Below are 57671 nucleotides of genomic sequence, written 5' to 3'. Positions count from 1 at the left end.
CATCCACTATTTTCGCTGTATAAAATAATTGGAAGTGGAATACTAATGTGTGTTTCGCCAAATGTTGCAATGTGCCATTCGAAAGCATCAGAAACGTGGTGCATGACAAATTCACCAGGATTAAAGCCTGTTTCGGCATGCTTCGTGGTGTCCAGTTCATGATGCTCATTTTCAGCAAAAACTGATTCGGAAGTCAAGCTAAATGTCGATATAAAGAGTAAAAATGCGGTGAAGTATATCCGTGTTTTTGTTGCTTTCATAAAGTATAAATCGGTCAGAATGTCGCTTCAACAAAAGTTGTTGCAAATTACTAAAAAAATCAATCAGGTCAAGCTATTTTTTCACTTTCACAACGTGGCTAATCTCAGCAACTTCTATAATTGTATAGATGACATAAGCCGCTAGAAAATTGATTAAAAAAGCTTTTACGTTTACATTGCTAATAACAATATACCCAATACCTATAACCAGATAAAAGAACATTTTTAAGGTGCTCAGCACCATAAATCGTGCGGAGAACTTTGGCATACTTTTATCGGCAATCTTTAACAAATAAAAATGAACAATGTTTGTTGTAAGAAAGAAGAAAATTATAATGAAAGGAAAAATGATGTGGTAGTATTGCGGAACAACCTGACTGTAAACAATCCAACCAATAAAAAAAAGACTGACAGATACGATAATCGAGCGAACTAAAAATCGCTTCATAAATACATTCATTTCAAAAAGTTTTTAATTGCATGGTAAATTGCAGCGACAACCGATAAAATCATAAGGCCAAGCATAAAAGCGGGGAACGAAAGCTTGAGCCAATGGTCAATTAAGTAGCCTATAAAAACTCCAATCCCCATGATGGCAATCATCTCAAAAGCCAAGCTGGAGTATCGGATAAAATCGTTAAAATTATTTTTAGGCCTTTTGGAGTTTTCCGGATCCTTCATGTTTTGTTTGTTCGCCCATTGCACACGACCCGGAGAAAAGTGCACCGGGTTCGATACTTAATTTTCCCGTGCTTATTTCAGCATATACTTTTGATGAAGATTTGAGACTTAATAGTTGCTCTACTTTTAGCTTTCCTTTTTGATAGCCGGAGATTTCAGAGTTTTTACATTTAATTTCTCCGGTTACTTTGCCTGAAACTCCAATAACGACTCTCCCCGAGCAATCCAGGTTTCCATTAAGTTCCCCATCGATGCGAATATCTCCATCAGAAGCCACATCTCCTGTAATGCGCGTACCTTTGCCTATTAGATTAATTCCCTGCGAATCAGTTTCGTTGTTTGCTTTTCCCATTATGTTTGCTTTTTTGAACAGCATCAAATATACTAAGAAACTGATTAAATACTACTTTTTTGTTTCAATCTTGAATCTAAGGCATGGAGCTTAAGGCGCTATAGAACAATTATTTATAAATTTTGCTAGGCTAATCTGATTCCCAGGTAAAGTATGAAAAATGTTTAGCTGTGGTCTAATCAAGAAGAATTGGTGACTCAAAAAGCTAGCTATTAAAATGATAAAGGAAAGTGATTGAGCCATCGAAGGCCGGCTTTTTGCTTCCTTCTATTTCCATCTGAACTCGAAGTTTTATCCGGCTAATACCACGTAAGTTGGTACATTCTTTTAACCATACGTGGGTGCGAACGTTGTTGTTCACCAAAACCGGTGCTCCAAATTTAAATTGATCGATTCCGTAGTTGACAAGCATTTTGAAATTACGGACATCTACAACTTGCTCCCACATTAATGGCAGCAGCGAGATTGTTAAATATCCATGTGCTATGGTGCTGCCAAAAGCACCTTCTTTTTTGGCTCGCTCAGGGTCGGTGTGGATCCATTGGTGATCCAATGTCGCATCAGCAAACTTGTTTATTTGATCTTGTGTAATTGTATGGTAGTCTGAAACTCCCAATTTTTTACCAAGATGTTGCTCAAACTCTTGATGACTTTGAATTAGCAATCGGCTCATGAGATCATGTCTTTTGGTTATTGAATATAGATTATTTATTCGTGTCGTATGCCCATTTTAGGTACATGGATCCCCACGTAAAACCTGCTCCAAAAGCAGCCAAAATCACATTGTCTCCTTTTTTTAGCTGATTTTCGTAGTCGTAAAGGCAAAGCGGAATTGTGGCCGCCGTAGTATTCCCATAGTTTTCAATATTGATCATTACTTGCTCACGACTTATTTTCATGCGCCGAGCAACAGCATCAATAATCCTCATATTTGCCTGATGAGGAACAAGCCATGCTAATTTATCCGGGGTGATGTCATGTTTCTTCATTATGTCAACAGCAACATCGGCCATTCGTGATACGGCGTATTTAAAAACCGTTTGTCCGTCTTGATGCACATATTGCATTCGCTGCTGGAGCGTTTCGGGAGTGGTTGGCATTTTTGACCCCCCAGCCTTAACGTGCAGGTAATGACGGCCTTTGCCGTCAGTGTGATTCATGTGGTCAATAATTCCAACATCTTCAGTAGTTGGTTCAAGCAATACAGCTGACGCTCCATCACCAAATAATGGGCAAGTAGACCTGTCCGTATAGTCTGTAATGGCCGACATCATATCAGCTCCGACAACAATCACCTTTTTATACTGTCCGCATTCGATAAATTTAGCAGCAGTTGTCAGGGCAAAAACAAATCCAGAGCATGCAGCACTAATATCATAACTCCAGGCATTTGTCAACCTGGCTTTTCGACTAATAATGTTTGCTGTTGCCGGGAATGGCCGATCAGGAGTAATTGTGGCACAAATTAGCAGCTCAATTTCATCGGGCCTGGTGTTTGTTTTCTCGAGCAGTTGTTTTACTGCCTCGGTTCCCATATCGGAGGTGGCTTTGCCTTTCTCCTTGAGGATGCGTCTTTCTTTAATTCCGATGCGTTGCATGATCCATTCATCGGTGGTGTCAACCATAGTGCTTATCTCTTCATTGGTCAGCCTGTAACTTGGCAAATAGGCTCCAATGCCTGTAATTGCAGCACGTGTCTCTTGCATAATCTATACGTTAATCAATCAATTAGCGCGTAATTTTAAATCACAAAAAGCGATTGCTAATTGAGTAACAAAATTTGTTTAAAAAAGATGGCGAAAGATAGGGTGAAATATTCGAACAGCAAAGAAAATTAGGCAAAAGAATTACCGTAAGTCGTTTTAAAACAATCAATTAAAATGTTCGAAAAGTTTATATGGAGGGCAAAAAAAGATCAGAAGATTAATCTTCTGATCATATGATGAGGATCTTAAACGATTACGTCTTTTTCGATTGCCAGCTTGCCTCTGTAGTAACCACATTCTCCACAAACAGTATGGTATTTTACAGTAGCGCCACAATTAGAACACGTAGACAGAGTTGAAGGTGTTGCTTTGTAGTGTGTTCTTCTCTTATCCCTTCTGGATTTTGATGTTTTGTGTTTTGGATGTGCCATTTTTTAAAGTCTTTATTTGTTATCTAATAATTTTTTTAACTCGTCCCATCTTGAGTCTGCTGGTTTTTCTTTTTCAACCTTTACGGACATTTGGGCTAATTTTTTCAACATTTCCGGATTACAAAGGCTATTGCCATTTTCATCATCCGGATGAACATGTTTTATTGGAATGGACAAGATGATGAAGTCGTAAATGAGCTTGGCAACATTGATGTGTGATTCGTCTGGTGCAATCCAGACAACATCGTCGCCTTCTTCATATTTTTCTTCGCCATACTTAACGTAAACCGTGTTCTCACTTTCAATCGGTTGATCAAATAAGTCAAGACAGCGATCACATTGTATTTTTACCGTTCCTTCAACATGAAACCAAAGAACAATTAATGAACTCTGTTTTTCCAACTTCAACACGACGCTTATGTCGCCATCCTCGGCGATTCCTCCGTCGAAATACTCAAAAAACTTCCGTTCTACCTGATAGTCGAAACGATGCTCTCCAGTTCCAAGTCCTTTGAGTGCAATGTTATATGCTTTTAAATTTGCCATTGCTTGGAAAAAAGTGTTGCAAAAGTATAAAAAATAAACAAACAGCGAAAATTATCTGATTTTTTTAACAACGAAAACCTGTTTTTCTGCAAAAATCTTTCTGTCAGTCGATTATTGGATTTTCCGATGTTGAAAAATCAGCTTGTTGGAAGGACAATCCGGAAAGTTGTACCCTTCCCAATTTCAGAATGTTTAATGAAAATTTTTCCTTTATGATAGTTCTCGATGATCCGCTTTGCCAGTGAAAGGCCAAGTCCCCACCCTCGTTTTTTAGTTGTATAACCAGGTTCGAATATTGTTTTAAACTGCGATTTTGAAATCCCTTTTCCATTATCCGAAATATCCAAGACCACGCTCGAATTTTTCTTTATAAGGTGAAGGCTGATAACGCCATGGGAGTCAATCGCATCGATGGCATTTTTGCACAAATTCTCGATTACCCAACTGAACAAAGCCGCATTGTGCGGGACGTCGTAATAGGTGTTTTCATCCATGTCAAGGATAAACTTAACTCGTTGAGAACATCTGGTTTCGAGATAGTTCACAGAGGAACTTAGCACCTTTTTGAGGTCGTCGGTTAATAATTCCGGTCTTGATCCAATTTTTGAGAAACGCTCGGTGATTTTTTCCAAACGTGAAACGTCTTTTTCTATTTCGGAAATAGTGGTCTCATCAATATCTTTCATTTTCAGGATTTCGATCCACGCCATCAACGATGAGATGGGCGTACCCAGCTGGTGAGCTGTTTCTTTCGACATTCCCACCCAAACCTGGTTTTGCTCGGCTTTTCGTGAAGAGCTAAACGCAAAGTATGACACGGTTATGAAAAGCATAATGACTCCAAACTGTGCTAATGGAAAATAACGTAAATTCTGCAGCAAGTATGAATCGCGATAATAAAGGTATTGCACTGTATTTTCAGAAAGAACAATTTCAATGGGGTCTTTTTGGTCTTTCATCTTCTGCAATTCATGTTGCAGGACTGCATTTTTTCGTTTCTCGTTGTATTTTATGTTTCTGTCTCCCAGAATATCGTCATTGGCTGAGGTCCAAATAATGGGAATCGACGTGTTGTTTTCGATGATCCCCTGAAGCAAGGTTAAGTCTTGATTTGCTCCGTGCTCATTATCAACTAACCGTTTCATCGCTTCGGCCCACAATTCAACACTTTTGCGTTCTTGAACCGACATTTGATTAACCAGCCAATTAGTGTAAATCAAAGAGCCTGCCCCAATGAGCATTGCAGCCAACAGCAACAGGATCTTCCAGCGTCGTTTTTTAAAGTATAGTTCCAAGATTGTCAAGTTTTGTTCTGCTTGCTAAACGAATCATGTATTTAAAAAGTATTCGTGCCCGGCGAAATTGCAGTTACCCCAGAATTAATTCAATACACTTATTGAAAATGCCTTTTTGATCGAAGCCACAATCACGTTGGAGCTCTTCCGGTGTTCCATGCTCAATAAATTGGTCGGGCACTCCCATCCGCACAAGTTTTGAGCAATAGTTATTAGATGACATAAATTCTAAGACGGCCGTGCCAAATCCACCTTGAATCACTCCGTCCTCAATGGTGATAACCTGTTTAAATTTCGTGAAAATCTGGTGCAATAACTCTTCATCAAGCGGTTTTACATATCGCATATCGTAATGAGCAACTGAGAATTCTTTTTTGTGCAGCGATTTTACAGCACGCGAGGCTGCTATTCCGGTAGTTCCAATAGTTAAAATGGCCAAATCATCTCCCTCCGTAAGCACGCGTCCTTTGCCTACTTCTGCCAATTCGAATGGTTGTCGCCAATCCACTTTGCAGCCACATCCGCGAGGATAGCGAATTGAAAAAGGGCCCATATTATCTTGCTGCGAAGTGTACATCATATTGCGCAACTCAATTTCATCCATTGGAGCCGACACCGTCATGTTTGGAATGTTCCGCATGTAAGCTAAATCAAAAACCCCATGATGAGTAGCTCCATCTGCTCCTACCAATCCTCCCCGGTCGAGGCAGAAAACGACATTTAGATTTTGAATGGCCACATCATGAATGATCTGGTCGTAAGCTCGTTGCATAAATGTTGAATAGATATTGCAAAAAGGAATCATTCCCTGAATAGCCATCCCTGCGGAAAACGTAACCGCGTGAGGTTCTGCAATACCCACATCGAAAGCCCGATCCGGCATTTTCTCCATCATGATATTTAACGAACTGCCTGTAGGCATGGCAGGAGTAACGCCCACAATCCGAGGATTTTTTTCAGCAAGTTCTACAAGCGTATTTCCAAATACATTCTGAAATTTGGGAGGTTTGTTCAGCTCGCATTCGCAACCAATAATTTTCCCGGTTGTTTTATCAAACTTTCCGGGGGCATGGTAAACTGTTTGGTTTAGTTCGGCCAGCTTAAATCCTTTTCCCTTTTTGGTGATGATATGCAGTAGCTTTGGCCCCTGAATATCGCGTAAGTCGCGAAGCACTTTAGTCAGATATTCAATGTCGTGCCCATCAATAGGACCAAAATATCGAATTCCCAGACTTTCAAAAAGATTGGATTCTTTTAATAGATAGGATTTTAAAGCCCCTTCGGTTTTTTGAACCAAGCGACGTGCTTTGGGACCAAATCCGTTGAGTTTTCCCAATCCATCCCAAACATCGTTTTTCAGTTTATTGTATTGTTTCGACTTTGAAATGTTGAGCAAATAGCTGCTAACCCCACCAACATTGGGATCAATAGCCATATTGTTGTCATTTAAAATGATAAGAACGTCAGAATTATTCGATGCAGCATTGTTCAGCCCTTCGAAAGCCATGCCGCCCGTCATTGATCCATCGCCAATAACGGCTACAATTTTACGGTCTCTTTCTTTTTTTACAGAAGAGGCAAGTGCCATTCCTAAGGCTGCGGAAATCGAGGTGCTGGCATGTCCAACGCCAAACGAGTCATATTCACTTTCTGAAGGTTTTGGGAATCCACTGATTCCCTTATATTTCCTATTTGTGTGAAATATATCTCTGCGGCCAGTCAATATTTTATGACCATATGCCTGATGGCCAACATCCCAAATGAGTTGATCGTAAGGAGTTTGGTAGACGTAGTGAAGAGCGACGGTTAATTCCACAACGCCTAAACTGGCACCGAGATGACCAGGGTTTGTTGAAACCTCGTCAATAATGAACTGTCGCAGTTCATCACACAATAATGTTAAGTCTTCCGGTTTTAACTTCCTTAAATCCGCAGGGCTGTTAATCTTCTTTAGTATGCTTCCCTCAGGTTCCTTCATTCAAAAAATTTGGGCTCAAATATACAACTTCTATTAAACACAGCCTTATACATTCGTCAGTTTAAAGCTGAATCTGTATGCTGCTAACGTTCATTTGTTAGGGTTATTACGGGATTCGGGTCATTTTTAGTTCCCGGTTTTCAAAAGTCGCAATTTTTTCGAACCCAACCTTTTTCATCAAAGTCAGTCCGGTTTCGTAATGCCTGGCTATTTGTTTTGTGCTGTGCGCATCCGATGAGATGGTCATCGGAATGTGATGGTGATAACACCGTTCGACTATATATGGACTTGGAGTCAACTCGGCGCAAGGTCGATCTAACCCTCCGGTGTTGAGCTCCACAACCAGTTTGTTTTCTTTGATTACTTTGAGGGTTTCTTCAACCAACCCGGACAAGTTGCTTTCTGGATAAATCCTGAATTTCTTGATAATGTCAAGATGTCCAATGGTGTCAAACAAACCCGAATTTGCCGCGAGTTGAATCAGCTCATAATACATATGATATAGCTCGTCATTAGTCCATTTTCCATAAAGCGATTTATCGGTGTCAAAATTCCAGTCGCCTATAAAATGAACCGATCCGATAACATAATCCAGTGGGAGACTCGCAATTAGCTCTTGTATTTCTTGTTCTTTTCCGGGGAAGTAATCCATTTCAATTCCATAAAGAACTTTTATTTGATCGCTATACTTTTCACGAAGAGCAAGAATCTGCTCAGTCATCACAGGAATATCGATTGGAGATATGGCCCAGGAAACCGGCTTAAGGCAAACATGGTCGCTAAAGCCAATTTCGTCAAGTCCTAACTCAATTCCTCTTTTGATCATCTCCTCGTGGGTATTCTTACCGTCCGACAAAATGCTGTGCATGTGATAATCTATTAAACCTTGCATGTTTATCGTTTTATATTAATCGCCTGAATGTGTTAAGTTTTCGATGGCATTCCCAACACACTTTGAGGTTGATGAAAACTAGTTTTCAGGCAATTTTCATCTGCTAGTGTGTTAAATATGCCCCAATCATTAGCATTCTAAAATTAACGAAAGTGAGGAGATATAAAAATAATGGATGAAAAAATAAGGGGGAGAGAATCTTCGAAAGGAATCTGAATTCTATCTCTCAATCAGGAGAGGGAAGACGAAAAAAGAGGCAGCCTAATTAAGCTGCCTCAAAGCCATGAAAACAATTAAACAATGTTCAGAAAACAGAAAACTAGAAACAATTATATTGTTAAAATCTCTTGATTTTTATCTTCTAATAAGTCGTCAACCTTTTTGCCGAAATTATCAGTCATTTGTTGTACTTCTGATTCGGCATCTTTTTCCACGTCCTCAGACAGGCCATCTTTCAAAAGCTTTTTCAAGCTTTCGTTAGCCTCTTTTCTTGCACCACGAATACTAATTCTGGCTTTTTCACCTTCCTGGCTAACTTGCTTTGTTAGTGTTTTGCGCCTTTCCTCGGTTAGGGGTGGTACATTTATGCGAATGATTTCACCGTTATTTTCAGGATTCAATCCTAAATTCGCATTCATTATTGCTTTTTCAATGGGAGCAATCATTGCTTTCTCCCAGGGTTGTATCGCAATTGTTCGAGCATCAGGAGTGCTCAGGTTTGCTACTTGATTTAAAGGAGTCATGCTGCCGTAGTAGTCAATCACGATTCCATCTAACATCCTTGTAGAAGCTTTGCCAGCACGGATATGAACCAATTCATTTTCCAGATGATCAATGGCAGCTTCCATTTTTTCTTTGCAGACCTCAATTATTAATTCTAATTCCTCTTCCATGTTCAGATGATCAGTTCATTTTTGTGCTGTGAGCAAATATAGAAAAATTTAGAGAATTTTGAAAAATCTTAACTTTTTTAATCAAAATATCCTCGGTGAAATTTCTTACAGGTGAACCAGTGTGCCAATGTTTTCACCTTTCAATACTTTAATAAAATTTCCTTTTACATCCATATTGAAAACAACAATCGGAAGCTTGTTTTCCTTGCACATGGTTGTCGCCGTCAGGTCCATTACCTTTAACCCCTGATGATAAATCTGGTCAAATGAGATCTTATCATACTTGGTGGCATTCGGGTCTTTCTCAGGATCTGCCGTATAGATTCCGTCGACGCGGGTTCCTTTAAACATCGCATCAGCTTCAATTTCAATTCCACGTAATGAGGAGCCTGTGTCGGTTGTAAAATAAGGATTTCCTGTTCCGGCCGAAAAAATAGCGACAACTCCGCTTTCCAGTGTTTCAATCGCTTTGTCCTTTGAGTAGAATTCACCAACCGGTTCCATGCGAATAGCGGTCAGCACTTTTGATTTTACGCCATGAGCTGTTAATGCGGAGTTCAATGCCAGGCTATTGATAACGGTGGCAAGCATGCCCATCTGATCGCCTTTTACACGATCGAAGCCCTGGGTAGCTCCACTCAGCCCTCTGAAGATGTTTCCACCACCAATCACAATTCCGATTTGCACGCCAAGCGCAACCGCTTCTTTAATTTGCTCAGCGTATTCATTCAGTCGGCTTTGGTCGATTCCGTAGGACTGATTCCCCATAAGAGACTCGCCACTCAGCTTTAATAATATACGTTTATATGCAGTCATTTTTTTCCTGTTTTATGCAAAGGTAGAAATATTCTAAAATTTCATATTAATTGAATATTACTGCTAGAAAGATTCTCGCTTAGCAAGATTTCGAATTCACAATTAATTGTTAATTTTACGGCCGCTGATTTTCAAGAGATATGGAAGAATTAAACGTGATTTTGTTTTTAGTAAATTTCGTCAAGACACTTTTTGTAATCATAGTGATTTATTATCTGATTCGCTTTGTTGCAAGATTAGTCCTTCCATTGTTTTTCAATCGACCCAAACAATCGAACAATTTCAACAATCAGCAAAAGTCCCGAAAAGAAGGAGATGTTACCATTGAAGGGAATAAGTCCCAAGGTGGAAAATTTTCGAATGACGAAGGGGAATATGTTGATTTTGAAGAAGTAGACTAAATTCAAACGATATTAATAAAGATTTTATGGCTCAGGAAGATATTTTTAAGAAGCTGATCGCTCATTGTAAAGAGTATGGATTCGTTTTTCAATCGAGTGAAATTTACGATGGGCTTGGAGCTGTCTATGACTACGGTCAGAATGGAGTTGAACTTAAAAATAACATCAAAAAATATTGGTGGGATAGTATGGTGATGCTCCATGAAAATGTCGTGGGATTAGATTCGGCCATCTTTATGCACCCAACTATCTGGAAGGCTTCCGGTCACGTTGATGCTTTCAACGACCCATTAATTGATAATAAAGATTCGAAAAAAAGATACCGTGCCGATGTGCTAATTGAAGAGCAATTGGCCAAGTTCGAAGATAAAATGAACAAGGAAGTTGCCAAGGCTCAAAAGCGTTTTGGTGATGCCTTTGACGAAAAGCAATTTCGCGAAACCAATCCCCGTGTTTTAGCAAATCAGAAGAAATGGGATGAATTGCATGAGCGTTTTGCAAATGCACTAAATGATAATGATCTGGCAGAATTGAAGCAAATCATTATTGATCAGGAAATAGCATGTCCGGTTAGCGGAACCCGCAATTGGACTGATGTTCGCCAATTCAACCTGATGTTTGGCACAGAAATGGGCTCGACTGCTGATGGCGCCTTGAAAGTTTATCTTCGCCCGGAAACAGCACAGGGGATTTTTGTAAACTACCTGAACGTACAAAAAACCGGACGAATGAAAATACCTTTTGGGATTGCACAAATTGGTAAAGCTTTCCGGAATGAGATTGTGGCTCGTCAGTTTATTTTTCGTATGCGTGAGTTCGAACAAATGGAAATGCAATTCTTCGTTCGTCCCGGATCAGAATTGGAGTGGTTTGACAAATGGAGAGAAACCCGAATGAAATGGCACCGTGCTCTGGGGTTTGGCGACGACAATTATCGTTTTCACGAGCATGAGAAATTGGCGCACTATGCGAATGCGGCTGTCGATGTAGAATATAAATTTCCCTTTGGCTTTAAGGAAGTGGAGGGAATTCACTCGCGTACCGACTTCGATTTGTCACAGCATCAGGAGTTCTCCGGTAAAAAAATTCAATATTACGATCCTGAATTAGGGAAATCCTACGTGCCTTTTGTGGTTGAAACATCGATTGGTGTCGACCGCATGTTCCTGCAAATTATGTCGGCTTCTTATTTCGAAGAGGAACTGGAAGCAGCCAATGGTAAAAAGGATACCCGGGTAGTCTTGAAATTACCAGCACCATTGGCTCCTGTAAAACTAGCAGTTATGCCGTTGGTAAAAAAAGACGGACTGCCTGAAAAAGCTCGCGAAATTATTGACGACCTTAAATTTGATTTCAATTGTCAATATGATGAGAAAGACTCGATTGGGAAACGATATCGGCGTCAGGACGCAGTTGGAACACCTTTCTGCGTTACCGTTGATCATCAAACATTGGAAGATCAAACAGTAACAATTCGTTATCGCGATACCATGCAACAAGAGCGCTTGCCAATTGCTGACTTAAAAGAAGTCGTTTCTTCTCAGGTCAATTTCAAAGCTCTTTTTGCAAAATTGAAGTAGAGGTATAAAAGATTAAGCAAAATAGATGTGGGTGGTTTCAATTTTGAAACCACCCTTTTTTTTGCATTGTAGTATAGCTGCCAAATGATAATAATTATTCCTTAAAGGGAGTTTTTTATTTTTCTATTTTGGGTAGTATTGTGTCAATTTGATACAGATTAATACGATATTTAAATTAATTGCTGCTAATCTCATGATAAAACGATTACAAAATGCGCTGTAGGTCTAATGATAGCTGTCGATTCATGTTGTAAAATATCTTTTTAAAAAACTGTAAGTTAGATTTCATTTATTTTCCGAATAATCAGTTTTAGAAGACCTGATGTGATCATTTTAGTATTGAAATATGAGCTTTAACTTTCATTTTATAAGTTTACTCTTGTTAACAAAATAAAAACATGCATTTTGTCAGGTTTTAGTAGAAATTCTGCCTTTAAATTTGCCACTGTTAGAATCACATCTAATAATTGAAGATGAAACCGGATAGATGTATTGACATCAAATGAACATTGTCCGGGGGTGTTTGATAAATAATCGTGAATGTTTAAAAATTTACAAGATGAAACGAGCATTTAACAGCTTTTATACACAGAAGTATGATTTTATGCGAGTTCCATATGATACCATAAAAAAACAAATAATTATAATCATATGAAAAAGAGAAACAGAATTATTAGCTTGCTATTTGTTGCATTTTTTGCATGCTCGTTGAGCGTTTTCGCTGGTGGCGAAACTGATTTTGTTGATGAATATAAGATTTCCTCAAAAGTCGATTTCGAACCAGGCAAAACCTATCAGAAAAGTTGGGAAATTACCTATGGAGAATCAAAAAGGCCCGTTGAGGTTTTATTGAAAGCAACCCGTAAAGGCGACGAATACATTGTTCGCACCAAGTATTTCGAAGTAAAGTATGTTAGTTCGAAAAAGGGATTTGGTGCCCGCTCAATAGACTCTTCGGACCTGATTGTTCCCGAAAGTTTAAACAACCAAGTGATTAATGAAGACAAATTGGCTAATCAAAAAACTATTTTGGCATTGCAGGTTGACCGTGAAAGAGCATTAGCGTTAATCGCCGATTTTCTTCCCGAATTGGTCAATGAACAATATCAAAATATCCTCAACTAACATTAATTAGTTTATTACCTCAATAGCCGCTTTCCCCCCAGGAAGCGGCTTCTTCATTTTATTACCATTGGGTGGAAATCGCCAATTGCTCCAACTGGCTTCGTATTTCTTATTTCATGTGTCAGTAAAATACAAGGTCTGGCATCTTCTAGCCCGAATCCATTCCCTGACAAAATTTGCTGGTAGGTTTGAGTGTGCAGATCGGTAAAGCCACCACTAAACTCAATCTCGTTTCCTTCAACCGATATTGATCGATATGTCCGCATCCCCCGTTCTTTTGCTTCGAGAGGAATGTCGTTATTATCGAGACTTAAATACCAGCGAACACGCGCATTTTTTAGTTGTAAAAAGCCGGCAGCTTTATCGGCTTCGTACAGATGCACAATACTGTTTTGCACTTCGCCAAAAATCCACTGTAGCATATCAAAAAAATGAATGCCGATGTTGGTGGCAATTCCTCCTGATTTCTCAATGTCGCCTTTCCAACTTTTATAGTACCATTTCCCGCGAGAGGTGATGTACGTTAAATCAATATCGTAACTTTTGTCTTTCGGCCCGTTTTTGATCTTTTCTCGCAATGCTATAATGGTTGGGTGAAGTCGAAGCTGTAAGATATTGAATACTTTCTTTCCGGTGGAAAGTTGTGCTTTTTCAATCGCCTCAATTTCCTCAGGATACAAAACCAGGGGCTTCTCGCAAATAGCAAAAGCATTATTGTTTAAAGCCGATTGAATATGCTGAGCATGCAGATAGTTTGGAGAGCAGATGCTGATGTATTCAATCGGGTGATCCGTTTTTTGCTCTTCGGATAGGAATTTTTCAAACTTACTAAAGTCAAGAAAAAACTCGGCTTCAGGGAAAAAGCTATCCATGCGCCCCATTACGTCAAAAGTGTCGGTAGCTGCCACAACTCTGTTGCCGGTTTCCTTGACGGCCCGCAGGTGTCTTTCGGCAATAAAGCCGGCGGCTCCTATTATTGCAAAATTCTTCATTACAGTTTATATACTTTATCCGATGGATTTTTAATCACATTCCTTAGATCGACAATCAGTTTTGAATTCTTTTCAATGAAGTCAGCTTCGAATAAATCGTGATTTGTGCTGATAACCACACAATCAACTTCACCCAATAACTTGGTGGAATATTCTGAAGATTGATAGCTGCGGCCTTCATCAGTTGTGGTTTCGGCAACAAACGGGTCATGGTATAAAACGTCACCACCTTTTTTGGCAACTTCATCCATAATCTTTAGCGCCGGCGATTCGCGCGAATCATCAATGTTGGGTTTGTACGCGACACCCAGAAACAGGATTTTACTCCCATTGATTGCTTTTTTGTGCCGATTAAGTGCCGATGTGATTTTAATCGTCATCCGGTGAGCCATCATATTGTTGATGTGGCCGGCAGTGTGAATCATGCTAAGGTCGAAGCCAAACTTTTTAGCGATATGCTCCAAGTAGAATGGATCCAAAGGTATGCAGTGTCCACCAATTCCGGGGCCGGGATAAAATGCTTGAAATCCGTATGGCTTTGTTGCAGCAGCATCAATCACCTCCCAGATATTAATGTTCATTTTTCCACACAGTAAAGTCAATTCATTAATAAGACTGATGTTTACCAGTCGATAGGTATTCTCCAAAATTTTAACCATTTCGGCAACCCGTGGCGAACTTACGGTGTGAATCGAATCGATCGCTTTTGCATAAATGGCTTTTCCAATCTCCAGTCCATCATCGGTTAAGGCACCTAAAACTTTAGGTGTATTTCGGGTGACAAATTGCTTGTTTCCCGGGTCGACACGCTCGGGAGAAAAAGCCAACCAGAAATCATCACCATGCTTCAACCCGGACTGCTCCTCTAAAATTGGCAGAATAACATTTTCAGTTGTGGTTGGGTAAGTTGTACTTTCCAGACAGACAAAAGTCCCTTTTTTCATGTGCCGGGCTATCGAATTGCACGAATCTTCAATAAAGCTCATATCGGGCTTTTTGAAGATATCCAACGGGGTTGGCACGCAAATCAGGATGGCATCGCAGCTATTCAGTTTCGAAAAGTCAGTTGTCGCTACAAGTTTTCCTCCTTCAACAACGCTGGTTAAATCGTTATCTTTTACATCGCTAATGTAATTTTCAGCAGCATTAACTTTGGAGGCCTTCGCTTCTGATTTCTCGAAGCCAATAACCTGAACGCCTTCAGACGCAAAGCTTACAGCCAGTGGCAATCCCACATATCCTAAGCCAATGACTCCCACCACTTCTTTGGAATCAGTAATTTTCTGAAGTATGGTTTCTTTTAATTTCATGCGTTTTCTTTTTCCAACTGGTTGTTGACAACTTGATATTTTTCACCGGTCTCGGGGCATTGTAGATTTTCATCCAGCACGGCTCCGGATTGACTTACCCAGCCTTTTTGTAAGGCTGGCACACCAACCATCAGTGCATAGGGTTTAACATCTTTAGTAACAACAGCCCCGGCTCCAATAAAAGCATACTCTCCTATGGTGACTCCACACACAATCGTTGCATTGGCGCCAATAGAAACTCCTTCTTTAATGCGGGTTTCCCGGTATTCCGTTTTTCGCTCCACAAAAGAACGGGGATTGACAACATTGGTAAACACACAACTTGGCCCACAAAAAACATCATCTTCCAGAACAACTGAATCGTAAACACTCACATTATTCTGAATTTTGACCCTATTGCCGATTTTTGCTTTTCCGCCGACATAACTGTTTTGACCAAGCACACAGCTTTTGCCAATTTGAGCACCAGACATCACATGACTGAAGTGCCAGATTTTGGTTCCTGTTCCAATTTCGGCACCATCATCAATGTAGGCTGTTTCATGAGCAAAGTAATTCTTTATCTCGTTCATCAAATGTTATTTATAATTGCATTAGCAACTTGGTTTATTTCTTCAATGGTGATTAATCCATGCATGGGCAATGACAACACTGTTTCAGACAATAGTTCTGAAACTTCAAACAATTCCTGTGCAGAAACATTGTTTCTAAACGCTTCTTGGTGCGGCAATATTAACGGATAATGAACTGCCGTTGGAATACTTTCCTGAGCTAGCTTCGTTTTCAATTCATTTCGTTGACTAACGCCTATGGTGTATTGAGCCCAAACACTCTCCCGATTTTCTACAATTTCAGGTAAAAGTACATGGCCATTAAGTTGTTTGTAATATTGCTCAGCAGCCTTTTGCCGATTCGTGATTTCATCTTCAAAGTGCTTCAGCTTCACCCGTAGGATTGCAGCTTGCAGGGTGTCCATTCGCCCGTTAATCCCAATATATTTGTGGATATAGCGCTTTGTCTGCCCGTGTGAGCGAAACGTTTTCACTTTTTCAGCCAGTTCATCGTTGTTGGTGAAAACAGCTCCTCCATCGCCATAACATCCTAGTGGTTTGGCGGGGAAAAAACTGGTTGTTGCAATTTCAGTCAATGAACAGGAGCGTTTGCCATGGTATTTTGCTCCAAATGACTGCGCGCCATCCTCGATCACCCAAAGTCCATATTCTTTCGCAATTGCATTAATCGCATCCATATCAGCACACTGACCATAAAGTGAGACAGCAATAATCCCTTTCGTTTTGGGAGTTATCTTTTCTTCAATTCTTTTAGGATCAATATTAAAATCAATGGGTGACACATCAACAAAAACAGGCGTGGCCTTATAAAACTCAATCATTGATGCCGATGCAATGAAACTGAAGGCCGGACAAATAACTTCATCCCCTGGTTTTACTTCCAGAGCCATTAACGCAAGCAGAAGCGCATCAGTACCTGAACTGCATGAGATCGCATGGTTTACACCAGTAAAGCTAGCCAATTCTGACTCCAGTAATTCAATTTCTTTTCCATTTATAAAAGAAGAGGAATTAATCACCGAATGAATAGCAGCATCAATTTCTTGCTGATAGGCTTGGTATTGTTTATTGAGATCACAGAAATTCATAGTGTTTTTAATAGTGGTACAAAAATAATGGAATTCATGTAAGATTATTACATTTGCTCAACAAAGTGACAAATGAAGAAAGTCCTCATCATAACATATTATTGGCCTCCCAGTGGTGGAGCGGGAGTACAGCGCTGGTTGAAGTTTGCGAAGTATTTACCGGAATTTGGATGGGAACCAATAATTTATACAGCTGAGAATCCTGAAACGCCAGCACTGGATGAGTCTTTATTGGATGATATACCTAATGGAATTGAAGTCCATAAGTTGCCAATATGGGAGCCACTGAATGCCTATAAGAAGTTTACGGGTAGAAAGCCAACAGAGAAGCTTGGGGCTGGTTTTTTGTCAGAGTCGAAAGCTCCAAAATTGAGAGACAAACTGGCTATTTGGATTCGGGGAAATCTGTTTATTCCAGATGCTAAAAAATTTTGGATCCGGCCTTCCAGCACATATTTAGAACATTATTTAAAGAAGAATAAAGTTGACCTAATTATTAGCACTGGACCTCCGCATTCTGTCCATATGATTGCTTATAGATTAAAGCGTAAATTTGCGTTGCCTTGGGTTGCTGATTTTAGAGATCCTTGGACTGAAATAGACTTTTATCAACATTTGAATTTGTCAGGATACGCCGACCGAAAACACAAGGTACTAGAGAAGAACGTTTTGGATTGTGCTGATCTGATTGTCTCAGTTGGGAATAAAATGGCCAGTGCTTTTTCAAAAAAAACGAAAACGAAACAAATTGTGATCACCAATGGATATGACGATGATGATATTCCCAAAAGGACAAATCCTGTCGATCCGGAACGATTTATTCTAATGCACGTTGGATCAATTAATAAAGATCGAAATCATTCTATTTTCTGGAATGCACTAAAGTCATTGATTGAGGAAAATTCGGAGTTTTCTGAAAAATTTGAATTCCATTTAATTGGGAAGTTGGATCACTCGGTTCATATTGATGTTGAAGAAAATGGTTTGTCGAAATGGATAAAGATATTGCCGTATGTGCCACACAGTGAGGTTATAGAAAGACTCCAGGCTGCCTCTGTTTTGTATTTGCCATTAAATAACACGCAAAATGCCGATGGAATTCTAACCGGTAAAGTATTTGAATATTTTGCAGCAAAGCGACCAATTCTGGCAATAGGGCCTGAAAATGGAGATCTGGGAGATTTGTTAAAGAAAACAGAAACAGGTGAAATTGTTAATTTTAATGACTTAGAAAAGCTCATTCAGGTTCTTTCAGAGTTTTACTCAAAATATAGGAGTAAGCAATTGTCTATATCTTCAAAAGGAGTAGAGAATTATTCTAGAAAGAATCTAACTGAAAAGCTTACAATTGAATTAGAGAAATTAGTTCATGAATAAAAAGATTTTAACTATCGTAGGTGCACGACCTCAATTTGTAAAAGCTGCAGCGGTGAGTCGAGCATTAAATTATTTTGATTTGAATGAAATCATTGTGCATACCGGACAGCATTTTGATTATGGCATGTCAGAAATTTTCTTCTCTGAAATGGAGATACCTCACCCTAAATATAATTTGGGAATTAACTCATTGTCGCATGGTGCAATGACAGGTAGGATGCTTGAAGAGATCGAATCAATAATTTTGAAGGAGAAACCTGATTTTGTAATGGTTTATGGTGATACAAATTCAACATTGGCGGGAGCGCTAGCTGCTTCGAAATTACATATTCCGGTGGCACATGTTGAGGCTGGATTGCGATCATTTAATAGGAAGATGCCGGAAGAGATCAACCGGATTTTGACGGATCGAATCTCTTCTGTTTTATTTTGTCCAACGCAGACTGCTATCAGTAATTTACAGAAAGAAGGGTACGGACATTTCAATTGCCAGGTTGAATTGGTAGGAGATGTAATGTATGATGCGGCGATGTACTACAGTGAGAAATCGGCAGAAAAATCAAAAATTATCCATGACTTGAATTTGACCACCCCTTTTATTCTGGCAACTCTACATCGGCAGGAAAATACAGATGACCTGAATAACTTAACATCTATTATTGAGGCTTTTAATGAAATTGGCCAATCGACAGAAGTTTTGTTGCCACTGCATCCACGTACCCGAAAAATTATTGAGCAAGCAGCACTGAAAACGAATTTCCGAGTAATTGATCCGGTTGGATATTTTGATATGATTGAGCTGCTCAAACATTGTTCGCTGGTGATGACAGATAGCGGAGGCTTGCAAAAAGAATCTTACTTTTTTGAGAAGAACTGCATTACGCTGCGCGACGAAACCGAATGGACCGAATTGGTAGAAAAAGGTTATAATGTGTTGACCGGAGCCCGAAAGAATACTATTGTTGTTCAAGCCGAAAAAATGGTGCAGAAAAAAAATAACTTTAGCACTCGCCTTTATGGAGATGGAAGTGCTGGAATGAAAATAGCAGAGTTTTTAGCGGGAAAGGATTAGCTATGAGTAAACGTGTATTACTTATTTACTCTAATTATAGCTCTTTCGTAAAGTCAGATTACGAAATTTTATCTGAAAAATATCAAGTTGACCGATACAAGTTTCGTCCGCGAAAAGGCCTATTTCCCTTTTTATTCCAGTTCCTAAAACAATTCGTTCATCTTTTAATAAATGGGTGGAAGTATGATGTTTTCTTTATTTGGTTTGCCGACTATCATTCTTTTCTGCCTACGTTGTTTGCCCACTTGAGTAGAAAGAAGTCTATAATAATTGTTGGAGGATTTGATGCAGTTTCAATTCCAGAAATTGAATTTGGTGTGTTCTATAAAAATAATTTACGAACAAAGTTTGTTCGGTTGTCTTATAAATTGACAAAGTTTATTTTGCCGGTTGATGAAACTCTTGTTAAATCGACTAATTACTACGTCAATCCACAAGGTCAAAAGATAGGAGTTTTGAATTTTGTTGAAAATGTAGAGGCTGCAATTTTAGTAGTGCCCACGGGATATGATTCTGATTTTTGGAAAAGGCTTAATAACGATAATAGAAGGAATGTGATCACTGTAGGAGGTTGTTCGGATTGGAAAACTTTTAGACGAAAAGGGCATGATTTTTTCCTGGATGTTGCCCGCAGCATGCCAGAATACAAGTTTACCCTATGTGGTATTGCGGAACCGATGCGGAGGGAAATCATAGGGTTAGTCCCATTTAATGTGAAAGTCTTAGGATTCATCACACAGAAAGAAATGATACAGCAATTTTCAAATCATAAAGTTTTCACACAGTTTTCTCTAAGCGAAGGATTACCCAATACGCTATGTGAGGCCATGCTTTGTGGTTGTGTTCCCGTTGGCAGTAATGTAAATGGAATTCCTGATGCTATTGGAGAAACTGGTTTTATATTAGAAAATCAGGATGTGTCAAAAGCCGTTCAACTAATTGAGGAGGCACTTTATTGTGACGACTTTATTGCCCCTCGTGAAAGGATAATAAAGCTTTATGACATCAAGAAACGTAAAAGTGAAATTGGGGGTTTAATTGAGTCATTCAAATAGTTTGCTAATCATTTTTGACGCTGAACTTTTAAAACGATTATGAGGCATACTTATTGGAATCTCCATAATATAGCAAGCTACATCTTTAAAAATATCGTGATTAAGTTTTAACCAATTTCTATGAACAACTTCTAAATCGATGATTGGCTTTTTATCGGCAAGTACAGAGTTAAAATAGTGCCAATTGAGGTGCTTCTCAAAATCGGAAAATTCAGTTTTGAGGACTGATACGTTTAGTTCAGCTACTTTTTCAGTATTAAATTTTTTCAATTTCAATTTTGAATAATTCCCTCGACTAAGAAAAATGTATTTTTTTAAAGGAACAGGAGAGAGTGATGTAGCCTTAGAAAATAACTCCGATGGATTAATTGTTCTTCTTACTTTAGAGGAACCGAAGATGCCTTTTTTTATTTTCCATGCTAATTTGTCATCGATGCTTCTGTTTGCGAAGATTAAATCTTTGATCTTTTTATTGTGAACCAGATTATAGGCATAAATTTTAGGCCAAGATAAGTTTGGATATACCTGTCCTGTTTTATTTAAAATGGCAATATCATCATTTAGGAAACCAAAATTTTCATTTTTTGCGAGCTCTAGTTCCAGTGAGGTTTTCCCAACGCCTCCTGTTCCGCCCAATAAGAGAGCTTCTTCATTATTATAGGAAAAACCGGAGCAGTGCACAAGTGTATATTCTGGAAAGAAATAAACTGCAGGATACAAACAATTTTCCCAGATAATTTGTGTTAACCGTTCTTCGATATTCTCATATTGGATATTGTAAAGCTTTTTTAAATACTCAATAGCTTTATTCCCTTGTTTAAAAAGCCGTACCTCAATCTTAAGTTTGCTATTTTTATAGTAATAACAAATTGTATATTTAGGATATTTTGCGGTAAAACCATCTTTTAAAAGCTTGTGACTGGAAGGATTATTAAGGGTTTCTGTTGAAGCAGAAGTGTCATTATCTACCACTCTTATTTCGACTAATGGATTCGCATTTGTATCAGGGAGAGAGTTAAATTGTGCTCTGAATTTTTTTATTCCCTGTTTATAAATATCTGGAATTTGAATACTCACTGGGATGTTATACATCTGAATCGTCTTCTCCATAGTCAATTACGAATTTAAATCTTTACTATTTGTTGTAATGCTTTTTGAATTTCTTCTGAGATTGGCGCCTTGTATACCACAATAGCGGTTAATATAGTGATTATCGTTCCTCTAATAAAAATATCTAAAATAAATTGTTGTTGAGGAATAAGTTGTAGTAATAAATAGATCCCTGTGTTAAAGACAATTACAGCTACGAACTTGTAATTGAATGGTTGCAAGCCAAATCTGTGGAACAAAAATAAAAAGCGCATCAGGTTATTTAGAAAAAGTGCAACAGCAATGGCAATGGCAGCACCGGTAATTCCCCAAATTGGAATTAGAAAATAAAGCAATGCAACCACAACAACGATTAGCGAAAGAATAAAATAGAGCGATACTTTATAATATTTTGAAAAGGCAATAACCTGAGCGTTTGCGCCGGTCATCATGTCGAATAGGTAGCCCAGACCAATAAAAAAAATCACCCATCTTGATTGCTCATAAGCCGGGCCAAGTATGGTTAGAATGTTTTCTATGTTCGCCCAAATTCCCAAAAATAAAAATCCTCCAATAATAAACTGATTAATACAGCTTTTGTAATAAATCTCTTTGATTTTTAATAAGTCATCATTTCTCCATGCATCGGCGATCAGTGTCCCGGCAATTTTGAGCAGAGGCCTTGACGGGATAATGACCAAAGTACCAAAATAGAAAGCAATGGTGTAAACTCCGGTATTAGATAAATCCAGCATTTGATTAATAACGATTTTGTCAATATTAAAGACAATCATAGAGCCAAGTCCTCCCAAAACAGAAAAGGAGGCAACGCTTATTATTTCTGTTCGGAGCTCTTTTGTAATAAATTTCAGGTTGGGTTTAAAATGAAGTTCATCCTTCAAAAACAGGTGAATTAAGATAATTATTCCTTTGCTACTTATCACAATGGCAAACGCTATGATTAGCTGATGGATATTAAATACTTCGAAGATATACAACAGCATCGCAACCAATATGCCAAATCGCTGAAAAAACTCCTGAAGGAAAGTCCCAAATACTGCATCATATAGCACCTTGTTATAGGTGTCGAAAAAAGCAAAAATCATCGTAAAAAAGGTGAGCGGGAGAAGTAGAAATATGTAATCTGCAAAAAGTTTGGATTTATCGGTGTTGCTTTCAATCAAATAGGGTGAAAAGAATAAGTAGGCAAGAATGAAAATTGAGAAACCGACAGCAAGGAATAATAATGTAATAAATAGAAATCCTTGATGGTTTTTATTCTTATCTCGGAAATGAGGAAACATTCGGGAAGTAACTCCATGAACTCCCAGAAGTGAAAACTGTCCAAATAAAGTAGCGTAAGCAACAAGCAAGCTGAAAAGTCCAACGGTGTCAGTCGAAATATAATTTGGATACAAATAAGAAGTTGTTACAAACCCGATGAGAACCCCCAGATATGACCAAATACTTCCTTTAATCGATTGCCTTATGATAATCCCCATTGCTATCGGATTCAATAATTATTTGCTTACTTTTGTTACCATTCAAAATGTAATAAGCTTTTGTTTATGATGACAAAGATAAAAGGCAATCGCAATATTCTTGCTATTCTCGGAATTATCCTACTTTTTATTATTCTTTCATTTAGTTATTTCTCTCCTTTGTTAGAAGGCAAAACAATTGCCCCTGGCGATACCAATAGAGCCACTGCCATGGCCAAAGAAATTAGAGATTATAGAAGTAATAGCATTGAATCGCAATGGACCAATAGCATGTTTGGGGGAATGCCTGCGTACCAAATTTCAGCAAAATACCCGGGAAATATACTTGCGTATGCTCAAAAATTCTACAATAAGATTCCACGTCCAGCGAGCTATTTGATACTGAATTTAACGCTTTTCTTCATTTTGCTTTTGGTATTTAAAGTCAATATATGGGTTAGTTTTATTGGTGCCTTAGCCTATGGATTTAATTTAGCCTTTTTTGTATGGATTGATGCCGGGCACATGTCTAAAGCGCACACGCTAACTTATATGGCCTTGGTTGTTGCAGGGGTTTTGCTAGCCTATAAACGAAAGCCAATATTGGGAAGCCTGTTAACAGCCATTTCACTCTCCTGGATGTTGAGTGCCAACCATCCCCAGATTACCTATTATGCCGGCATTATGGTGTTGATTATTGGTGTGACATATTTTATTGATGCGTTGAAAGAAAAATCACTTCCTGCATTTTTGAAAACTTCGGCCTTGCTCATAGTCGCCTTATTACTAGCAGTAGGAACGAACTTCTCCCGACTTTATACCACTTATGAATATGGTGAGGAGTCGATGCGGGGTGAGTCTGAATTAACGGCTGACGAAGATCAAACTTCCGGGTTGGATAAAAGCTATATATTGGATTACAGTTATGATTTGGGTGAAGTGATGACCGCTTTTATTCCCCGCTTTAAAGGTGGGGGCATGTCGGAACCATTGGGGGATGAATCACACGTCTACCAATTTTTTGCCAACAATCAAGGGAAGGCCCAAGCCAAACGGATAGCCGAAAATTTACCGTTGTACTGGGGAAGCCAGCCGATTTCGGGTGCGCCATTTTACTACGGGGCGGTGTTGTGTTTTCTATTTGTGCTTGGTCTGTTTGTCTTAAAGGGAAAGGATAAGTGGTGGATTGTGGCTGTGGTGGTTGTCTCTTTTCTCCTCTCGTTGGGGAAGAATTTCGGTGTCTTAAGTCATTTTATGATTGACTATTTTCCCGCTTACAACAAGTTTCGGGATGTGAAAAACATCATCGTTATACAACAGTTTGCCATGGCTTTAATGGGTGTTTTAGCCGTGCGTGAATTGTACCGGAACCGGCAAAATCAAAAAGAACTCATTCAAAAACTGAAATACACCTGGTTTGTTGTTGGGGGCTTGGCTTTGGTCTTTGTTCTACTGCCTGGCTTAGCAGGCGATTTTAGGGCACCGTCGGATGCCCGGTTGATACAAGCCGGATGGCCGGATCAACTAATGGAAGCCTTGAGGGCGGACCGCAGGATGGTGTTGAGGACTGATGCTTTCAAAACCTTTCTTTTTGTGACTATTGCTGCCGGGGTAATTTGGCTCTACATCAAACAAAAAATAAAAGCCAGCTATGCTTTGGCAATTTGGGCGATTTTAATTCTGGTAGATCTTTGGCCTGTCAATAAGCGTTACCTGAATGATGAAGATTTTGTATCGAAGCAAAAAGCAGAAACTCCGTTTATGGCATCTCAGGCTGATCAGGAAATATTGAAAGATAAGAGTTTGGATTATCGGGTTTTGAATCTATCAGTGAATCCGTGGGCCGATGCTTCAACCTCCTATTTCCACAAATCAGTAGGTGGTTATCATGGAGCTAAATTGCAACGCTACCAGGAGATGATAGAATACCACCTTTCTCCAGAGACGCAGAAGCTCGGAGGTCGTTTGCAAAACATCAATTCGCAAGCCGGCATGGATGCTGTTTTTCAGGGACTGCCTGCCATCAATATGCTGAATACCAAGTATGTCATTTATAATCCGAAAGCGGCACCACTTCATAACCCGCAAGCCTTGGGCAATGCCTGGTTTGTTGAGGATATTCAGTTTGTTGAAAATGCCGACGAAGAAATTGAAGCACTGGATGAACTTGATCCGGCAAACGAGGCTGTTATTGATCAGCGTTTTTCCGATGAACTGACCAATGTAAGTTTCGACTCAGGATCGCCATCAGTGATTAAATTGATTGCATATCAACCCAATCACTTAACCTACGAAGCCAATGTTGAGAACGGAACACCATTGGCCGTCTTCTCCGAAATATATTATGACAAGGGTTGGAATGCCTATATTGATGGGGAGCTTGTTGAACATGTGCGAGCAAATTATATTTTGAGAGCGCTGCCTATTCCTCCAGGAAAACACGAAGTTGAATTCAAGTTCGAACCACAGTCATACCTTGTTGGGAATAACATTTCGCTGGCTAGTTCTATCATTTTGATATTGGCGTTGGCAGGAGTTACTATTTATGAGCTAAAGAAGAAAGGAAAAAATGAAAAAGAGGCGACCGACAAAGCTTAAGCGCAGATTAATACGTTCTTACCTGACTTCGACCATCAGCATCACGCTAGTTTTATTTCTGCTGGGGATGCTGTCACTTCTAATACTGAATGCCGGTCGGCTGTCTGATTATGTGCGCGAACACGTAGGTTTCACCTTGGTTTTAAACGACAATGTTGGTGAGGCTGAAATTTTACGCCTTCAGAAAATATTGAGTGCTTCGGATTACGTAAAGTCTTCCAATTATGTGAATAAAGAAGATGCCGCCAAACAATTGACCAAAGAATTGGGCGAGGATTTTGTCGGGTTTTTAGGTTTCAATCCGTTGTTCGCCTCTGTCGATGTTAAGTTGCATGCTGCTTATATGGAGGAAGATAGTTTGGTTGTACTTGAGAATGACTTCTTGTCGTATCCTCAGGTGAAAGAGGTTTATTATCAGCGTGATCTGGTTCGCATTATCAATCAAAATGTCAAGCGAATTAGTTTATTCCTCTTGATCTTTTCGGTGCTGCTGCTTGTCATTTTTTCGACCTTAATAAATAACACGATCCGTATTGCTATTTATTCGCAACGATTTATCATTCACACGATGAAATTAGTAGGAGCTACCCGCTCGTTTATCCGAAGACCTTTTATCCTGAAAAACATTGTATTTGGAGTTGTAGGAGCATTGATCGCCAATATGGGAATCCTGGCAATAATATACTCTTACCGGCAAGACTTTGAAGGTATTATAGACAGTCAGCAGTTTAGTGCCATCGGCCTTGTTTTCGTTATCGTTTTAGGCTTTGGTATTCTGATTTCCTGGTTATCGACCTACTTTTCTGTCAACAAGTATCTTCGAGCCAGGTACGAAGAGCTTTTTTACACCTAGCTATTAGCGTTTTGTAAATTACTAAAACTCTATGAAATTGTTATTTCATCTGTTTTCAGACAATATTCAATTGCTGAGAATGGTTATTAAAAATAGATTTTTTACTTTCGTAGCAATTTAATCGACTTCAGTTATGGCAAATAGCAAGCAGGAAAACTCGCAACCAACATTCGCACTGGGCAAAGAAAACTACAAGTTGTTGTTAATCGGTTTTGCAATTATAGTAGTTGGCTTCATTTTAATGGTTGGCGGAAAAAGCGAAGACCCTTCAGTCTTTAATCCCGAAATCTTTAGTTTTCGAAGAATTACGCTGGCACCTCTCGTGGTTCTGTTTGGCTTTCTATTTGAAATTTACGCTATTATGAAACGATCAAAAACCGAGAAATAGTCAATGGATTTATTACAGGCATTTTTGTTAGGCATTATTCAGGGATTAACCGAATTTTTGCCCGTTAGCTCTAGTGGCCATCTCGAAATAGGACACGCACTATTGGGTGTAAAAGGTCATAATAATTTACTCTTTGCAGTTGTCGTTCATGGCGCAACCGTATTAAGTACCTTGGTTGTTTTTCGAAAAGATATTCTTGATTTATTTAAAGGTTTATTGGCTTTTAAATGGAACCAGGAAACCAAATATGTCTCCTTCCTTCTTCTTTCGGCAATCCCTGTACTTATTCTTGGGTTGTTATTTAAAGAAAAGATAGAAAGTCTGTTTACCGGCAACATTGTGTTTGTTGGAAGCATGCTTTTGATTACGGCGTGCTTGCTCGGCTTCACCTATTTTGCCAAATCGCGAGAAAAGAGCATTGGCTGGCTCGATGCTTTGCTCATTGGAATTGCTCAGGCGATGGCTGTTGTTCCAGGTATTTCACGTAGCGGATCGACAATTGCCACAGGGCTTTTGCTCGGTAAAAAACGGGAAGATATGGCTCGATTCTCCTTCTTAATGGTACTGATTCCAATTATAGGTGCCAATTTCCTCGACCTTGTGGGTGGTGAGATGAGCGCTGCAGACTCAATTGGAGTGCTTCCTTTAGCTGTTGGATTTATTGCTGCGTTTATATCCGGGCTACTTGCCTGCAAGTGGATGATCAAGATTGTCAAACAAGGCAAACTAATTTATTTCGCTGCTTATTGCCTCATTATCGGTTTAATTGCTATCTTTGCAGGCTGAAAAATCGACTCCATATTTCTGGTAAACTATTAATTAAAAGAGTTTTTCATGGGCGAGGAATCCAAAAACGTTGACTTTGTCAAAGGAGAAGTATTGCTTTTTGATAAGGAATTGAATTGGACATCCTTTGATCTGGTGCAAAAGGTGCGGAATAATCTTTGCCGTGCGATCGGTATTAAAAAGCTCAAAGTTGGGCATGCTGGTACCTTAGATCCGAAAGCTACCGGCCTGATGATTTTATGTACCGGAAAAGCGACCAAGCAAATTGAGTCTTTTCAGGCAGGTGAAAAAGAATACTTTGCCAAACTGAAATTGGGGGCTACAACTCCTTCTTTTGATTTAGAGACCGAAGAAGATGCCCGGTTTGAAACGGGACATATTAATAAAGAGAAAGTCGAGGAAGTTTTGCAGCAGTTTATTGGCGATATCGAACAGGTACCTCCGGTATTCAGTGCCGTTAAAATTGATGGACAGCGTGCATATACTCACGCTCGGAAAGGAACTGAGGTGAAAATGCGACCTCGCCAGATTAGGATTAAAGAAGTTGAGTTGGTTGAGTTTTTGCCAAATCAAATTGAGATTCGAGTTGTTTGTAGTAAAGGAACTTACATCCGTTCTCTAGCTCGTGATATTGGTAAGGCACTCGCAAGCGGAGCTTATCTCGTTGGTTTGAGACGAACACAAATCGGAGATTTTCGGATTGAGGATGCTTTAACGACAGAAGAGTTTCTAAAAAATATAGACAAATTTGTAACCAATTGAATATTCGCCCGTAAAACGGGGTTTTGGATTATCAAAAAATTATTCATATATGAAGTTATCTAAGTTCAAATATAAACTGGATGAAGAGCAGATTGCCTTGCATCCCTCGCAAAATAGGGATGAGTCGAGATTGATGGTATTGCATCGTGACACCGGCAAAATTGAGCACAAATTATTTAAAGATGTCACTGAATATTTTAACGACAAAGATGTTATGGTATTCAACGACACCAAGGTATTTCCGGCACGTTTATATGGGAACAAGGAAAAAACGGGTGCTAAAATTGAAGTGTTCTTACTACGTGAATTAAATCGCGAACAGCGTTTATGGGACGTATTAGTTGATCCCGCCCGTAAAATACGTATTGGCAACAAACTATATTTTGGCGAAGACGATATGTTGGTAGCCGAGGTTATTGACAATACGACTTCTCGTGGACGTACTTTACGTTTCTTGTTTGACGGGCCCTACGATGAGTTCAAAAAAACGTTGTACAGTCTGGGCGAAACTCCACTACCCGGTTTTATACAACGACCAGTTACCCCTGAAGATAAAGATCGTTACCAAACAATTTTTGCGAAACACGAAGGTGCTGTTGCTGCACCGACTGCAGGACTCCATTTCAGTCGGGAGCTATTGAAGCGTCTGGAGATTATTGGGGTCGACTTCAGCTATGTAACTTTACATGTTGGACTTGGAAACTTCCGAAGTGTAGACGTTGAAGACTTGACTAAGCATAAAATGGATTCGGAACAAATCTGGATTAAAGATGAAGCGTGTGAAGTCGTCAATAATGCGAAAATGCAAAAGAAGAATGTTTGTGCTGTTGGAACAACCGTGATGCGCACATTGGAAACTTCCGTTTCAACCCAAGGTCATCTGAAACCATTTGAGGGATGGACCAATAAGTTTATTTTCCCTCCATACGAGTTTAGTGTGGCAAACCGCATGATTACTAACTTTCACCTACCTATGTCAACCTTATTGATGATGGTAGCTGCTTTTGGAGGATATGACTTGGTTATGGATGCTTACCAACAAGCTATTAAAGAAGGCTACCGATTCGGAACCTATGGCGATGCAATGTTGATTTTGTAAAAATATACAACAAGATATCGAATGGCTGTCAATATAATTGATGGCCATTTTTGTTTTTAGGAATGTTTGATGTCTCACCTGGTTTTGGATGACTCACTCAGGTTTGTAAGAGTAAACTTCAAGTTGATCGTACGATTAATCCCAAAAAATGGGTGTTTGCTGTCGTATCTTGTAATAAGAGTGGAGTATTTACGTGAAATTACCCATTGTGTCAGGAAAGATCTCATCGCATATTTGATGATATAAGATTTGCATCACTCACGCTTTGGTAGTACCTTGTTTGTGGGTGAAAGGGCGAAGCAGTATCTTCTCCTAGAATAGGGGAGTGAAAACCCGGATTTAAGGAAGATTGAATTTTAAAGTTCACCAGAATAACATTTCTGTGAGTGAGGAGGCGAAGCTGTATCGGGTCCTCCTGTTTCTACCTTTTTATATGATGTACTAATTTTATAAACTTTTGATTTTTGGGGCTGCCGTCCTTTGAATCGATAAGTAGTGAGGATACTGACCATATCCTCAGGTCTCTTGCTGTTAAAACCAAGAAGCTAGTAAGACTGTATCAAAAGTAAAGAAATACATGTGTGATGAGACAAAACAAAATTCTTACGGAAGATCTGTTAAATATATTTAATGGACTTACCGATCAGGAGAAGGCAAAGTTTGATAATTCAACGATCCTTCTAACAGGCTGCGGTGGCTTTTTAGGCTACTACTTCGTTCATTTTCTGACAAAATACAAAGAGCAGCTAAACATTCGAAAGATTATTGCCCTCGATAACTTTCTTACGGGTAATAAAGATTGGCTAGATGAAGTGAATGATGAATACGACTTCTTTTCACTTCACGAATTCAACATCATCTCTGACGATGTTGCTTCAGTTCCTGATTCTGATAAGGCCAATTTGATTATTCATATGGCTTCCATAGCCTCACCTACCTTCTACCGTATTTATCCTGTAGAAACGATTGACGCAAATATCACAGGTTTGCGAAGATTGTTTGACTATTATCTGGATAAAAAAATCACCGGATTTTTATTCTTCTCAAGTAGCGAAATTTATGGCGATCCTGCAAAGGAATTTATCCCTACTCCTGAGACTTATCGTGGAAATGTGAATACGATGGGACCTCGGGCTTGTTATGATGAAGCCAAACGATTTGGAGAAACAATGTGCTGGATTTTTAACAGCAAGTACGATTTCCCGGTGACTATTGCTCGTCCGTTCAATAATTACGGACCCGGAATGAGTATTCATGACAAGCGGCTACCAGCTGACTTTGCAAAATGTGTTATTGAAGGACGTGATTTAGATATTTTGTCGGATGGAACCCCCACCCGTACGTTTTGTTACATCTCGGATGCCATTACCGGCTATCTCAAAGTATTAACATATGACAAGCTCGAAGCTTTCAATATTGGAATTGACAAACCCGAAATTTCAGTCAAGGAATTTGCTGAGCTCTATGTGAAAAACGCAAAGCAAATATTAAATTATACAGGCACTGCGACCTTCGGAAAGTCTGATGATAAGGACTACATGACCGATAATCCAAACCGAAGGTGTCCGGTCATCGATAAAGCAAAAAGTCTTTTGGGTTACAATCCAACAGTTGTCGTTGACGAAGGGATTGGTCGGTTTCTTGAGTTCTTGAAAGTTTATAATGGTAAATTATTATGAAAATTACAGTACTTGGACTAGGATTTGTTGGCCTGACTACAGGACTTGGCTTTGCAAAAAAAGGGTTTCAAACCTATGGATTTGATGTTGATTCAGACCGACTAAATTCACTTAAAAGTTTCAAAATTCCTTTTCACGAACCCCATTTAGAGGATATCTTAAAAGAGACTTTCGATAAGTCGTTTTACCTTGATGTTGATTTTGAAACAGCAATTAAAAATAGTGACGCTATATTTCTATGCGTAGGAACTCCAAGTAAAGAAGATGGAAGCGCTGATTTGAAGTATATTTATGCTGCGATTGAGCAGGTGTTGAATGTAAATACGGACAAGTTGCAGGTTATTATTACCAAATCAACTGTTCCTCCTTCAACGGTCTCACAAAAGGTTATTCCTTTTGTCGATGAGAAACTGGATAAGCTTCCCGGGCGAAAAGTTGTCTTTGCTTCAAATCCTGAATTTTTGCGTGAAGGCTATTGTTGGGAAGATTTTATTGAGCCTGATCGAATTGTAATCGGCGTGGAAGATGAGGCTGCCAAGAACATTTTGGATGAAATTTACAAACCTTTTAATGCCCCAGTTCATTACGTCAGTTACAACTCAGCCGAATTTATTAAGTATTTGTCGAACACCTTGTTGTCTACTTTGATCAGTTATGCGAATGAGATGTCTGTAATAGCAGGAAAAATAGGAGATATTGATATTCCAAAGGCTTTTCGAATATTACATGAAGACAAGCGTTGGTTTGGAGCTCCGGCCAGCATGTCCAAATATGTTTATCCCGGATGTGGATATGGTGGTTACTGTTTACCAAAAGATACCTCGGCTCTTGTTCAAAGATCAATTGAAAGTGGGTTTGAGCCTAAAATCCTTAAAGCGAATATTGATATTAACGATAAAATCAAGTATTACATTACCGAATCCATTGAAGAAAAAGTTGAAAAATCGGATTCAATTGGTATCCTCGGGCTATCGTTTAAGCCGGAATCTGATGATGTCCGGATAACACCAACCAAAGCAATTATAGAATTACTTTTCGAGAAGGGCTATCATTCGATTCATGCATATGACCCAATTGCAAATGAAGAATTTAAAAAGTTTTATCCTGATATGGCAATCGATTATTGTAACTCATTGGATGAACTTCTCTCGAAATCTAACAACTTATTAGTATTAACGGGCTGGAAAGAATTCGTTGAAAACAAAGATAAAATCCAAACCAAAAACGTATTTGATTACCGATACATCTACTAGATATGTTTGAAAAAATTGAAACTGAAATCCCGGGTTTATTTATTGTTAAGCCTCGGATTTTTTCTGATGACCGCGGACTTTTTATTAAACTGTTCCACGACAAATTATTTGAAAAACTGGGATTGAGAAGCGATTTTAAAGAGGAGTATTATTCAACTTCAAAAAAAGGCGTTGTACGCGGATTGCATTTCCAACTTCCACCTGAGCAGCATGTAAAATGTATTAGTTGCATACAAGGAGAGCTTTTTGATGCGGTAGTGGATTTACGCAAAGATTCGCCAACTTATGGTAAACATTTTACGATCACTCTTAATAGTAAAGAACCTACGGTGTTGTATATTCCTGAAGGAATGGCTCATGGCTTCATGTCATTGACCGATGATACCATATTTCTGAATAAAACTACTTCGGTGTATCATGCTGATTGCGATACGGGGATTCACTGGGATTCCTGTGGAATTAAATGGCCGGAAATTCCGGTTATCGTTTCGGAAAAAGATAGGAACATGTTACCTTTTGAACAATTTGAAAGTCCGTTTTAAAAAAAATAAAAATGTATATAATCGACCAGAAACTCAAAGAAAGAGAAGCATCAAATAATCCAATCAAAGTTGGAGTGATTGGTGTTGGAGAAATGGGTAAAGGATTGATCAACCAAATTTGTCGTTATACTCCCGGGATGATTGTTGCCGCAGTATACAATCGAACGGTTGAGAAGGCTGAACAAGCCATGCTCGCTTCAGGTGTCAGGGGCGCTCAGGTTGTTAAAACTGAGAGAGAAATGACGATCGCAATTGAGAATGGAAAAACAGCTATAACGAATGATATTGATGTATTAATCGAGTGTTCGGAAGTGGATGTGTTGGTTGAAATGACCGGCCATATTACTTTTGCACTGGAAAATATTTTAAAAGCGTTTAAAAAAGGAAAGCATGTTGTTTCGTTTAATGCAGAACTGGAGGCGACATTTGGCCCACTACTAAAAGCAAAAGCAGCCGAGCACAAGGTGCGTTACACGCTTGGAGATGGTGATCAACCCGGCGTTACTCAAAACTTGTTTCGACATGTAAAAATGATGGGGTTTGAACCTCTTCTTTGTGGTAATATCAAAGGTTTACAAGACCATTATCGAAATCCATCAACCCAGGCCGCATTTGCCAAACAATGGGACATGACTCCTGAGATGGTTACAAGTTTTGCTGATGGTACAAAGATATCATTTGAACAAGCGGTTACTGCCAATGCAACGAATATGAGTGTTGCTCAACGTGGAATGATAGGACCCAATTTTAAAGGGCATGTTGATGAAATGACTTCTGGTTTTTACCCGGATATCGATAAGTTGAAAGAATTAGGAGGAATTGTGGACTATGTTGTCGGAGGTAAGCCCGGTCCCGGCGTATTTATCTATGCAACTACGAATGATCCATTGTCGGCCAAGTACCTCAAATATGGAAAATTGGGAGACGGACCATTGTATAGTTTTTACGTCCCTTATCATCTTCTCTTTTTTGAGTTGGCTTTTTCAATTGCACGGTTAATCGATTTTAAAGATGTGACGCTTGATGCTGAATTTGGAATGAAGGTAGAAGTCGTAACAGTCGCTAAAGAGGATCTGAACCCCGGAGATAAAATTGATGGGCTGGGAGGGTACAAAACATATGGGATATGTGACAATACTGTTTCTGCCAGGGAAGATAACCTGTTGCCAATTGGATTAGCCGAAGACTGTGTCGTCAAAAGGTTATTAAAAAAAGATGATCTCATCACGTTGGATGATGTTGAATTCCATAATCCGGCATTGTTGAAAAAATATACAGGGCAAATTATTAATTCAGCGGTTTTAGAGTAACCTGAGATGTGATTTTCGCATTACGTCTCTCAATTAACGATTCCGATAAACAATATTTATGGGTGCAGCTAACAGAGTAGCGGTTAATACCGGTATTCTTTATGCCAGGATGGCAATTACCGTTTTTATTTCTCTGTACGCAACCAGGCTTGTATTAGCGGCATTGGGAGCTGACGATTTTGGTATTTTCAACGTGGTTGGGGGAGCGGTAGTTATGCTAACATTTCTTAATAGTGCAATGTCTGCAGCCACCCAGCGTTTTATGTCTTTTGCTCAGGGAAGAGGAGACGAGGATCAGCAAAAGAAGATTTTTAATGTGAGTGTTGCATTACACATTATCATTGGTTTAATCATTGTTTTACTACTGGAAGTTGCTGGCTATTTTTTCTTTAACGGGATTTTAAAGATAGACGCCGATAGGATAGGAGTTGCCAAGCTGATTTACCATTTCTTAGTCGTAAGTACATTTGTTAAAGTGATTTCTGTGCCTTACGATGCCGTTATTAATGCACATGAAAATATGTTGTTTGTGGCTATTTTGGGTATCCTTGAGGCGGTCTTAAAATTGGGAATTGCGCTTTTTATTACTTATACAAGCTTGGATCGATTGAAAAGTTACGGGTTTCTTATGGCAGCACTAGCAATCCTGTTATTGCTAGTTCAGCGTGTATATTGTCACAAGAAGTATGAAGAAGTCGAAATTAAAATTCGAAAATATTACGATAAGAGTCTATTCTGGGAGATGACCAGCTTTGGAGGGTGGTCTTTATTGGGAAGCGGAGTCAGTATGTTAGCTCAATACGGCCAGGGCATTGTTCTGAATATGTTCTTTGGAACCATTGTGAATGCTGCTCAGGGGATTGCCAATCAAATTGCAGGGCAGTTAGGCGCGTTTTCAACGACTATGTTAAAAGCACTAAATCCTGTTATCGTAAAAAGTGAAGGATCGGGCAACCGTGAAGGGATGCTTAAAGCTACATTAACAGGAGCTAAGCTATCCTATTATTTATTGTTGCTTTTAGCATTGCCGGTTATTATGGATATGCCGTTTATTCTGAATCTATGGTTAAAAGATGTTCCTGAATATGCCGTTATATTTTGTCGGTTATTGCTTGTGTTAAATTTGATAGAGCAAATGTTTGTGACCCTCCCAACAGCAATCTCAGCAATAGGCAAAATAAAAGGTCTCAAAATTGGTGTTTCAATTCTTGCGATTTCTGCTGTTGTGCTTTCATTTCTTTTCTTTAAGCTGGGATATTCTCCGGAATGGCTTTATTACATATTTATTGTGAATGTGCTTATTCGTTCGTTTGTCGTTGTTTTGTACCATGCAAAAAAACAATGTGGTTTGTCGTTAAAATATTTCTTTTCAGATGTGGTTATCAAGTCGCTGCTTATTACTCTAGTATTAACGGGATCAATGCTAATAAGCTATCTTTCAATGGAAGCTTCATTAATAAGGTTGCTAATTATTTTGGCGACTAACTTCTCATTATTTCCACTTGTAGTTTATTTTTTAGGCTTAAATGAAAAAGAAAAAAAACTTGTTCAAAGTTTTATTGCTGTTGCCTATAGTTCTGGTATCAAGTTCATCAGACGAAAATAATTGTAGCGTTCATCAATTAATCGAAAAATAAATAAAATGAAGATTGGAATTTTAACCTTACCTCTGGTATCGAATAATGGTGGAATTTTACAAGCGTACGCACTTCAAAAATTCTTGCAGAAAAGTGGGCACGAGGTCGTATTATTAGACAGGCAAAATCCGGCACCAATTTTTCACAGAGAATTGAGAATGATTAAGAATTATATTCTCGGCAAGAAATTTTTAAAACATGGGGATTATCAAAAGCTAAATGAAAATCCCACCCAATTTATATCAAAATATATTTCTCCAAAGAGTCCTGTTCTAAAAACAGATAACGAGTTATGCAAGTTTATTGATAATAGGAAGCTTGATGCTATTGTTGTAGGGAGTGATCAGGTTTGGCGAATTGAATACAGTGGCAAGCTAAAGTTTAATTTTTTTTTGGATTTTAAACTGAAGAATAATATCAAGAAAGTTGGCTATGCGGCATCATTTGGAGTTGATTTCTGGAAACATGATCCTGAGCTTACTAATAAGGTTGGTCGGTTATTGGAAGATTTTGATGCGATCTCAGTACGAGAAAAATCAGGTGTCAAGATTTGCGAAAATGTTTTTGGAGTAAACGCAGTTCAGAATATTGACCCTACTCTTCTTCTCAATAAAGAGCATTACATAAAACTTATAGATCAGGAGAAAGAGAAAAGAAGAGATGGTGAACTTTTCTATTACTTTTTGGATGAAACCCAAAGCAAACTTGAAATCGTAGAAAGGTGTTCTGCAATGTTGAAAATTAAAGCCTATAAGAGCGAGAAAGAATTCTTCAAAGAAATTGGACAAACAGTTTATCGTAAGTCGAATACAGTTACTAGTTGGCTTCGATGTTTTTATGATGCAGAATACGTATTAACGGACTCATTTCACGCTTGTGTATTTTCAATTATTTTTAATAAGCCCTTTTTTGTTATTGGAAATGTGGAAAGAGGATTAGCTCGTTTTGAGTCAATTTTGGAACAGCTGGATCTACGAAATCGTCTAATTCTAGAAGAAGATGAAATTCTAGAAGATGTTCTTCGATCGGCAATTGACTATGAAAAAGTCAATAAATTAATCGAGGAAGCAAAATTAAGGTCTAAGAGCTTCTTTGATAGTATTTCTTGAGGATAATATTTACTATTAAATTTCATAAAGAAAATCAAATATGTTTTCTATTGTTATTCCACTATATAATAAGTCACATACTATTGAAAGAACATTAGGCTCCGTTTTACACCAAAGTTTCAAGGATTATGAAATTATAATTGTTAATGATGGATCCACGGATAATAGTGTCGAAGTGATAAGAGGTTTCACAAGCGATCCTCGAATTCGGATTATTGAACAAGAAAATGGCGGTGTTAGTGTTGCGCGTAATAAAGGAATAAAGGAGGCAAATTATGAATATATTGCATTCTTAGACGGCGATGACGATTGGGCTCCCCTTTATTTGGAGACAATCAGTAAAGCAATTGAAATGTACCCAGAGAGTGGTATGATTAGCTGTGCCGGATACTATAAAAATGAAGTAACAAAGAATACAAAAAGAAGAGTAGCCGAAAAATACGCCGATCAGATAAAAGTGATCAACTATTTTGAAAATCCACATGTTTTTTCACATACAAGTGCAACTGTCGTAACAAGAAAACTCTGTATTGATCTTGGAGGTTTTCCAGAAGGGCTCAATAAAAATGAAGATTATGTATTGTTCTTCTCCGCTGCATTAGTTGCTCCAACCGTGTATTGCGGTTTCCCTTTATCCTACTATTATGGAAACGTTAAAGGGCAGCTAACTACTATAAATGAGAAAAACTCATATACTTCCGAAATCGATGTCTGCACACGTATGAACATTACATATAAGTTATGGCATAAGGTTGGGAGAAAAAATAAATTATTTAAGGTTTTTCTTAAATATGAATTAAGGCATATTATGCTAACCGCATTGAAGGCGAGGGATTTTAAGATGATCGATGTATATCTTTCAAATCTCGAAGATGGTGTGATTAAATTATTCCCTTTTTTTGAATTTAAAAGCTATAAACATGATTCATTTGTGAAAATGAAGATATTCTATATTTATTTCACAAAGCTATTATGGCGGTTGCATGGTTTCCCGCGTGTATAGCAAATTCGTTTTGAAACAAAGTATATCATGAAAAAAATAACCCAATCATTTTATAAAGGTTGTCGAAAAATTTATGCATCTTCAGTCGGAGTTGAAAAGCAGATGCGTCCCGACTGTATTCAGGATCCAAATATTGTAGCAGACATTGTAAGTAAGAAACTCCTTGATAGTAGTCCTGCCATGATTGCTCGTTTTGGAAGTACTGAACTAACATGTATGGTTAATTATTTAGGTGTTTCGAGGTCTCAAAAAGAAATCTTAAAGTATATTAAAGGAGAGGTTCCACAATGGTGGTGGGATGATAAGATTATTGATCAAATGCAACGTTGGAGTGGATTTTTTCCTCCGAGTGAGAATAACCTTGAGCAGTTTTGTGAATTGATGCTTCAAGATATTGATCAACTTGATGTTCTTGGCTCTTGGTTGCCTGCTGAATCATATTTTGTAAAAGACACTCTTGATATTCCGAAAGTTCGATTAATTTATTTAGATCCTTTTTGGGCAAAGAATCCGTGGACATTGTCGTTGAAGGGTAAAAAAGTCTTGGTCGTTCATCCATTTGCGACGACTATTGAGCATCAATATAAAAAAAGGGAAAACTTATTTATTAATGGAATGTTGCCTGAATTTCAATTGAAGACTATAAAGGCAGTGCAAGGTCTCGCCGGAACAGAAACTGGGTTTGACAATTGGTTTAATGCGTTGGATTACATGAAAGAAGAAATCGATAAAATCGACTTCGATATATGCTTAATTGGAGCTGGAGCATATGGATTTCCTTTGGCTGCGCATGTAAAGCGAATAGGTAAAAAAGGATTTCATTTAGGTGGAAGTTTGCAACTACTATTCGGAATTAGAGGAAAAAGGTGGGAGACACCAGGTTATGCGGCCGCAGTTGGATTAGACTATCGGAGTTTGGTGAATAAATACTGGGTAAAGCCAAGTGAAGAAGAACGGCCTTCAAAAGCAAACATGGTAGAGGGAGCTTGTTATTGGTAAATTATGTTTTCAATATTGATTTTTTTACGGCAAAAAGATGATAAATAGATTAATAAATAAAGTTAGAGATAGAATAGGTTTCTTTTTATTGCGAGTAAGAACCATAGCCCAAATACGTGAATCAGATAGGTGGACTATTTTTTTGTTTGGATGTCCTGTTCATCCAAATCTTGGAGATCAAGCACAAACCTACTGTATTAAAGAATGGCTTAAACGAAATTATCCAGATCATAGACTTATTGAGTTTAATTGGAAGACTTCAACTCCAAGAATATTAAAGCAAATAAAAAAAAATATCAAAGAAGAAGATATTATATTTGGACATAGTGGGTATTTCTTTTTTGAGCCACATCGGGAACTTCCGGTCTATAGGAAAATTGCGGAATCATTTCCTAATCACCAATTTATTATCTTACCTCAGACGATCAATTTGACAGATAATAATATTCGGAGAATTACCTCAGATTCTTTAAATAAGCATTCAAATGTGACTTTGATTTGTAGAGATGAAATATCTTTCCAAAATGCAAATGTTCAATTTAAAAACTGCAAAAGGTTGCTCTACCCCGATATGGTAACCTCTTTAATAGGGAAACTCTCTTTTTCAAACAAAAGAGATGGAATTTTATTTTGTATGAGAAATGATATTGAAGCTTATTACAAACCAGAACAAGTTAGGGAGTTGATGAGTAGATTGAGTTCCCATGGAAAAATAACGTTAACAGATACAGAACTAAAACAATCATATTGGGAGATTAGAAAAAACAGATCAAGAATTCTGCATGATACTTTTAATTATTTTTCACAATTCAAGTTAGTTGTAACCGATAGGTATCACGGCACAATATTCTCTCTCATTGCGAATACACCAGTCGTTGTTCTGTCCTCTGCAGATCACAAATTGAGTAGTGGAGTTAAATGGTTTCCCAAAGAGTTTTCCGACTACGTTTATTATGCGAAGAACTTAAATGAAGGATATGATATGGCTGCGAAAATTCTTGAGAAACCTCCAGAATTTGAGCTTCCGGCTTTTTTTGAAGAAAGGTATTTTTCGAAACTGAAAAGCGATATAATGTCATGAAGTTATTCTCGATATTTTTCTGATTCCTTGAAATTTTAAACTACATGAAAGTCCTTTGGATAACCAACACACTTTTCCCTGCCGTTTCAAAAAAACTAGACCTCCCGGTTCCTGTCGTTGGCGGATGGATGTATTCTGCAGCTGAAGCTTTACTCGATTTCAACCAAAACATTGAGTTAGGGGTTGCTTCCTTATATAGAGGCGAGTCGTTGCAATCGCTCAAGATTGATGGGATAACCTATTTCCTGATCCCTCAAAAAGGAAATAATATGGAAGAAGCAACATATCTGCATCCTTACTGGAAGCAAATAAAAGACCAGCTAGCTCCAGATGTTGTCCATATTCACGGAAGCGAATATCCACATGGTTTAGCTTATGTTAATGCGTGCGGCAACGAAAATGTCGTTTTATCCATTCAAGGTTTGGTTAGTGTATACGAAAGATACTACTTGGGAGGAATATCTGAGAGGGAGTTAAAAAGAAATATAACATCGAGAGATTTTATTCGGAATGATTCTTTGTTCAAACAACGAGTACAGATGCAGCAGAGGGGAAAATTGGAAAAGAGCTTAATTCGCCAATTAAATGATATAATTGGAAGAACCTCTTGGGATAAAGATCATGTATGGGCAATTAATCCTGGTGCTAAATATCATTTTTGTAATGAAACGCTTAGAAACGAATTTTACAAACACGAGTGGGATCAAGAGAAAATTGAAAGTCATAGTATCTTTTTAAGTCAAGCTCATTATCCAATCAAGGGACTTCAACAAATGATTAAAGCCTTGCCTTATATTCTTGAACATTATCCGGATGTCAAGGTTTATGTTGCCGGGAACGATTTTATTTCCAATCAAAAGAAATGGCGGTTAAATGGCTTTGCGAAATATATCCAGTCTTTAATGAAGTTGAGTCGTGTTGAAGATAAATTTATCTTTACAGGATTACTCTCAGAGCAAGAAATGTGTAATCGTTACCTGAAATCCAATGTATTTGTATGCCCTTCTTCTATTGAAAATAGCCCGAACTCAGTTGGTGAAGCCCAATTACTTGGAGTGCCATGTGTTTCAGCCTATGTTGGAGGAGTAGCAGATATGATTGATGATGGAGAAACCGGATTGATTTATCGATTTGAAGAGGTAGAGATGTTAGCCAGTGCCGTATGCCGTGTTTTTAGGGATAAGGAATTTGCAAATTCCATTTCTAAAAATGAACGAAAAGTTGCATTGCATAGACACTCTCAAGATTCCAACACAGAGCGTATTAATGAGATATATAGAGCAATATGCAAAAAATAGTTACTTTATTATATAAGGTTATTCGGAAAGTTATCCTATTGATTAGAAATAGATTGGATAAGTTGATTGCCTGGATAATTTTTTATGGGAATAATGTTAAATTCGGAAAGTTTAAGACGAATGGATTTCCCTATGTAAGCGTTGCCCAGGGTGGATCATGCATCATTGGTGATGATTTTCAAATGAATAATGGTAACGTTGGAAATCCAATTGGTCGCCCCCAGCGCTGCATCTTTTTTGTTGACCGAGGGGCGAAGTTGATAATTGGTAAACGTGTAGGAATGAGCTCAACAGCAATCATTGCACATCAACGTATTGAGATAGGCGACTATGTCAAGATAGGAGGAGGAGTATGTATTTATGATACAGACTTTCATTCGTTGGATGCTGAGTCAAGAAAACAACCCGAGACCGATACAAAACTAAAAAAGAACATGCCTGTGAAAGTTGGAAATAATGCATTTATAGGAGCTCATTCAACAATATTAAAAGGAGTAGAAATAGGGGAAAATTCAATTATTGGTGCCTGTTCAGTTGTTTCAAAAAGTGTTCCTGCCAACGAAATTTGGGCTGGTAATCCTGCGATTTGTATAAAAAAGCTATAACGGATGGATCAAAGTAGATTTTCAAGGTGGATTCCTCTAACGATGCTACCAATTGCTGTAACATCAATAAAATTGTATTCTACTATTCCGCTAGGAAACACTTTAATATGGTGGGGGGTTCAGGCATTGGTATTGCTAGTGTTTTTCTTAGATGTGCGCTACAGTCGAAGACAATTGGAGGATTCTTCTTTAATCAGATCATTGAAATGGTACTTGCTTTGGAATGTATTTAGTATTATCCGGGGTGTATTTGTTGCAGAAATATATTGGGATTATAAGGGGCTTGCTGATGTAGGAATGGCGTTATTGATACCCGTTATTGCATATCTTGCACTTGATAAAGAGAAAGTTCAAGATATTCTATCATTTTATTTGAAATATGTCTTACTGCTCTTGGTATTTTTCATTCCGTTTTTACCCACAGGAGCTTGGGGATGGTATTTATTTCCAATAAGCTTTTTGATGATATTTTTCCCTGCTTTGCCTTTAAAGGGTAAAGCACTTGTTTTGATCGTTACTCTTATTGCTATTTTTATTGATTTGGGAGCGAGAAGTCATGCTATCAAGTATAGTATGCCGATTGTCTTGTTGCTAGCTTTCTATACAATAAGAAAATTTCCTATGTCGATAAAGATTATGAGGTTTGTAAGAGCTGCTTTTTTGATCGCTCCTTTTGTATTCTTATTTTTAGCTGTAACTGGCACTTTTGAGATTTTTAAGATGGATCAATATATTGAAGGAGATTATGTTGAAACAAGTGTTAACCGGCAAGGAGAGGTTGAAGAAGAAGACTTAACAGCAGATACGCGAACCGGTCTGTATGAAGAGGTTATTGTATCGGCATTAAAAAATGATTATTGGTTAATTGGGAGATCGCCTGCGAGAGGAAATGACACTAAACTCTTTGAGTCTCTTGAAGAAACTACCGGAAGAAAGGAGCGTTTGGCCAATGAAGTGGCAGTATTGAATGTTTTTACATGGACAGGGGTAGTTGGTGTAGTACTTTTTTTTCTGGTTTTTTACCAGTCCTCTTTTTTGGCAATTAATCGCTCCAATAATATTTATGTCAAAATGGTAGGAGTTTTTATTGCTTTTCGGTGGTTCTATGCTTGGGTGGAAGATTATAATGGGTTTAATATGAACAACCTGGTGATTTGGATGATGATTGGAGTCTGCTTCTCATCTTCATTTCGAAAAATGAGCGATTCAGAAGTGAAACTGTGGGTTTGGGGGATTTTCAGTAAAAAGTATTATTTGGTTTATCGAAAATACATTCTTTCCAAATCCGCGTAAAATAAAAGAATGTATGGATCATAAAGAAAATATTGCAGTACTCCTTACTTGTTTTAATCGAAGAGAGAAAACGATAGCCTGTTTAAAATCCTTGTTTAGGGCTTCGTTGCCAGCTAGGATTAAGCTGGAAGTTTTTTTGGTGGATGATGGTTCTACTGATGGAACATCAGAAGCTGTGAGAGACACTTTCCCATCGATCAATATTATTCAAGGAACAGGCAATCTTTTTTGGAACAGGGGAATGCATCTGGCATGGGAGACTGCTGCAAACCAAGCAGATTTTGATTATTACATGTGGCTTAATGATGATGTTATCTTATATGAGCAAGCCTTGGAGGTGATCCTTCAGAGCTCAAAAGAAAAACCAGATTCTATCATTTGTGGATCAATGTGCTCTAGCAATAACAAAACACTTACTTACGGAGGCATAGATGAAAACCATAATTTACTTGAACCGAGTGATGTAATTCAACAATGCACGAAGTTTAACGGTAACTTATTGTTAGTTCCCGATTCTGTTTATAAGAAAGTTGGAAATCTTGATCCTAAATTCCCACATGCTATTGGAGATTTCGATTATGCAAACAGAGCCATAAAAAGCGGTTTTAAAAACTATATTACTCCAGGATTTTTGGGAGTTTGTGATGAACACGATAGTTTGCCAATTTGGTGTTTGTCGGAAGTCCCGCTAAAGAAAAGAATTAAAGCACTTTATTCTCCTTTGGGAAACAGCCATCCTTATTATTTTTTCTATTACGAAAGAAAAAATTACAGCCTGGGTTTAGCAATCAAACATTTTTTAACCATTCATTTACGACTTTTATTTCCACGATTATGGAAGCTAAAAAAGAACTGATTTTTCAAATAGATTCTCCTTTGGTCAAACAATATTATCAGAATGATCAGAATTACAAGATATTGTACGATGAATCGATAGGTGTTGACAAGAAATTGTGTGCGATATATTTTAGCAGTAACGAATTGTACTACCCAAATACAGAAAAAGCATTTAATTTTTCTATCGTAGGTCGTGATAAGTTTGAGTGGCAAAGATCTATGATTCCAAATGTTTATAAGCACATCTTTTTCAGGGATCTTCAAAAGCAATGGTATATTGAAGGAATAAATGCCACGATAAATTCTCCCGAAAAATTGAGAGAGCTAATCGCGAATGAGACTGAGGGATATCGCGTTTATGCGATAGGAAGTTCTGCAGGGGGGTACGCAGCCTTAATTTATGGAAGTTTGTTGCAAGTAGAGCGGGTGTATGCCTTTAATCCACAGTTTGATTTAGCGTATATTATTTCAAAAAGCACAAGCTTAGTTGATCCGTTGCTATTTAAGTATAAAGATCAATCTCGATCCAGTTTTTATCGGGTGGACAACTATTTAAACAAAAAAACAGAATATTTCTATTTTCAATCTTGTAAATCTTCAATTGATATTGCTCAATATGAAAACTTGAGGAATAAGGAGCTTGTTAATCGAATTCAGTTTAGTACAAGTAATCACGGATTCCCTTTTCTTAGGCATAACCTAAAATATATCCTTTCTTTATCTGCATCAGAATTAAGGGAATTATCAAAGACAGTAACTTCTCCCTTTGCTCTTTCAGTAAAAGTCGACGGGTTTTTCAATTCCGTGTTAATTATTACCTCGGCTGTTATAAAGAGGATAAAGAAGAAATTGTACGATGAAAAACGAAATCGCTAACAGTCTGGTTCAGATACATCCCCTTAGATTTAATTTTAGTTTTTATGAAAAATGTATTGCTCTCAGCGTTCTCGTGTAACCCCTATAAAGGTTCTGAATCTGCAAATGGGTGGAACTGGTCTGTAGGAATTGTTCAACAAGGTTTTAATGTGCATGTGTTAACTCGTAAAGAAAGTAAAGAGGATATTGAAAGACATCCCATGGTTGACAATTTATCCTTCCATTACATTTCTTTTCCGTTCGGAATGGAACGGTTGTATTCTTTTTCGAAGCCAACGATGTATTTGTATTATCTGCTTTGGCAATGGAAGGCTTATCTTATAGGTAAGAAATTAAATAAGAAGCTTCATTTTCATAGAGTACACCATGTTTCCTGGGGAAGTATCCAGCAGGGGTCATTTTTATACAAATTAAAAGTTCCGTTTATTTTTGGTCCCTCAGGAGGAGGGCAGAAAGCTCCGGAAACATTCAAAGACTATTTTCTTTCTCATTGGGAAACGGAAGAAAAGCGTGAAAAAGTTAGTCAATTCTTATTTAAATATAACCCGGCATGTCGTAACATGTTAAAGAATGCATCTGCTGTTTTAGTGTCAAATAAAGACACTGAACAATTCGTAAGAAAGGGAGGAGCTAAAAAAGTTTATTTTACACTTGATGCTGCATTAGCTAATAGCTTTTTTCCCAGCAAATTTATAAAAAGATCGCCGTCAATAGATCATTTAAAGTTACTTTGGGTAGGACGGTTTATGCCTAGAAAAGGTTTATTACTTGTTCTGGAAGTGATGAGCATACTAAAGCCTTATAAAGGCATAACATTAACAGTTGTAGGAGATGGCGAGATGAAAGAGGATGTTAAGCTGAAAGCCAGTGAGTTGGGGTTGGGCGATAATGTGAGTTTTACCGGCATGGTTCCTTTGTCTGAAGTTCGAAGCTACTATGAATCACATGACCTTTTCCTATTTACTTCACTAAGAGACTCTTGTCCTGCACAATTAATGGAGGCGATGGCTTTTAACTTACCCATTGTAACTCTTGATTTACATGGGCAGGGACAGATTGTTACTGATGAAACAGGAATAAGAATTCCACTAGGAGAACCGGAAACTGTAGTCCGGCAATTAGCAGATGCAATTGTTAGCCTTGCAAGTGATTCGAGTCGTTATCAATCGATGAGTAAAGCAGCTTTTGAGTTCTCTCGAAAGCAAACCTGGGACATTAAAATTAAGGATGTCATCAATAATTTTTACTAAATATTTTGGTTTCATTCTAAATTATGTTGTAAATCTAGCACGAGCCATAATTATTCGTAATATTGTCAAATTGTTCGAGTTAACTTAAAACGTTTTGCAAATAGCAATGAGCTTTTTATTATAAGAAAGGTGATTTTTTAAGCTGAGATGAAGAACCGAGTGTAAGATGAATGCCCCATATAACATACCTGTTTTATTAATTCTATTTAATAGACCAGATACAACAAGACGTGTATTTGAGAAAATCAAGGCGATAAAACCAAAATTTCTTTTTATTGCAGCCGACGGCCCAAGGATTGATAAGCCGGATGAAAAGGAGCTTTGCGAGAGTGCGAGAAGTATTGTAGATGAAATTGATTGGGACTGTGATCTAAAAACATTCTTCAGAACCGAAAACGTAGGATGTGGACGAGGGCCTTCTGAAGCAATAACATGGTTTTTCGAACATGTGGAAATGGGAATTATTCTTGAAGATGATTGTGTTCCTTCATTACCCTTTTTTAATTATTGCGAAAAGATGCTTATTCAATACGAAAAGAATGAGCAAGTATGGATTGTTAGTGGACGTTCTCACTATACCAAAAGTAATCAGTTCAACACGGTTGATTATCTCTTTAGTAATTATGCTCTTACATGGGGGTGGGCTACATGGAAACGATGTTGGAAGCACTTCGATATACATCTCGAAAATCATTGGCCAGATTTTTATCGGTCGGGAGGATATAAAAATGTCTACCTATCTCGAGTTGAAGGGTATTTTTGGAATTTTTTCTATTCGAGACTCTATAGAGAAAAGAATTTAGCGACTCATGTTTGGGATTTCCAATTTGCATTTTGTATGCACTTAAATAGGGGTTTAACGATTATTCCCGCTAAAAATTTGATTAAGAACATTGGATGTGATGGAACACATTTCGCTGGAGCGACAAAGGCTCTAAATTTGAGGGCTTCGGAAGTGTTTTCAATAGAAAATGAGCCAACATACATCTTGCCAAACCGAAATTATGAATTGTACCATTTTACACATGATTTCATCGATCGGCTATTGACATTTATAAGAAACAGAATTCGGAAAATTATCAATAAAGTTAAATGAAACCTAGTGGACTAAAAATCTGTGTTGTTGTGCCGGTTCATCATGTTATGACCAAATTAGAAAACTTTTCATTTCAAAGGATATTAAAAATTTTTTCTGATCGAAAAATTGTTCTCATTGGTCCCCCATTTCTTGAGGAATATATTGATAGTCTTTGCGAGAATCATGACAATATTTCCCGTTTGTTTTTTGACCGGGTATTTCAGAGAGGTGTTCGGTATTATAGCCGCTTATTTATGAGCAAGAGCTTTTATAAGCATTTTTTGGAGTATGATTATATGGCAATAAGTCAACTAGATGTCTTTATGGTAAAAGATGACTTGGATTATTGGTGTAATCAGGGGTATGATAATGTTGGAGCCCCTTTATTTGAAGGATATGAGAAAGCTTCAACAACGATGAGAGATCATGGAAATAATGGTGGTTTTTCTCTTCGTAAACCTGCATCTTGCTATAAAGTTTTATCGGATTTGAAAATGACTTATTCGAATATCTTTGCGCTATGGAATATGGAGAGAACATTGCCCTGGAAATTGTTTAGAGTGCTTCGTGATGGGGTCATCTTTAATTACCGCCTGAAATCGCTTAGACCAGTTATCAATGAAGATGTTTATTGGTCCATAATTGTACCTCAAAAATTTTCTTGGTATAAGGTCTGTGAACCTGAGAAGTCGAAATATTTTGCTTTTGATACCAATCCTCGTTATTTGTATGAACTGTGTAATAATACCTATCCTATGGCGATCCACGCCTGGTGGAAATATGATAAAGCTTTCATGAACGAAGTGATTGAAGCATTAGGGTGTAAAAAAGATTTGCAATACTATACCGGGAAGGATACAATATAAACCTTTTCCCCTGTTCTTTTAGGCAAGACCATTCTATCGAACGCGATATTTCGGATTTTAATAATTGATATATCGATAACATTCGATTAAAAACTATTTATAACAACGCTTCGTTATCTGATAAAGATATAAACTAATCCTTATTTCCTTATTATTTCGAATAACATCCGAACAGTTATAGTTCGTAAATATTTGATCGTAAAAGCTTTTGAAATCGCTAGCGAAGTGTACACGAAATTTATTTTAATATGATTGCTCCAATTTGCTTATTCTCATACAATCGTTTGGCTGAACTCAAGCTAACAGTAGATGCGTTGACTAAGAATTACTTAGCCTCTGAAAGTGATTTATTTGTTTTTTCAGATGGTGCAAAAGATGGCAGTCCGGACGATAAGGTAGTTGAGGTTCGCAAGTATCTGAAAACAATTAAAGGATTTAAATCGGTAACAATATTTGAGTCACCGGAAAATAGGGGACTGGCCAATTCAATTATTGATGGGGTAACTAAAATAGTTCAGCGATACGGAAGGGTTATTGTTGTTGAGGATGATCTGGTATCGACACCCAATTTCCTAAATTTTATGAACCAGGCACTGGATTTTTATTCCGGTAACAAACAAATTTTTTCTATATCTGGTTATACGTTGGATTTGCCGTCGTTAAATCGATACAAAAAAGATTTTTACCTCGGTCACAGACCTTCTTCATGGGGGTGGGCTACTTGGGAGGATCGGTGGATGAAGGTTGATTGGCAAGCGAATAATTATCGTCATATAGTATACAATCCAATCAAGCATATCAAATTTATGCGAGGTGGATCTGATTTGCCCTTCATGCTTTGGAAGCAGATAAATGGAAAGATTGATTCCTGGGCGATTCGTTGGTCTTGTTTTCAGTTCATCCATAATTTATTAACCGTTTTTCCATCCACTTCAAAAATAGAAAATGTTGGTTTTGGTCCCAGGGCAACACATACTAAACATACTGGGCGATTTGAAACGAGTTTAGATTCTGAGCTTAAGGAAAATTTTGTGTTTTCAGAGGATTTGACCTTGCAAACACAATTGTTAAATGAATTTCGAAACAAATTTTCATTTGGTAATCGATTGAAAAATAGACTAAAGCATTTATAATGAATGTATTGTTCCTTTTGCATCTTCCGCCGCCGGTGCATGGCTCATCTATGGTTGGCAAGTATATTTTTGACAGCATACGTATTAACGATGTCTTTTCGAGTCGATATATCAATGTGTTGTCATCAAAAACGATAGCGGAAACAGGTAGACCCAGTTTTAGTAAAGTAATTGGGTTCTTGGCAATCTGGTTTAAGATGATCTTTGAATTACTCTTTAAAAAGCCGGATGTTTGTTATTTTGCAATAACAGTGTGTGGTTTTGCTTTTTTCCGAGATGTTTTTTTGGTGTTCCTGTTAAAGTTGTTTCGGGTAAAACGGGTGTTTCACTTGCATAATAAGGGAGTGAGCTATTGGCAAAAGAAGTGGGTGTATCGCATTTGTTATAAATATGTTTTTAATAACGCTGAAGTAATTTTATTATCAAAACATTTGTATGCTGATATTGAAAACTTCGTTCCTGAATCGAGTTTACACATTTGTCCGAATGGCATACCATTCGATGATAAAACGAGCAAATTAAGCCGAACAGTAAGGAGTAATGAAACGCCCAAGATCCTTTTCTTTTCAAATTTAATTGAATCGAAAGGTGTTTTTATTTTATTGGAAGCTTGTGCAAAATTGAAGCAAAAAGGAATCTCATTTTCATGTGATTTTATTGGGGGTGAAGGCGATATTTCACGCGAGCAATTTCAAGCGAAAGTAAAACATTTCGGTTTGGAGCAGGATGTTGCCTACTTAGGCAGAAAATACGGAGAGGAGAAAGAAAGAGCTTTCATTGAGGCTGATATTTTTGCTTTCCCCACATTTTACTTTTATGAAACATTTGGATTGGTGAATTTAGAAGCGATGAAATATCGTTTGCCAATAATTTCAACTTACGAGGGAGGAATTCCTGATGTTGTTGAGAACAACAAAACGGGCTTTCTGGTCCGCAAAGAAGATTCAACAGAGTTAGCTGATAAGCTTGAGATATTAATAAAAAATCCAAAACTTAGAACTGAAATGGGTGAAGCCGGGTATAATAAATACAAAGAAAACTTCACCTTGGATATGTTTGAGAGACGATTAATTGAAATGATTCAAACCGCGTCGCCGGCAGTTTGATCGTAATCCCAAATTTGATGACTATGAAGCCCTCAGGAGTAAATATTTTAGGCTATTCGGTCTTTGATGGAGAACTCAATACGATGCCCCTAAATGGAAAGACTGTGATCAACACCTTAAACGGCCATTCGTACACAGTGGCTAAAAAGGATCAGCTGTTCAGAAATGCATTGCGCGATTCTGATATTTTGCTGCCAGATGGAGTGAGTATGGTAATTGGGGCAAGAGTGTTATGTGGGAAGAAGATTAAAAAAATAGCAGGCTATGACCTATTTTTGTTTTTGCTCAACTACCTGGAGTCGCAAAACGGAGAGTGTTTCTTTTTAGGATCAACAGAAGCGACCCTGCAAGGAATAAAGTCGAGAATTGCTAAAGAATTTCCAAATGTAAAAGTTGCAAGTTTCTCGCCTCCATATAAACCGGTATTCTCTCCGGAAGAAAATTTGATCATGCAGAATAAGGTAAATGAGCATAGGCCGAAGGTTTTGTTTGTGGGAATGACCGCTCCTAAACAGGAAAAGTGGGTTAGCGAAAATAAGGATCGATTGGATGTAGATGTTATTTGCTCAATTGGAGCTGTTTTCGATTTTTATGCAGGTACTTCCAAACGGCCTTCCAATCTGATGATTAATTTAAAATTAGAATGGCTGGGACGGTTGTTAAAGGAGCCTAAAAGAATGTGGCGAAGATATCTGTTATCAACACCTGTTTTTTTTATCGATGTCATACGGCAAAAAGCAATGTTTAAGGCTTAATATCTGCTCAATCTCTGATTGCCTATTTTTTGCATTGGATTTAGCAAAGTTGTTGCTCTATCTCCAGCCTTGATCTTTTTGTTGTTTGGCAAAAAAAAACAGGCTACTTATTTGTAAAATAGGTAGCCTGTTTCTAGATCAGGAACGGTTTGTATGTTAATTTATATGACCACTATTTTATCTTTGTGAATTGCCTGATCTGACTCAATTACCAATAAATATGTTCCTTTACTTAAATGCGAAACATTAATGGTTTCTTCAAGATTTCCGAATGAAGATAACAATGTTTTCTTGATCACAATTCTTCCCATCATACTGTATAATGAAAGTTGGCATTGATCAGAAATTAAATTGGATGCTTTAATGTTTAATATTCCATTTGTTGGATTGGGATAAACCTTAGCATCTAAAATGGTTTCATTTACATCTATACCAGTCGTTATTGATTCTTCAAGGTTATTGGCAATCACGAAATTTTCAAAAGAATCAACTTCATAACCTGTAGCAGTGTATATCGCAGTTGCTCCCGGAGTATAGCATAAGGTTACCTCTTCTCCTGGCATGTAGTCTTCATCGACTTCCAAAAAGATCATATTACCATTAATCTTTACATCCTGAATATTCCTGTTATCACTAAGTTTAAAGTCGGATATAAGAGCAGTACTCTTTAAATTAGATGTTTTCAGTTGCGTATCATAATAGAGTATGATACGTTTTGAATTATTATTATTAACCTCTCCCTTAACGAGTTTCCCATTGATAATTGCACTAACTGTAATAGCTGCATCTGCAGACAATGGTATTGAAGCATCATCTGTAACTTCAACGGTTAAAACAAAGGTTTGATCGCCAGTCAGCGACATCGATGAAGTGGTAATAATCTCTCCGGTCTGCGAATTAATTTCGAAGTATCCAAGCTCATTTCCTTCCGTGATCGCATAAGTTAAGGTTTGCTCTAAATCCGGATCATTTGCAATAACCTGGCCAATAACATTCCCTATTTTATCGTTTTTATGGATTTCAAAAGCTTGATCCTCAATTACGGGGCTGTGATTGATAGTCATTCCTGTAATGTTGATACTAACGTTTGACAACGCAGAAAGAGGGATCTCTGCGTCATCCTTTATTTCAACAACAAAATTGTACTGAATATCCGAAGTTGTAAATATTGAGGACAGAGCGAAAATTTCACCTGTCGATTCATTTATTGAAAATAAGTTGTCATCGTTGCCCTGAGTGATTGTATAACTGAGCGTTTGGTCCTGATTTGGGTCAGTTGCGATTACCTGTCCGATATAATCATTAATAGCGACATTGTTTGAAATATCAATCACTAAGTCTTGGGCAACCGGGGGTTCATTGACCCAGCTGGCAGATATTTTTATCGTAATGGTTGCACTGGAAGCCAATGGGTTATTTGGGTGGTTGTCCGTTGCTTGAACAGTAATGGAATTGTAATATTCACTATTGGATGCAAACGATTGGTTTGTGAAAATTTCACCAGTATTTGCATTGATTGAGAATACGTTATTTTCATTTCCTTGAATAATGGAAAAGCTCAATGTTTGATCTAAATTTTGGTCACTTGCAATAACTTGGCCGATTCGACTATTAGTGGCCAGTGGGGCTGTTTCCAAAAATGTTTGTGCCAGAATTTCCGGACCTTGGTTTTCATAAAAAGCTCCTAAGTTTGAAATCGTAATAGTTGCTTGTGCCGAAAGTGAATCTCCAGAATAATTATCAACAACCTTAACAATAAATAATGTTTCGTTTGTGTAATTCTCGGGGATATCTGATGATAGATAAATCTCGCCACTTGATGAATTAAGAGAAAATAAACCATCGTTGTTTCCACTCTCGATGAAATAACTAATTGTTTGTCCTTCATCGGGGTCTGAAGCCATAACTATGCCAATTAAATCTCCGGTGGTAACATTGTTCTTTAGTTCAAATATCTGATCTGATATAACAGGATTTTGATTAGTAAAGACACCAATTAACCTGAGTGTAATAAAAGCTTCTGCAGATAGCGGGGTTTGACCATTATCGGTTACCTCAATAGTTAATACGTGGCTTTGGTCAGTTTCGGTTAAAATAGATTCTTGTGTGAAAATATCACCTGTGATTGAATCAATTGAAAATAGTGCTTTCTCATTTCCTGCAGTAATACGGTAGGTGAGATTTTGTTCTGCGTCAGGATCTGAGGCAGTAACCTGCCCTACTAAATTGTTTATAGTTAGATTCCCGGCAACCTCAAAGGTCTGATCTAAAATTGAAGGGGTCGCGTTGAGATCTATCTCATTCGGATTCGAAAAGTTAACTAAATCCACAATTTCGTAACTATTCAAAGCTCGATTGTTAATTCGAACTTCATCGATTAGTCCCTGGTACAATAATGAAGGTTGAATTTCATCACGCCCTGCACCAATATAAAGATTATAACCTGAACCTGAATCAATTCTTCCTGTTGCGCTTACAGCAGTTAGAAGAAGGTTGTCTAGGTAGATTCTTTTTTCTGTTCCGTTGTATGTCACTGCCAGATGATGCCAGTTGCCATCCCACAGTTTATTAATATTTTCGATGGAAACCCAAGCGTTGCTTGTCCCTGAAGTTTTAAATCCAATTGATTTATTATCTGGTAAAATGTAAAGTGCAAAATTATCAACATTCGGACCTCCATGCATAATAATCCCTTGATAGCCAGAGGCATTAAGGTTGGGTTTTAGACGTGCACTCAACGTGAGTTCTTCCTGTATATTATTGCTAAAGGATTCGCCAAGAGCAATGTAGCCTGCACCATTCAATTCGATTCCAGCTCCGTTGTAACCGTCAACCCTGGTTGTTTCATTGATAAGAGTGCCATCGTTTGACCCTTTTGTGTCGATAACGGTTGCTCCCGAAACCTCTTCAAAATGATATTCTGATGAAGCAGGTGATAAATCAGGCAATGAAATAATGATATCCGCACTTTTCGCATTCGAGATATTTCCGGAGACATCAACCGCCCAGGCAAAAAGACTATGAATGCCCTCTTCTGCAAACGTATACTCATTCGGCATTGAAGATGACCAATTACTATTTTCCAGTGAGGGCGTTGATGACGACTCAGTAACTAAATAGCTCGATATTGAATCATTATCGGAAGCAATTAAGGAACTAATGGGGATTGTTAAAGAGTGAAAAGTAGAAGGAATACTAAATACCTCAATTGTCGGAGGTGTAGTGTCTTCTAGTAGTGCTGTTTTTTTTATGTTGATTGTTATCGTCGCTTCTGCGGACAATGGAGAATTGCCATTGTCTGTAACCTGAATTGTTAAAGCATACGATTTATCGCTTGTCAATGAAATAGCTGATGTCGCATAAATAGCTCCACTGGATTGGTCAATTGAAAACAAATTATCAGTATTCCCATTGGTTATTTGGTAAACAATTAATTGACCGACGTCAGGATCGCTGGCTGCAACATTGCCAATCAGGTCGTTTGCATTTAAAACCGTACTAACATCAAAGGTTTGATTGTCAATTAAAGGTGGCTGATTTAATGGGGAGCTAATTGATTCAGTTGTTTTAATCAGAATCTTTGATGTAAAAGGTTCAAGAGTGATGCTTCCTGTAACGCGATTATTGTAGATGTCTTTGTAAACCGACTGTCCTAATGATATGACTTTTGAATTTTTTGTCCCATTATAAAATAATTCTTCTTTCTCTCCTGTATTCAATTTCGTATTATCACAGTTCGAATTTAAATCTTGACCTGTATCCCTTTTCCAATTTTCAAAAGTAGAAAACGAGGGGTTGTCCGCATCAAAGATATGTTCAGAGTTATGATGCGACACGTAGGTGTTATCAAAAGATGTGAGTTTTGTTAAGCCATCTAGTTTGATAAATCTTTGATAAGAGTTTTTCCACCATATGAACGAACTAAGTCTACTAGTTGTACACAAAATGTTGTTATTAAATGTTCCATTCGCTGAAAGAGTAGAGCTACCGGCCCATAATCCAAGTGCAAAGTCAAAGGCAGTATTGTTTTTAAATACGTTATTCTGATTTCCTTCTCCTAATATGAATGCCCCACTGCAATGAGCAACAGTATTTTTTTCGACAACAACATCATGGGTATTTTTATCTAAATAAATGCCAAATCCGAGAGGATATTCACTCAGCCGTCCTTCTCCGCTGCCGTATATATTTAATACAATATTTTCCTTAATTATTGAACCGCCAGACCCTGGGCTTCCTGTTTGAGCTTGATAGGTATAAATTGCAGCACCATCATCAAGATTCATATTAATGTTTTTAATTACATTGTTTGAAATCAAATTGTTTTGTCCAGAAAACATAATGCCATTGTAGGCAATATTATCAATCAAATTGTATGAGAAAGTGATATTATCACCCGTGGTTACGATTGCAGTGGAAGTTCCTGGACAATTAGCACCAATATTAGAAAAACGTCCTATATTCTGAATTGTATTATTGCTAATCGTAGAATTTGGTGTTGATAGTAAAATAGCATCGCTGCTGGAGTCTTTAATGACACAGTTATTAATTGTAATGGCAGTGCCTTTTTTACCTCTGACTGCATATCTACCCACGCCTTTAACATCACAATTTTCAACACGGATTCCTGTTGTACTTTCAAAATATCCTCCTGTTGTGCCTGCATGGAGAAATTGAATGTTCTCAAACGAGATATAATCGTTACCGTAATTATAAATGCTATAGTCAGATACTGATGCTCTAATTATATGATTTGAAGGTGAATCTCCATTAGGTGTCCATACATACAATGTATTAGTTTCTGAATCATAAAACCACTCTCCTGCTTGGTCTAGAAAGTCAAGTTTTTTTGTTAAGATAAATCCTTCACTAGTTGAAATATTTCCATTAATACCCGCATCTAACTTTAAAGTTGTTCCAGATGAGGAAGCAACAGTGCTCCCCCAGTACCTCCATCGGTACGATCTTGCAATTATATTTGCCCCACTATAATCAATCCCTGAATCTAAGTTATCACATTGTATTGTTGTTTGGTCCGATACAGCTGTTGTTGGATATATATAACCTGTATTCGGGAGTCGAGCTGCTTGCATTCGGTTGTTATTGACAAAAACTTGAGATACCGTCTCCTGGATCTGTGCTTTATATATGTTTCCTTTGTGTAAACTCCAGTTGGTTACAAGTTTAGATCCATAAAGTTTGGGTTTCTCTCCGGCTCCATAAGCTCCGTACTTAATAGGACTTCCTTTTGTCCCTGAAGAGTTAGGCTTTAGGGTACCCTCCCATGAATCCCCTCTCTTAAAGAGAATCTGATCTCCGGGACTAAAATGTTGTGCGTTTACTTTGTTTAATGTACTCCAGGCCTCGCTAGTGCTTGTGCCCGCATTTGAATCGTTTCCAGTACTGCTACTAATGTAGTAAGTTGTTTGCCCAAATAGACTTATAGGCAACAACATCATAATAAATAAAATCTCTCTCGTATTAATCATCTCTCTTCGTATTTATTATTTAAACTCTAGTTATATGACTTGGCAAAATTTGGTACTAGATGAGTGCTATAAATCATGCTTCCAGATTTATCACTTGAAAAATAAATTGATTTTCGATCGGATTCTTCGACAGCAATGTCAATAAAAGTTTTGTTAGCTAGGGAATTGATCCCGATCTCCGTGGCTGTTGATATGTTGTGGAGGGGGGATTGAAAAGCACTATAAAGATCCTCAGGAATTCTGAAGGATCTAATTGTGCATACTTTCATAAAAATAAGATAGATTCCCAATATCTTCAAATGGAATTCATTTGAGAATTTTAGAGAATTATGAATTTTGTTATAAGTACGGCCGATAGAATTACCTGACCGTTTAAAAATAGTTTTCTGTTTGTTGTTAAATCTAAGGTACAGGCTATATGGGTTTCTCAAAAACGCAACGCTATACCTTTTAGGCTTAGATATTCCTAAAACTATTTCGCTAGAAAATTGACTATAATTTTTCAATGTTCAATTTGATTTATGTTGTTATTATTTCCCTCACGCACAAAGTCCTCTTCACGATAATAAAAACACGCTCAAATTTGTCATTACAATAATGAGAATTATTTTGGAAATCTCATAGTTAATTCAAAGAATACTAGTAATTTATAATGAAACTAAATAAGCTTTGGAAGGCTGCTATTCAATGCTTATATGTGTTAAAATGAATTAATAATCAAAAAACATAAGAGCACCACCAAGACTAAATTAAGCTCCTGATTTTAAAACTAGTAATGGGTTTATGGTTATTATTGTTCAGCAGTTATAATACACACACTCTCTCAAATGCACAAATCTATGCTGGTAAAGATGTGAAAAAAAATAAAATAAGTAGTTAATCCTTATGAACTAATATTTACTGGAAATAATTGTTTTTGTCTAATGATTATTTCCAGTAAAATTTTAAGCCAAAGAACTTCTTCTTTGATTTTCCGAAGTAATCCTTTGAAGTT

The 57671-nt window shown here is 37.8% G+C and carries 52 protein-coding genes (1 of these 52 running past the window's edge); 32 read left to right on the top strand and 20 right to left on the bottom strand.

Annotation, left to right across the window (positions count from 1 at the left end):
- The 13 genes from atpB to pyrH form a co-directional block, all read right to left on the bottom strand.
- Nucleotides 1–260: the 5' portion of a F0F1 ATP synthase subunit A gene (gene atpB / locus GR929_RS17230; RefSeq protein ID WP_159522116.1), read on the bottom strand. 847 nt of this gene lie to the left of the window's left edge; the window shows 260 of its 1107 coding nt (coding positions 1–260); the start codon lies at nt 258–260; its stop codon lies beyond the left edge, outside the window.
- 73 nt (nt 261–333) lie between these two features.
- On the bottom strand, nt 334–708 hold the full coding sequence (locus tag GR929_RS17225; protein ID WP_159522114.1) for a hypothetical protein: 375 nt from the start codon (nt 706–708) through the stop codon (nt 334–336).
- Nucleotides 709–716: 8 nt separating this feature from the next.
- Nucleotides 717–941: an AtpZ/AtpI family protein gene (locus GR929_RS17220; protein ID WP_159522112.1), complete on the bottom strand. Its 225-nt coding sequence runs from the start codon at nt 939–941 to the stop codon at nt 717–719.
- Complete coding sequence (locus GR929_RS17215; protein ID WP_159522110.1) at nt 910–1293, bottom strand: bactofilin family protein; 384 nt, start codon at nt 1291–1293, stop codon at nt 910–912. The genes GR929_RS17220 and GR929_RS17215 overlap by 32 nt, the downstream gene beginning before the upstream one ends.
- A gap of 205 nt (nt 1294–1498) precedes the next feature.
- Nucleotides 1499–1966 carry a MaoC family dehydratase gene (locus GR929_RS17210; RefSeq protein WP_159522108.1) on the bottom strand — a complete coding sequence of 156 codons (468 nt, stop codon included), beginning with the start codon at nt 1964–1966 and terminating at the stop codon, nt 1499–1501.
- A gap of 31 nt (nt 1967–1997) precedes the next feature.
- A complete protein-coding gene (locus GR929_RS17205; protein ID WP_159522106.1) occupies nt 1998–2999 on the bottom strand; it encodes a beta-ketoacyl-ACP synthase III in 1002 nt (333 codons plus the stop codon).
- Between the two features lie 245 nt (nt 3000–3244).
- Complete coding sequence (gene rpmF, locus GR929_RS17200; RefSeq protein ID WP_159522104.1) at nt 3245–3430, bottom strand: 50S ribosomal protein L32; 186 nt, start codon at nt 3428–3430, stop codon at nt 3245–3247.
- Nucleotides 3431–3442: 12 nt separating this feature from the next.
- Entirely contained in the window at nt 3443–3976 is a 534-nt protein-coding gene (locus GR929_RS17195) for a YceD family protein (protein ID WP_159522102.1), read from the bottom strand.
- 137 nt (nt 3977–4113) lie between these two features.
- Nucleotides 4114–5271: a sensor histidine kinase gene (locus tag GR929_RS17190; RefSeq protein ID WP_159522100.1), complete on the bottom strand. Its 1158-nt coding sequence runs from the start codon at nt 5269–5271 to the stop codon at nt 4114–4116.
- 73 nt (nt 5272–5344) lie between these two features.
- Nucleotides 5345–7249 (bottom strand): 1-deoxy-D-xylulose-5-phosphate synthase, encoded by a 1905-nt coding sequence (dxs, locus tag GR929_RS17185; RefSeq protein ID WP_159522098.1) that lies wholly within the window; start codon nt 7247–7249, stop codon nt 5345–5347.
- Nucleotides 7250–7355: 106 nt separating this feature from the next.
- The gene (locus GR929_RS17180) at nt 7356–8141 is read right to left on the bottom strand and encodes a histidinol-phosphatase (protein WP_159522096.1); all 786 of its coding nucleotides are present in this window, start codon (nt 8139–8141) and stop codon (nt 7356–7358) included.
- A gap of 329 nt (nt 8142–8470) precedes the next feature.
- Entirely contained in the window at nt 8471–9034 is a 564-nt protein-coding gene (gene frr, locus GR929_RS17175) for a ribosome recycling factor (RefSeq protein WP_159522094.1), read from the bottom strand.
- Between the two features lie 105 nt (nt 9035–9139).
- Nucleotides 9140–9850, bottom strand: coding sequence for a UMP kinase (gene pyrH / locus GR929_RS17170; RefSeq protein WP_159522092.1), 711 nt, complete (start codon nt 9848–9850; stop codon nt 9140–9142).
- 140 nt (nt 9851–9990) lie between these two features.
- Here pyrH and GR929_RS17165 point away from each other — a divergent pair, with 140 nt between their 5' ends.
- The 3 genes from GR929_RS17165 (at nt 9991) to GR929_RS17155 (ending at nt 12956) form a co-directional block, all read left to right on the top strand.
- The gene (locus tag GR929_RS17165; RefSeq protein ID WP_159522090.1) at nt 9991–10251 is read left to right on the top strand and encodes a hypothetical protein; all 261 of its coding nucleotides are present in this window, start codon (nt 9991–9993) and stop codon (nt 10249–10251) included.
- Between the two features lie 26 nt (nt 10252–10277).
- A complete protein-coding gene (locus tag GR929_RS17160; protein ID WP_159522088.1) occupies nt 10278–11831 on the top strand; it encodes a glycine--tRNA ligase in 1554 nt (517 codons plus the stop codon).
- Between the two features lie 651 nt (nt 11832–12482).
- Entirely contained in the window at nt 12483–12956 is a 474-nt protein-coding gene (locus tag GR929_RS17155) for a hypothetical protein (protein ID WP_159522086.1), read from the top strand.
- Nucleotides 12957–13009: 53 nt separating this feature from the next.
- Here the strand turns inward: GR929_RS17155 and GR929_RS17150 are convergent, their stop codons facing one another.
- Genes GR929_RS17150 through GR929_RS17135 form a run of 4 tightly spaced genes read right to left on the bottom strand, consistent with a single transcriptional unit; the run spans nt 13010 to nt 16918 of the window.
- Nucleotides 13010–13948 carry a Gfo/Idh/MocA family protein gene (locus tag GR929_RS17150; protein ID WP_159522084.1) on the bottom strand — a complete coding sequence of 313 codons (939 nt, stop codon included), beginning with the start codon at nt 13946–13948 and terminating at the stop codon, nt 13010–13012.
- Complete coding sequence (locus GR929_RS17145; RefSeq protein ID WP_159522082.1) at nt 13948–15258, bottom strand: nucleotide sugar dehydrogenase; 1311 nt, start codon at nt 15256–15258, stop codon at nt 13948–13950. Before GR929_RS17145 ends, GR929_RS17150 begins: the two co-directional genes overlap by 1 nt.
- Nucleotides 15255–15830 (bottom strand): acyltransferase, encoded by a 576-nt coding sequence (locus GR929_RS17140; protein ID WP_159522071.1) that lies wholly within the window; start codon nt 15828–15830, stop codon nt 15255–15257. Before GR929_RS17140 ends, GR929_RS17145 begins: the two co-directional genes overlap by 4 nt.
- Nucleotides 15830–16918: a DegT/DnrJ/EryC1/StrS family aminotransferase gene (locus GR929_RS17135; protein WP_159522069.1), complete on the bottom strand. Its 1089-nt coding sequence runs from the start codon at nt 16916–16918 to the stop codon at nt 15830–15832. The genes GR929_RS17140 and GR929_RS17135 overlap by 1 nt, the downstream gene beginning before the upstream one ends.
- A 72-nt stretch (nt 16919–16990) precedes the next feature.
- On the opposite strand from GR929_RS17135, the gene GR929_RS17130 reads away from it, so the two are divergent.
- The 3 genes from GR929_RS17130 to GR929_RS17120 are packed head-to-tail and all read left to right on the top strand — an operon-like array spanning nt 16991 to nt 20422.
- Nucleotides 16991–18295 (top strand): glycosyltransferase family 4 protein, encoded by a 1305-nt coding sequence (locus tag GR929_RS17130; protein ID WP_159522067.1) that lies wholly within the window; start codon nt 16991–16993, stop codon nt 18293–18295.
- Complete coding sequence (gene wecB / locus GR929_RS17125) at nt 18288–19367, top strand: non-hydrolyzing UDP-N-acetylglucosamine 2-epimerase (RefSeq protein ID WP_159522065.1); 1080 nt, start codon at nt 18288–18290, stop codon at nt 19365–19367. Before GR929_RS17130 ends, wecB begins: the two co-directional genes overlap by 8 nt.
- A gap of 2 nt (nt 19368–19369) precedes the next feature.
- Nucleotides 19370–20422: a glycosyltransferase family 4 protein gene (locus tag GR929_RS17120; protein ID WP_159522063.1), complete on the top strand. Its 1053-nt coding sequence runs from the start codon at nt 19370–19372 to the stop codon at nt 20420–20422.
- Here GR929_RS17120 and GR929_RS17115 read toward each other — a convergent pair.
- A complete protein-coding gene (locus GR929_RS17115; protein WP_159522061.1) occupies nt 20411–21532 on the bottom strand; it encodes a hypothetical protein in 1122 nt (373 codons plus the stop codon). The two genes, GR929_RS17120 and GR929_RS17115, sit on opposite strands and share 12 nt — an antisense overlap.
- A gap of 14 nt (nt 21533–21546) precedes the next feature.
- Nucleotides 21547–23013 carry a lipopolysaccharide biosynthesis protein gene (locus GR929_RS17110; RefSeq protein ID WP_159522059.1) on the bottom strand — a complete coding sequence of 489 codons (1467 nt, stop codon included), beginning with the start codon at nt 23011–23013 and terminating at the stop codon, nt 21547–21549.
- Nucleotides 23014–23079: 66 nt separating this feature from the next.
- Here GR929_RS17110 and GR929_RS17105 point away from each other — a divergent pair, with 66 nt between their 5' ends.
- The 26 genes from GR929_RS17105 (at nt 23080) to GR929_RS16980 (ending at nt 51188) form a co-directional block, all read left to right on the top strand.
- Nucleotides 23080–25590: a YfhO family protein gene (locus tag GR929_RS17105; protein WP_159522057.1), complete on the top strand. Its 2511-nt coding sequence runs from the start codon at nt 23080–23082 to the stop codon at nt 25588–25590.
- A complete protein-coding gene (locus tag GR929_RS17100; RefSeq protein WP_159522055.1) occupies nt 25562–26443 on the top strand; it encodes a cell division protein FtsX in 882 nt (293 codons plus the stop codon). The genes GR929_RS17105 and GR929_RS17100 overlap by 29 nt, the downstream gene beginning before the upstream one ends.
- Before the next feature lie 133 nt (nt 26444–26576).
- Nucleotides 26577–26831, top strand: coding sequence for a DUF3098 domain-containing protein (locus tag GR929_RS17095; protein WP_159522053.1), 255 nt, complete (start codon nt 26577–26579; stop codon nt 26829–26831).
- 3 nt (nt 26832–26834) lie between these two features.
- Nucleotides 26835–27617, top strand: coding sequence for an undecaprenyl-diphosphate phosphatase (locus GR929_RS17090; RefSeq protein ID WP_159522051.1), 783 nt, complete (start codon nt 26835–26837; stop codon nt 27615–27617).
- A 48-nt stretch (nt 27618–27665) separates the two neighbouring features.
- Nucleotides 27666–28379: a tRNA pseudouridine(55) synthase TruB gene (gene truB, locus GR929_RS17085; RefSeq protein WP_159522049.1), complete on the top strand. Its 714-nt coding sequence runs from the start codon at nt 27666–27668 to the stop codon at nt 28377–28379.
- A 49-nt stretch (nt 28380–28428) separates the two neighbouring features.
- Nucleotides 28429–29478, top strand: coding sequence for a tRNA preQ1(34) S-adenosylmethionine ribosyltransferase-isomerase QueA (gene queA / locus GR929_RS17080; protein ID WP_159522047.1), 1050 nt, complete (start codon nt 28429–28431; stop codon nt 29476–29478).
- Between the two features lie 584 nt (nt 29479–30062).
- Nucleotides 30063–31157: an NAD-dependent epimerase/dehydratase family protein gene (locus tag GR929_RS17075; RefSeq protein WP_159522045.1), complete on the top strand. Its 1095-nt coding sequence runs from the start codon at nt 30063–30065 to the stop codon at nt 31155–31157.
- Nucleotides 31154–32410 carry a UDP-glucose dehydrogenase family protein gene (locus GR929_RS17070; protein ID WP_159522043.1) on the top strand — a complete coding sequence of 419 codons (1257 nt, stop codon included), beginning with the start codon at nt 31154–31156 and terminating at the stop codon, nt 32408–32410. Before GR929_RS17075 ends, GR929_RS17070 begins: the two co-directional genes overlap by 4 nt.
- 2 nt (nt 32411–32412) lie before the next feature.
- On the top strand, nt 32413–32952 hold the full coding sequence (gene rfbC / locus GR929_RS17065) for a dTDP-4-dehydrorhamnose 3,5-epimerase (protein WP_159522032.1): 540 nt from the start codon (nt 32413–32415) through the stop codon (nt 32950–32952).
- A gap of 11 nt (nt 32953–32963) precedes the next feature.
- Nucleotides 32964–34262 (top strand): NAD(P)H-dependent oxidoreductase, encoded by a 1299-nt coding sequence (locus GR929_RS17060; protein WP_159522030.1) that lies wholly within the window; start codon nt 32964–32966, stop codon nt 34260–34262.
- Between the two features lie 58 nt (nt 34263–34320).
- On the top strand, nt 34321–35868 hold the full coding sequence (locus GR929_RS17055; RefSeq protein ID WP_159522028.1) for a polysaccharide biosynthesis protein: 1548 nt from the start codon (nt 34321–34323) through the stop codon (nt 35866–35868).
- Between the two features lie 36 nt (nt 35869–35904).
- On the top strand, nt 35905–37008 hold the full coding sequence (locus GR929_RS17050) for a polysaccharide pyruvyl transferase family protein (protein ID WP_159522026.1): 1104 nt from the start codon (nt 35905–35907) through the stop codon (nt 37006–37008).
- 40 nt (nt 37009–37048) lie between these two features.
- A complete protein-coding gene (locus GR929_RS17045) occupies nt 37049–38011 on the top strand; it encodes a glycosyltransferase family 2 protein (RefSeq protein WP_159522024.1) in 963 nt (320 codons plus the stop codon).
- 27 nt (nt 38012–38038) lie between these two features.
- On the top strand, nt 38039–39010 hold the full coding sequence (locus GR929_RS17040) for a hypothetical protein (RefSeq protein WP_159522022.1): 972 nt from the start codon (nt 38039–38041) through the stop codon (nt 39008–39010).
- Nucleotides 39011–39047: 37 nt separating this feature from the next.
- On the top strand, nt 39048–40091 hold the full coding sequence (locus GR929_RS17035) for a polysaccharide pyruvyl transferase family protein (protein ID WP_159522020.1): 1044 nt from the start codon (nt 39048–39050) through the stop codon (nt 40089–40091).
- Between the two features lie 44 nt (nt 40092–40135).
- The gene (locus tag GR929_RS17030; protein WP_235934436.1) at nt 40136–41389 is read left to right on the top strand and encodes a glycosyltransferase family 4 protein; all 1254 of its coding nucleotides are present in this window, start codon (nt 40136–40138) and stop codon (nt 41387–41389) included.
- A 38-nt stretch (nt 41390–41427) separates the two neighbouring features.
- Nucleotides 41428–41994: an acyltransferase gene (locus GR929_RS21940; protein WP_235934433.1), complete on the top strand. Its 567-nt coding sequence runs from the start codon at nt 41428–41430 to the stop codon at nt 41992–41994.
- Nucleotides 41995–41997: 3 nt separating this feature from the next.
- Nucleotides 41998–43287, top strand: a complete 1290-nt coding sequence (locus tag GR929_RS17020; protein WP_159522015.1) for a hypothetical protein — start codon at nt 41998–42000, stop codon at nt 43285–43287.
- 13 nt (nt 43288–43300) lie between these two features.
- A complete protein-coding gene (locus GR929_RS17015) occupies nt 43301–44143 on the top strand; it encodes a glycosyltransferase family 2 protein (RefSeq protein ID WP_159522014.1) in 843 nt (280 codons plus the stop codon).
- Nucleotides 44122–45000, top strand: coding sequence for a hypothetical protein (locus tag GR929_RS17010; RefSeq protein ID WP_159522013.1), 879 nt, complete (start codon nt 44122–44124; stop codon nt 44998–45000). The genes GR929_RS17015 and GR929_RS17010 overlap by 22 nt, the downstream gene beginning before the upstream one ends.
- 44 nt (nt 45001–45044) lie before the next feature.
- Entirely contained in the window at nt 45045–46250 is a 1206-nt protein-coding gene (locus GR929_RS17005; protein WP_159522012.1) for a glycosyltransferase family 4 protein, read from the top strand.
- Between the two features lie 166 nt (nt 46251–46416).
- Nucleotides 46417–47346, top strand: a complete 930-nt coding sequence (locus GR929_RS17000; RefSeq protein ID WP_159522011.1) for a nucleotide-diphospho-sugar transferase — start codon at nt 46417–46419, stop codon at nt 47344–47346.
- Nucleotides 47343–48194, top strand: coding sequence for a DUF5672 family protein (locus GR929_RS16995; protein ID WP_159522009.1), 852 nt, complete (start codon nt 47343–47345; stop codon nt 48192–48194). The genes GR929_RS17000 and GR929_RS16995 overlap by 4 nt, the downstream gene beginning before the upstream one ends.
- Before the next feature lie 248 nt (nt 48195–48442).
- Nucleotides 48443–49327 (top strand): glycosyltransferase, encoded by an 885-nt coding sequence (locus GR929_RS16990; protein ID WP_159522007.1) that lies wholly within the window; start codon nt 48443–48445, stop codon nt 49325–49327.
- Nucleotides 49327–50433: a glycosyltransferase family 4 protein gene (locus tag GR929_RS16985; protein WP_159522005.1), complete on the top strand. Its 1107-nt coding sequence runs from the start codon at nt 49327–49329 to the stop codon at nt 50431–50433. The genes GR929_RS16990 and GR929_RS16985 overlap by 1 nt, the downstream gene beginning before the upstream one ends.
- A gap of 23 nt (nt 50434–50456) precedes the next feature.
- Nucleotides 50457–51188: a WecB/TagA/CpsF family glycosyltransferase gene (locus GR929_RS16980; protein WP_159522003.1), complete on the top strand. Its 732-nt coding sequence runs from the start codon at nt 50457–50459 to the stop codon at nt 51186–51188.
- A gap of 161 nt (nt 51189–51349) precedes the next feature.
- On the opposite strand, the gene GR929_RS16975 is transcribed toward GR929_RS16980, so the two are convergent.
- Nucleotides 51350–56677, bottom strand: coding sequence for a cadherin domain-containing protein (locus tag GR929_RS16975; protein WP_159522001.1), 5328 nt, complete (start codon nt 56675–56677; stop codon nt 51350–51352).
- Nucleotides 56678–57671: the final 994 nt, after the last annotated feature.

This window comes from Sunxiuqinia indica, from assembly GCF_009847015.1.
Taxonomy (GTDB): Bacteria; Bacteroidota; Bacteroidia; order Bacteroidales; family Prolixibacteraceae; genus Sunxiuqinia; species Sunxiuqinia indica.
The sequence above is the reverse complement of the archived record's forward strand: the minus strand, read 5'-3'. Positions and strand labels throughout refer to the sequence as shown.

What these genes read in the sequence shown, in the direction of transcription:
- GR929_RS17225 (WP_159522114.1), bottom strand. Translation starts at nt 708, where the DNA reads ATGAAGCGATTTTTAGTTCGCTCGATTATCGTATCTGTCAGTCTTTTT.
- GR929_RS17220 (WP_159522112.1), bottom strand. Translation starts at nt 941, where the DNA reads ATGAAGGATCCGGAAAACTCCAAAAGGCCTAAAAATAATTTTAACGAT.
- GR929_RS17215 (WP_159522110.1), bottom strand. Translation starts at nt 1,293, where the DNA reads ATGGGAAAAGCAAACAACGAAACTGATTCGCAGGGAATTAATCTAATA.
- GR929_RS17210 (WP_159522108.1), bottom strand. Translation starts at nt 1,966, where the DNA reads ATGAGCCGATTGCTAATTCAAAGTCATCAAGAGTTTGAGCAACATCTT.
- GR929_RS17205 (WP_159522106.1), bottom strand. Translation starts at nt 2,999, where the DNA reads ATGCAAGAGACACGTGCTGCAATTACAGGCATTGGAGCCTATTTGCCA.
- rpmF (WP_159522104.1), bottom strand. Translation starts at nt 3,430, where the DNA reads ATGGCACATCCAAAACACAAAACATCAAAATCCAGAAGGGATAAGAGA.
- GR929_RS17195 (WP_159522102.1), bottom strand. Translation starts at nt 3,976, where the DNA reads ATGGCAAATTTAAAAGCATATAACATTGCACTCAAAGGACTTGGAACT.
- dxs (WP_159522098.1), bottom strand. Translation starts at nt 7,249, where the DNA reads ATGAAGGAACCTGAGGGAAGCATACTAAAGAAGATTAACAGCCCTGCG.
- GR929_RS17180 (WP_159522096.1), bottom strand. Translation starts at nt 8,141, where the DNA reads ATGCAAGGTTTAATAGATTATCACATGCACAGCATTTTGTCGGACGGT.
- frr (WP_159522094.1), bottom strand. Translation starts at nt 9,034, where the DNA reads ATGGAAGAGGAATTAGAATTAATAATTGAGGTCTGCAAAGAAAAAATG.
- pyrH (WP_159522092.1), bottom strand. Translation starts at nt 9,850, where the DNA reads ATGACTGCATATAAACGTATATTATTAAAGCTGAGTGGCGAGTCTCTT.
- GR929_RS17165 (WP_159522090.1), top strand. Translation starts at nt 9,991, where the DNA reads ATGGAAGAATTAAACGTGATTTTGTTTTTAGTAAATTTCGTCAAGACA.
- GR929_RS17160 (WP_159522088.1), top strand. Translation starts at nt 10,278, where the DNA reads ATGGCTCAGGAAGATATTTTTAAGAAGCTGATCGCTCATTGTAAAGAG.
- GR929_RS17155 (WP_159522086.1), top strand. Translation starts at nt 12,483, where the DNA reads ATGAAAAAGAGAAACAGAATTATTAGCTTGCTATTTGTTGCATTTTTT.
- GR929_RS17150 (WP_159522084.1), bottom strand. Translation starts at nt 13,948, where the DNA reads ATGAAGAATTTTGCAATAATAGGAGCCGCCGGCTTTATTGCCGAAAGA.
- GR929_RS17145 (WP_159522082.1), bottom strand. Translation starts at nt 15,258, where the DNA reads ATGAAATTAAAAGAAACCATACTTCAGAAAATTACTGATTCCAAAGAA.
- GR929_RS17140 (WP_159522071.1), bottom strand. Translation starts at nt 15,830, where the DNA reads ATGAACGAGATAAAGAATTACTTTGCTCATGAAACAGCCTACATTGAT.
- GR929_RS17135 (WP_159522069.1), bottom strand. Translation starts at nt 16,918, where the DNA reads ATGAATTTCTGTGATCTCAATAAACAATACCAAGCCTATCAGCAAGAA.
- GR929_RS17130 (WP_159522067.1), top strand. Translation starts at nt 16,991, where the DNA reads ATGAAGAAAGTCCTCATCATAACATATTATTGGCCTCCCAGTGGTGGA.
- wecB (WP_159522065.1), top strand. Translation starts at nt 18,288, where the DNA reads ATGAATAAAAAGATTTTAACTATCGTAGGTGCACGACCTCAATTTGTA.
- GR929_RS17120 (WP_159522063.1), top strand. Translation starts at nt 19,370, where the DNA reads ATGAGTAAACGTGTATTACTTATTTACTCTAATTATAGCTCTTTCGTA.
- GR929_RS17115 (WP_159522061.1), bottom strand. Translation starts at nt 21,532, where the DNA reads ATGGAGAAGACGATTCAGATGTATAACATCCCAGTGAGTATTCAAATT.
- GR929_RS17110 (WP_159522059.1), bottom strand. Translation starts at nt 23,013, where the DNA reads ATGGGGATTATCATAAGGCAATCGATTAAAGGAAGTATTTGGTCATAT.
- GR929_RS17105 (WP_159522057.1), top strand. Translation starts at nt 23,080, where the DNA reads ATGATGACAAAGATAAAAGGCAATCGCAATATTCTTGCTATTCTCGGA.
- GR929_RS17100 (WP_159522055.1), top strand. Translation starts at nt 25,562, where the DNA reads ATGAAAAAGAGGCGACCGACAAAGCTTAAGCGCAGATTAATACGTTCT.
- GR929_RS17095 (WP_159522053.1), top strand. Translation starts at nt 26,577, where the DNA reads ATGGCAAATAGCAAGCAGGAAAACTCGCAACCAACATTCGCACTGGGC.
- GR929_RS17090 (WP_159522051.1), top strand. Translation starts at nt 26,835, where the DNA reads ATGGATTTATTACAGGCATTTTTGTTAGGCATTATTCAGGGATTAACC.
- truB (WP_159522049.1), top strand. Translation starts at nt 27,666, where the DNA reads ATGGGCGAGGAATCCAAAAACGTTGACTTTGTCAAAGGAGAAGTATTG.
- queA (WP_159522047.1), top strand. Translation starts at nt 28,429, where the DNA reads ATGAAGTTATCTAAGTTCAAATATAAACTGGATGAAGAGCAGATTGCC.
- GR929_RS17075 (WP_159522045.1), top strand. Translation starts at nt 30,063, where the DNA reads ATGAGACAAAACAAAATTCTTACGGAAGATCTGTTAAATATATTTAAT.
- GR929_RS17070 (WP_159522043.1), top strand. Translation starts at nt 31,154, where the DNA reads ATGAAAATTACAGTACTTGGACTAGGATTTGTTGGCCTGACTACAGGA.
- rfbC (WP_159522032.1), top strand. Translation starts at nt 32,413, where the DNA reads ATGTTTGAAAAAATTGAAACTGAAATCCCGGGTTTATTTATTGTTAAG.
- GR929_RS17060 (WP_159522030.1), top strand. Translation starts at nt 32,964, where the DNA reads ATGTATATAATCGACCAGAAACTCAAAGAAAGAGAAGCATCAAATAAT.
- GR929_RS17055 (WP_159522028.1), top strand. Translation starts at nt 34,321, where the DNA reads ATGGGTGCAGCTAACAGAGTAGCGGTTAATACCGGTATTCTTTATGCC.
- GR929_RS17050 (WP_159522026.1), top strand. Translation starts at nt 35,905, where the DNA reads ATGAAGATTGGAATTTTAACCTTACCTCTGGTATCGAATAATGGTGGA.
- GR929_RS17045 (WP_159522024.1), top strand. Translation starts at nt 37,049, where the DNA reads ATGTTTTCTATTGTTATTCCACTATATAATAAGTCACATACTATTGAA.
- GR929_RS17040 (WP_159522022.1), top strand. Translation starts at nt 38,039, where the DNA reads ATGAAAAAAATAACCCAATCATTTTATAAAGGTTGTCGAAAAATTTAT.
- GR929_RS17035 (WP_159522020.1), top strand. Translation starts at nt 39,048, where the DNA reads ATGATAAATAGATTAATAAATAAAGTTAGAGATAGAATAGGTTTCTTT.
- GR929_RS17030 (WP_235934436.1), top strand. Translation starts at nt 40,136, where the DNA reads ATGAAAGTCCTTTGGATAACCAACACACTTTTCCCTGCCGTTTCAAAA.
- GR929_RS17020 (WP_159522015.1), top strand. Translation starts at nt 41,998, where the DNA reads ATGGATCAAAGTAGATTTTCAAGGTGGATTCCTCTAACGATGCTACCA.
- GR929_RS17015 (WP_159522014.1), top strand. Translation starts at nt 43,301, where the DNA reads ATGGATCATAAAGAAAATATTGCAGTACTCCTTACTTGTTTTAATCGA.
- GR929_RS17010 (WP_159522013.1), top strand. Translation starts at nt 44,122, where the DNA reads ATGGAAGCTAAAAAAGAACTGATTTTTCAAATAGATTCTCCTTTGGTC.
- GR929_RS17005 (WP_159522012.1), top strand. Translation starts at nt 45,045, where the DNA reads ATGAAAAATGTATTGCTCTCAGCGTTCTCGTGTAACCCCTATAAAGGT.
- GR929_RS17000 (WP_159522011.1), top strand. Translation starts at nt 46,417, where the DNA reads ATGAATGCCCCATATAACATACCTGTTTTATTAATTCTATTTAATAGA.
- GR929_RS16995 (WP_159522009.1), top strand. Translation starts at nt 47,343, where the DNA reads ATGAAACCTAGTGGACTAAAAATCTGTGTTGTTGTGCCGGTTCATCAT.
- GR929_RS16990 (WP_159522007.1), top strand. Translation starts at nt 48,443, where the DNA reads ATGATTGCTCCAATTTGCTTATTCTCATACAATCGTTTGGCTGAACTC.
- GR929_RS16985 (WP_159522005.1), top strand. Translation starts at nt 49,327, where the DNA reads ATGAATGTATTGTTCCTTTTGCATCTTCCGCCGCCGGTGCATGGCTCA.
- GR929_RS16980 (WP_159522003.1), top strand. Translation starts at nt 50,457, where the DNA reads ATGAAGCCCTCAGGAGTAAATATTTTAGGCTATTCGGTCTTTGATGGA.
- GR929_RS16975 (WP_159522001.1), bottom strand. Translation starts at nt 56,677, where the DNA reads ATGATTAATACGAGAGAGATTTTATTTATTATGATGTTGTTGCCTATA.